Source organism: Brucella pseudogrignonensis (assembly GCF_031454375.1).
In the GTDB taxonomy this organism is placed as follows: Bacteria; Pseudomonadota; Alphaproteobacteria; order Rhizobiales; family Rhizobiaceae; genus Brucella; species Brucella pseudogrignonensis_A.
On the sequence record NZ_JAVDQT010000003.1, the window covers coordinates 288,358 to 346,028 of the forward strand.

Below are 57,671 nucleotides of genomic sequence, written 5' to 3' on the forward strand. Positions count from 1 at the left end.
ATGATCGCCAATGCGCTCAATGTTTTTGGCACAGAACAGAAGATGCGTGCAGGCCGAAATATTGCGCGGATCTTCCATCATATAGGTCAGCAATTCACGGAACAGCGAAGTGTACATCGAGTCAATTTCGTCATCGCGGTCGCGGACGACATTGATCTGCTGCACCGAGCGCGTTGCATAAGCGTCGAGCACGTCTTTCAACTGTGTCAGAGCCAGCTCAGCGAGAGTTTCGAGACCACGATAAAGCTTGCCCGGCTGACGCGATTCTGAAACCGCAGCAACGCGCTTGGCGATATTCTTGCCAAGATCGCCCACGCGCTCAAGATCAGCAGAGATACGGATTGATCCGATGATTTCACGCAGATCGACAGCCATTGGCTGACGCTTAGCAATGATCATAACGGCCTTGTCGTCGATCTCGCGCTCGCTTGCATCAAGGATAAGATCGTCAGAGATAACGCGCTGTGCGAGTGCGTTGTCGGCATTGACAATTGCTGCAACCGACTGCTCGACCATGCGTTCCGCATGACCGCCCATTTCGGCGATCTTGTGGGTCAGGAACTGAAGTTCTTCGTCGTATGCGCTAACAGTATGCTGGGACGCCATAATAGACCTCTCGATTAAAAACGCAGGAAGCGGAACCGCAATCGGCTCGCGCTTTTGCTGAAATATTGTTTAGCCAAAACGACCAGTGATATAGTCCTGCGTGCGCTTCTCGGTCGGTGCCGTGAACATCACATCCGTGTCGCCAACTTCCACCAGATTACCAAGATGGAACATCGCCGTGCGCTGCGAGACGCGTGCTGCCTGCTGCATCGAGTGTGTCACGATGACGATGGTGTAGTTCTGGCGCAATTCGTCGATCAACTCTTCAACCTTTGCGGTTGCGATTGGATCGAGAGCCGAGCAAGGTTCATCCATCAGGATCACTTCAGGGCTGACAGCAATGGCGCGTGCGATACACAGACGCTGCTGCTGACCACCGGAAAGGCCGGTTCCTGCGTCGTGCAGGCGATCCTTCACTTCTTCAAAAAGGCTGGCCTTCTTCAAGCTTGTGACAACGATTTCTTCGAGATCGGTCTTGTTGCGTGCGAGACCATGAATGCGCGGGCCGTAAGCCACGTTTTCAAAGATCGACTTCGGAAACGGATTTGGCTTCTGAAACACCATGCCAACGCGAGCGCGCAATTCGACAACGTCGATCTTCGGATCGTAGATGTCTTCATTGTCGAGCGTGATCTTGCCTGCGATACGGCAGCCTTCAATCGTGTCATTCATGCGGTTCAGCGAACGCAGGAAGGTCGACTTGCCGCAACCCGATGGGCCGATCAACGCTGTAACCATCTTTTCCGGCACGTCGAGATCGACTTCAAACAGAGCCTGTTTTTCGCCATAGAACACACAGACCTTGTCGCCACGCATTTTAATCGAAGGGGCGTTGGTGTTCATTTTTTCTCCTACGGCTTTTTCGAGAGATCGTTCAGTCATGAGATTCATCATTTCTCTCCCGTTTACCAGCGGCGCTCAAAGCGGCGGCGCAGAATAATTGCTAAGATGTTCATGACCGCAAGGAACAGGAGCAGGACGATGATAGCGCCTGATGTCCGTTCCACAAAGGCACGCTCAGCTTCATTGGCCCACATGAAAATCTGCACTGGCAAAGCCGTGGCAGGATCCATCGGGGTTGCAGGCATATTGGCAACGAAGGCCACCATACCGATCAGAAGTAGCGGTGCGGTTTCACCCAGTGCCTGCGCGAGACCGATGATCGTTCCGGTCAGAATGCCAGGCGCTGCAAGCGGCAACACATGATGGAAAACCATCTGTGTTTTCGATGCACCAAGCCCAAGCGCTGCCGCACGGATCGAAGGTGGAACTGCGCGAAGTGCTGAACGTGTCGCGATGATGATGGTTGGAAGCGTCATCAGCGTCAGCACCAGACCACCGACAAGCGAAGCTGAACGCGGCAAGTTGAAGAAGTTGATGAAGACAGCAAGGCCAAGCAGACCAAACACAATCGACGGAACAGCAGCAAGATTGTTGATGTTGACTTCGATAATATCGGTGAGACGGTTCTTCTTGGCATATTCTTCTAGATAAATCGAAGCGGCCACACCGATAGGCAGTGCGAGAACCAGCACGATCATCATCATGTAGAAAGAGCCGACCAGCGCAACGCCGAGACCCGAAGTTTCAGGGCGGCTGGATGCCCCATTCGTGAACAAGCCCCAGTTGAAGGCTTCGCTCATAATGCCTTCATCGGTCAGTGTCTTGATCCACGCAAACTGGCGATCAGAAACCTTGCGGTTTGCTTCAGGCACCGAAATATCGATCTGGCCCTTATAGGCAGAATCAATATCAGCAGCTGCAAGAACAGGAACCGTCTGCGTCGTCCCGATCAGCGACGGGTTATCCATCACCATCTGGCGAAGCTGAACGCGCACACCATCCGAGAAGAAACGTCCAACCTCACGCATTTCTGCGCGGTTGGTGGTTGCAACGCCGAGCTTTTCAGCCAGAGCATTACGCACCAGAAGCGGATAGTTGGCGGTGATCAGCACATTCGGATCAGTTGCAAGCTTGTTGCCCGGATCGATGACGCTCGCTTCAAGTTTGACTGGCAGATAGATCGTTGTCTGTCCGAAAGCCGTATAGCCCTTGGAGAAAACCGAGAACAAAAGCGCGCAGAGGAAGAACACACCAATCGCAATGGCAATGATGCCATAGAGACGGAAGCGACGTTCAGCAGCGTAGCGACGCTTGATCCCGATATCGCGGCGCTCAGGCTTTGTTACAGCAGTGCCGGCATTCAATGTTGAATCGGTCATTATTCGTACTGCTCCCGGTACTTGCGGACGATGTAGAGCGCAAAGATGTTCATGATCAGCGTCAGGACGAAAAGCGTAAGACCCAGCGCAAAGGCAACGAGTGTCTGCGGGGAATCAAACTCGAGATCGCCTGTGAGCTGACTGACGATTTTAACGGTGATCGTCGTCATCGCTTCAAACGGATTGGCAGAAAGACGGGCTGCAACACCGGCTGCAAGCACCACGATCATGGTTTCACCAATCGCACGCGAGGCCGTCATCAGAAGTGCGCCGACAATGCCCGGAAGTGCTGCAGGGAGAACAACACGCTTGATTGTTTCAGAACGTGTTGCACCAAGACCGAGCGAGCCATCGCGAAGCGAACCGGGCACTGCCGTAATAATGTCATCGGACAGCGACGACACAAACGGGATCAGCATCACGCCCATGACAAGACCAGCGGTCAGCACGCTCTGCGCCATGATAAAGCCCTGACCACCAGCGATTGCCATCGAGAGATCACGCAGGAACGGTCCAACCGTTATCAGTGCGAAAAAGCCGTAAACAATGGTCGGAATACCGGCCAGAAGTTCAAGCACCGGCTTGATCACTGTACGGACTTTTGGCGATGCATATTCGGCCATATAAATTGCTGAGAACAGGCCAACCGGCACCGCAAACAACATGGCGACAAACGCGATATAGAGTGTACCAGCAAGAAGCGGGATCAGACCAAACTGACCAACTTCACCGCCCGAACCTGCCGCTGCAAAGCGTGGATCCCAAACGGTGCCGAAGAAGAAGTCCATCGGTGCAATCGACTGGAAGAAGCTCACTGTCTGGAACAGAACAGAGAATACGATGCCGATGGTCGTGAGAATTGCGATGCCAGAAGCGGCAATCAAACCCCACAGCACAATGCGTTCGACATTGTTGCGGGCGCGGGTGCGGCGGCGAATGCCGGAAAGGCCGAAAATCAGACCTGCAATCGCGATAACTAAAGCAATCGCGCTGCCAACGGTGTGGGAAATTTTGCTGGCTTTATCGAGGAAGATTGCAACCGGGACCATATAGTCCTGACCTTCGGTCGCAAGTGCTACGCCCTTTGAGCCAAGAATGTCACGCGCTTGCGCGTAGGTCTGCGGCAGGCTGTCGATTTCAGCAGGTGTGAGCTTCTGCAAACCATCTGACAGACTGCGGATCATACCAAGCTGCAAGCTGCGCTCGGAATAAGTCCCGTCTTCAACGGCCGCAGGCATACGCGCTGTCGCTGTGTGGTCGAGATAAACAGATGTACCGACCGCCCAGACCGCGAGAAACAGAATTGCGGGCAATGCGGAAACAAGGAAAACCCACCAGCCATGATAAAGCGGGCGGGAATGCATTTTCTCTGCGCTTGCGCCTGTGGTGACTACAGGCTGCGCTTTGTCAATCGCAACGGCGCGCTGTCGGCCTATGAAGAATCCGATCAGTCCGATTGCAACGACACTGACGAGAACCAGAAAGAAGGACATTCAATTTCCCCGGTTGCCCCAAACAATGCGGAAGCAGCGTATTGACGCAAAATATGCAGTCGAACCACTTCCACGCGAATGCGCCTGTCTTATATGACCAGCGCTAAAGAGAAAGAACGTGAGGACCAATGATCCCCACGTTCCACAGTTCAAAGCTTACTTAGCAGCAAGAACCTTGCCTTCGGTAAACGAAGCGCGCTGTGCTTCACGTTCTGCATCTGGTGCTGGAACCAGACCGTATTCAGCAAGCGGAGCGTCTGGACCGACCATCTGTTCCGACAGGAAGAAGTCTACATATTCCTTGAGGCCTGGAATGACGCCAAGGTGAGCCTTCTTCACGTAGAAGAACAATGGGCGCGAAACTGGATATTCGCCCGAAGCTACGGTTTCTGCCGATGGTGTTACGCCATTAACAGTTGCAACCTTGAGCTTGTCAGCATTGTTTTCGAAGAAGTAGAGGCCGAAAACGCCAACGCCCTGCTTGTTCGAGTCGATACGAGCCAGCGTTTCGCTGTAATCGCCGTCGATGTCGACAGCCTTGCCATCTTTACGAACAGCGATACAGGCAGCAGCCGAAGCCTTGTCGTCGAGACCGGTCTTCTTGATTTCAGCAAGAGCGCCCGATTCCTTACAACCATCAGCCATAAGCTTTTCTTCGAAAACTTCACGGGTGCCGTGCTTTTCGCCAGGGATGTAAGCAGCAATGTCCCAATCTGGCAGGTCCGCATTGACCTGGTTCCACTTGGTGTTTGGATTGTCTACGAGCTTGCCATCAACGATAACCTTAGCGGCAAGTGCCTTGTAAAGGTCAACTGGAGTAAGCTTCCAATCCGGGCCCTTTGCGTCGGTTGCGAAGACGATGCCGTCATAACCGAAACGAACTTCCTGAACGTCCTTAACGCCAGCATCGATGCAGGACTTGAGCTCTGTGTCCTTCATAGCGCGCGATGCATTGGCGATATCGATGGTGTTTTCGCCGACGCCCTTACAGAATTCTTTAATGCCTGCGCCCGAACCGCCCGATTCAATAACCGGTGTTTTGAAGTTCGGGTAGGTTTCGCCGAAAGTTTCGGCAACGATCTTAGCGTAAGGCAGAACGGTCGAGGAACCGGAAACCTGAATCTGTTCGCGTGCGTTTGCAGCTGAAACCGACAAAACTGCTGCTATTGCAAGCGCTGCGGTCGAGGAAATCATCTTGTTCATGAGTACCAGTCCCTGTTGTAAAAGACACATGACGTGAAAGCGTCAGCAGCCATCTACGCGCTCTATATAACAGTCATATGACAGTAGTGTTACAGCTCTGTGTCATTCAACCGTGCGGGCAAATTTGAGTGATCTTTTGACAGAGAACCCCTCACAACCGGATTTGAGATAAGCGGCCAGCCATGGCTTTGATGCCGTCAACATCCGCATTGGCAAAGGCAAAGCGCAGAAATGAATCCTGTTTCTTTCCGAAAAAACTTCCCGGCAATGTGACAACACCGACTTCACGGGCAAGCCTTTCAGCAACGCTTGCGGATGGCACGTCTGTAAACGGATGACGCACAAAGGCAAAATAGGCGCCGACGGACTCAATACGCCATCCTTCAAGATTGTGCATTGAATCTCTCAATGCCGCGGCCCTGCGTGCGATCTCTGCGCGATTGTCATCGCGCCAGATCGTAAGCGGCTTAATCGCCCGGCTGACTGCAATTTGCGGCGCGCGGGTTGCACAGATCTGGAGATTGTCCATCACCTTGGCAACAAGGCCCACCATATCTGCGCCCGCCACAATGGCGCCGAGCCTGTGCCCTGGTATGCAGAAGGATTTTGAAAAACTGTAAAGCTGGATCAGATGCGATGGCCAGTCGGCTTCCTTAAACAGATCATGCGGAGCCTGATCCGCATCACTCAGAAAATCACGATAGGTTTCATCAAGGATCAGCCATGTTCCGCTGTCACGACAGGCTGTATAAATTTCAGCAAGCAGTTGCGGCGGATAGACGGATCCCGTCGGGTTATTAGGCGAAACCAGCACAAGTGCCTTTGCGCCCTTTTGCAATGCTGTCCGCACATCCTCAATATCCGGAACGAAACCATTTTCCGCATGACAAGGCAGCGTAGCCCAGCCGATACCCAACATCTCAAGAGATGACTGATGATTGAAGTAAAACGGATCGGTCGTGAGGACCGTATCGCCACTGCGGGCAACGCACATGATGGCGGCTATGAAAGCCTGATTGCAGCCGGATGTTATATGAACATTGGATGCGTCGATTTCAGCATCATAAAGCCCGCCAACATGATCAGCATAAGCTTTCCGCAGAACAGGTTCACCTTCAATCGGACCATAGCCTGCATAAGCGGAAGAACCGGCGGCCTCGCCAAGAAAACGCAACATATCGGGATGCGGAGGATAACCGGGAACAGCCTGTGACAGATCAATCAGCGCCCCATATGCGCCATCATAATGGCGTGCCCGCGCTTGCACAGCAGGAATAGGCGGAGCCGACAAGGTCGCTATGAGTGGATTAACAGACAGCGCAGGCATGAAGGAACTCCCCTTTTCCTATATCGTCTTTATTCGCTGGGTCGGGACAGAACGTATATGGCCGAGCCAAGCATGAAGATTGTGACACTGATAGCAAGCAAAGGTCCGGGCTGTGCGCCCCACCAGAACATGCCATAGCCAAAAGTCATGCCGAGACAGGCATAGAGTTTAGCTTTTGGCGGAATGGCGCCGCGCGCGCGCCACTTGATGATCATCGGACCAAAGCGTGGATCGGCCAGCAGACGCGCTTCAAACTTCGGCGAAGAGCGTGCGAAGAACCATGCAGCGAGGATAATGAAGATCGTTGTTGGCATGACCGGCAGGATTGCGCCGATAATCCCTAACGCCACCATAAGAAAGCCAAGGCACAGATAAAGAATGCGCTTTCCCGCCGAAATTGGCGGTAGCGGCGTTTCCGTATCGTCCTTTTGCATATTGTCCTGCATGATAATCCATTCTGAAGATGCGCGCTTATAGCAGGATTTTGGCTTTAGCGTGCATAGACCGCGTGGACAAAACTGCGTCATCACGCAGGATTTCAACAAAAGTTACAAATAAGACTCCAAACTTTACTGATCTAAAAACACGAATAAGTTGTATTTTGATCAAAAAAGGCCGGATTTTGTCATCTTGTGAATCCGAAGTGAACACTAGAGATGCAAATAAAGATTGTATTGTGGCGGCTAAGCAATCGCCCACCCGTAAGCAGCTTTTCTTGGGAAACGCGCTTAAAAACATGGATCAGCGCGGTCTGCCATTGAATCCCAGAGATTCTTAAATAGATTTACAGAAACAATTCGATTCAATTCAAAATATTCCTGATTTTTTCTTGATAATTCAAATAAACAACTCTTAGTATAGGATGATATTCCGCTTAAATAAGCGATTCAATCACCTCATTATACTCCCAATAACATCACGTCGTCGCCACATTTAGATTCCAATTGGCTCCAGTCTTTACCAGTCATGACTGTGAAGGCTCTTCGAAACGACTATTGGAATCACGATGAACTTCAAAATCCGTATGGCTATGCTCGCCGTTGCGACAACAGGTCTGTTCTCGATCACCGCAATGGAAGCTCAGGCCGCGCGCTGTGGTGGTGCTTCATGGTATGCACTCACGTCCCGCACGGCATCGGGCGAACGCATGAACCCTGCGGGCTTAACAGCCGCCCATAAAACGCTGCCTCTTGGCAGCAAGGTTAAAGTCACCAACCAGCGCAATGGCAAGTCGCTCGTTGTCCGCATCAATGATCGCGGTCCGTTCATTAAAGGACGTGTGCTTGATCTTTCCAAGGGCGCTGCGCAGCGTCTCGGCTTTATCAATGCCGGCCACACAAATGTGTGCTTTACGCCACTCTGACCCAATAACGAATAGCATGTTTTGAAACCGCTATGGGCTTCCATGGCGGTTTTTTGTACGCCTAATTACACGCATAAGATGCATTAATAATCGAATACCCGCGTTAACCATTAATTAAGAAGTTGGGCGAATACGCGGCACTTCGAATTGACTCAGACCATGTTTCATACTTTAACTTTTCGTTAATAAATGCCCTGTGCGGGCTGTGAAAAGGGCGTTGAGTATGTTGTGTGTAGTTCGCTCAGGTATGAAGATTATCGCTGCTGCCAGCATCGGCATCGCTGCTCTCGTTGTGAGCTTCAGTGCACAGGCTGGAACCGGCGCTTATATGCAGACTGGCAAACTGACCTCACAGCCAATTGGTCACTACGAATTCTGCAAGCGTGAAGCTGCTGAATGCAATATCGTAAGCCGCGATACACGCGCCCTTTCGCTCAACAACAACAACTGGCAGCTCATTCAGACCGTCAATCTTTCGGCCAATGAACGCATCAAGCCGATGACTGACATGGAAATCTACGGCGTTGAGGAATATTGGGCTTACCCAACCACTGTGGGCGATTGTGAAGATTATGTTCTTCTTAAGCAGCGCGAACTTGCCAAGGCTGGCATTCCAATGACCGATCTGCTGATCACTGTTGTGCGCAAGCCAGACGGTGAAGGCCATGCAGTTCTGACCGTGCGCACTGATCGCGGCGATTTCGTTCTCGACAATCTGACCGACGAAGTTCTGCGCTGGGACGAAACCGAATATACCTACCTTAAGCGTCAGGCTGCCAACAATACTGGCCGCTGGGTCACAATTGAAAGCCCGGACAACCTGCTGGTCGGCGCTGTTAAGTAAGGTCAGGCAGAGGCGATCAGCCTCTCCGCACCCATCCGATAAGAAATCGCACCAGCCAAATGAATTCGGCTAACCTGATCAACACCATCCAGATCAGCGAGCGTGCGTGCTACTTTCAGAATACGATGATAGGCACGCGCGGAAAAACGCATCTGCTCGCTGGCATCGCGCAGTAATTTGACGCCTGCCGCATCCGGCTTTGCTACTTCCTCAATCAGATTTGCCGAGCAATGTGCATTGGTCATCGATGCATCAAGCCCAAGCGCCGTGTAGCGTGCACTCTGTAGAGCCCGAGCCCGAGCCACGCGCTTGGCAACACTTTCACTGCGTTCAGACTGTGATGGCTGAATGAGGTCTATTGCGGAAACCGCAGGCATGTCGACGCGTAAGTCGATACGATCCAGCAAGGGGCCGGAAATCCGTGCCTGATAATCGCTCTGGCAGCGCGGACCGCGCGCGCATGTATGCCCAGGCTCTCCTGCCATGCCACAGCGACACGGGTTCATTGCAGCAATCAACTGGAAACGCGCCGGATAGCTGGTGCGGTGATTAACGCGGGCAATCATGCATTCGCCGGTTTCAAGCGGCTGGCGGAGCGAATCCAAGACCTGTGGCGAAAATTCAGGAAACTCATCGAGAAACAGAACGCCATTATGCGCAAGTGATACCTCGCCCGGCCTCGCCCGCAGCCCACCACCGACCATGGCCGCCATGGATGCCGAATGATGCGGCGCTCGAAACGGCCTCCGATCCGATAGCTTCCCGCCCGACAATTCACCCGCGATGGATGCGATCATCGAAACATCAAGCAATTCACGTGGGCTAAGCTTCGGCAGTATCGACGGTAAGCGTTGTGCCAGCATGGATTTTCCCGATCCCGGCGGGCCAACCAGTAGCAGATTGTGATTGCCCGCGGCCGCAATCTCCAGCGCGCGTTTTGCTGTTTCCTGCCCTTTGATGTCGGCCAGATCAGGCTGCACTTCGCTCGAAACCCGCATAGATGGATCTGGTGGTGTCAGAACCTGTGTGCCTTTGAAATGGTTGGCCAGAGCAATCAGGCTGCGCGGCGCGAGAATATCGATGTCTGCACCCGCCCATGCAGCCTCCGAGCCACAAGCATAGGGACAGATCAGGCCTTTATCTTCACGATTCGCACTGATTGCAGCTGGTAGCACTCCTGCAACGGCGGTGATCGTGCCGTCGAGCGATAGTTCACCAAGCACCATGTAGGATTGAATAGCATCCGCCGGGATAGCGCCAATCGCAGCCATAAGCCCCACAGCAATCGGCAGATCGTAATGCGAGCCTTCTTTTGGCAGGTCGGCGGGTGCCAGATTGATTGTCACCCGTTTGGTCGGCATGGAAAGCCCGGAGGCATGAAGCGCTGCCTGCACCCGCTCCCGGCTTTCTGCAACAGCCTTATCGGGCAGGCCGACAATCGACATTCCCATCTTGCCCGGCGCCACCATCACCTGCACATCGACAGGCACCGCCTCTATGCCCTGAAAGGCAACCGTTCCCACACGCGCTACCATATGCCCCCGCATAAAACGCAGCACATCTCAAACGTGAGAAAATGCTTAAATACAACCATAAGATTTAAGCATTTTCGATACACGCAATCAAGAGAAAGGGCCGATCTGATTGTTTCAGACCGGCCCTTTAAGTTTTCTCTGCGATTGTACGTTACTTGCGCTTGGCTTCCACCGCATCCCAGAACAGGGCAGCAATATTAGTGCCGTCGAAACGTTCGATTTCGCGGATGCCGGTTGGCGAGGTCACATTGATTTCGGTCATGTAGTCGCCAATCACGTCGATACCCACCAGAATGAAGCCACGTTCTTTCAGTGACGGTCCGATGCGTTCGCAGATTTCGCGTTCACGAGCTGTCAGCAGCGTCTTCTCCGCACGGCCACCGACATGCATATTGGAGCGCGCATCGCTTTCCGAAGGAACGCGATTGATCGCACCGACCGGCTCGCCGTCGATCAGAATGATACGCTTATCGCCTGAACGCACATCTTTGAGATAACGCTGCGCGATAAATGGCTCTTTGAAGAGCTGACCAAACATTTCCAACAGTGAGGTCAGGTTACGATCACCATCGGCCAGATGGAACACGCCCGCTCCGCCATTGCCATAAAGTGGCTTAAGGATGATGTCGCCAAACTCGCGGCGGAATTCCAGCACTTCCTGCGGGTCTTTGGTGATCAGCGTTTCCGGCATCAGGTCCGGGAATTCGGTGACGAAAATCTTTTCCGGGCTGTTGCGCACCCATGCCGGATCATTGACCACCAGCGTCTTTGGATGGATGCGCTCCAGAAGATGCGTATTGGTGATGTAGTTCATGTCAAAAGGCGGGTCCTGACGCAGCAGCACCACATCCATTTCCGTCATGTCGCGACGCACCGGCTCACCAAGCGTAAAATGATCGCCCTTGATGTCGCGGACTTCCAGCTTTTCAAGACGCGCCGTAACAACACCATCGCGCATCGAAAGGCGGTCTGGTATATAGTGATACAGCTCATGGCCACGCTTCTGCGCTTCAAGCGACAAAGCAAAAGTGGTGTCACCAGTAATATTGATGGTGCTGATATGGTCCATCTGGACCGCAACTTTTAGCGACATGATTTCCTCGCGATTCTTAGTTGCGCGAACTTAAAACGGAATTTGACTGCAACATAGTCCTTTCTGCTTACACAAATATTTGTAGCTGGATCGCAGCCCGAGCCTTGATTATGTTGAAGTGGCATGACCCCGGGGAGGAACAGGTGAGCGCAGTCAAGACAACTATATTTGCCGACCATATTGCTGAACTGGGCGAAGGCCCGGGCTATGACCCGCTGACCGGCCAGTGCTGGTGGTTCGATATTCTCGGCCAGCGGCTGATTGAACGAGACGACAGTGGTGAAATCCGTGCGCATGATCTTGGCATGAAAGCCAGCGCGCTCGCAGTGATTGACCGCGAACGGCAACTGATCGTGAGTGAGCACGGGCTGTTTGTGCGCGAACGCGCCAGCGGACGCCTCACGCTGCATCATCCGCTTGAAGCCGATAATGACGTGACCCGCTCCAATGATGCGCGTGTGCATCCATCCGGTTCGTTCTGGATCGGTACAATGGGCAAAAAAGCCGAGAAGGATGCAGGCTCAATCTGGTGGCATCGCGAGGGACAGGTTAAAAAGCTTTTCTCTGGCATCACTATTACCAATTCGATCTGCTTTTCACCGGATGGCAAAATCGCCTATTTTGCAGATACCGACCGAAACATCATCTGGCGGGTCGATACTGATCCCGAAACCGGCCTGCCCACGTCTGAAAAGAGCGTGTTTCATCATCGCGTGGAAGACGGCGGCGTTGATGGCTCTGTCGTGGATGCCGAAGGAACCTTGTGGAACGCCTGCTGGGGTGGCAGCGCACTCAATGCCTATTCACCGCAAGGGCGGTTGATCCGCTCAATCAAACTGCCAGTGACGCAGCCAACCTGCCCGGCCTTCATCGGCGCAGATGCATGCGCGCTGATTGTCACCAGCGCGCATGAAGGCATGAATGAAAATGCCCGCAATGCTGATCCGCATGCGGGCAAAGTCGTGCTGCTTGATCTGTCGGTCAGTGGTCGTCACGATCCACTGGTTCGGCTATAATTAAAGCGTAACACGCTTTAGTTCTTTGTCTTTCGCATGTCTTTAACCCAAAACCGGTTCCCACTTTTGGGCGACATGCTTATACACCTTCAACGATGACGATTTCGCCATCCGCTACAGTCTGGCGGATGGCTTTCGCCGCCTGATATTCCGGTGAATTGTAGCAATCCAGCGCATGCTGCATGGTTTCAAATTCGATGATGACATTGCGCGCACGACCCGGCCCCTCAACAGCCTCAGCTTTGCCGCCGCGTGCGATGAACTTCGCCCCGTAGCGCTCAAAAGCTGGCTTGGCGGTCGAAACATAATCCTTGTAGCGCTCCGTATCACGGGCATCTACGCGGGCGATCCAATAGGCTTTGGTCATATCATCCTCCTCTTTTATCAGCTAACCGAGCGCATTTCGTCCAGAATGGCAAGGGCTGCTGCCCTGCGATCATGAGATCCGACAATTGGTCGCGCAACGACAAGATGGCTTGCACCGGCTTTAAGCGCATCGGCCGGTGTCATGACGCGCTTCTGGTCGCCTTTTTCAGCGCCGGCCGGGCGAATGCCGGGAGTGACAACCGCCATATCCGGGCCGATGGCCTGACGAATGGCAAACGCTTCAGCAGCCGACGCAACAATCCCACCCATACCGGCATCGCGTGCCTGCTGCGCGCGTTTCAACACCAGTGCCTCGGGCGTATCGGAATAGCCTGCTTCTTTGAGATCAGCATCATCCATCGAGGTCAGCACCGTCACACCAAGCAAGCAGAGATCAGAGCCTTGCGCTGCCTGAACAGCCGAGCGCATTGCTTTTGGATAAGCGTGAAGCGTGAGCATCGAAACGCCCATCTTGGCAACATTTTCCACGCCCTTGGCGATGGTGTTGTCGATGTCGAGCAGCTTCATGTCGAGAAAGACTTTCTTCTTCGCAGCAATCAGGCTCTTTGCGAAATCAAGACCTCCAGCGAACACCAGCTGATAGCCGATCTTGTAGAAAGTCGCCGCATCGCCCAGTTCTTCGACCACCTTTTCCGCTTCAGAAACAGTTGGCACGTCGAGGCCCACGATCAGCTGATCGCGCAAATCTTTCGTCGTCATGGAAATCTCCGCTGTGATTTTTGTTTTATTCGCACAACAGGGCGCGGTACGAAAGATACCGCGCCCTGAAATATGCAAACTATTGATTATTGGCTTGTCTATTTAGCCGAATGCGCAATCAGGCTTTTACAAACCCCGCTTAGCATTTTGGCTTGTCGCTCATTTTTAAGAGTGCCGTCATCATGAAACGCATCGGCGGCACCACTGACCGAGCATTGCTCGGTGATAACCTGTGTGCCAACTGCCATCAGAACAGCGCGCAGGTGATAAAGTCCGCGCATACCAGCAAAAGCACCGTTGGAAGTTGAGCAAAGCCCGACCGTCAATCCCGCATAAGGCTTGAATGGCTTGTCGCCGTCCTTTGAAATACGGCTGACCCAATCAATCGTGTTTTTCAGAAGCGGTGGGATCGATGCATTATATTCCGGAGAACAGATCATCAGCCCGTCATGCCCAGCCATTAGACGGCCAAGCTTCATGGCGTTATCTGGAATGCCCTCTTCGGCTTCCAGATCTTCATTCATGATGGGAAGTGGATAATCGGCAAGCGTTATGCGCGTGACCTTCGCACCCTGTTGCGTGAGTTCTTTTTCAGCTGCATCCGCCATATGAGCCGAAAATGCACCCGTGCGAATAGAACCCGCGAAAACGAGAATTCGTGCAGTCATTGTTACTCCAAATATCAGGTGATCGGGCGGCGATAGACCCAAAGCTGTGCAGGCGGAACATTGCGCACGACAAAATCATAATGCTGCACGGTATAATTGCCTTTACCAGCAGGCACCGGAGGGCGTGGGCCATAGGTAATCTGGATCAGCGGACGGCCACGCGGAATGCGTGACAAAAGATCTTCCATCAGCTTAATACGGCTTGGCATTGGGAAATTCAGCATCGGAACAGCTGAAACAATGCTGTCGAACTGCTGATCTCTCATGGAACCAAGTGCAGTATCGAGATCAAACACATCGCCCTCGATGATATTCACATCGGGATAGGCTTTTTCGAGATGTTCGACAAAAGCTGGAGAATATTCGATCGAGTAAAGATCGGATGGCTTCACGCCATGCGCAAGAATGGCTTTGGTGATGACACCTGTACCAGGTCCGAGTTCAAGAACAGGCAAACCTGATCTTGTATCAATAACGCTCGCCATACGGCGCGCCGTAATCGAACTTGTCGGCAATATCGCGCCAACCGCTTTCGGTCCGTCTATCCAACCTTTGAAAAAACGGATTTCCTCATCGAACTTAGCGGCCAGTTTCCTGCCGAGTTGTCCTGCCATTCTCACTGCTCCCATTGTCGTTATCAGACAAGTTTATGCCGCATCAGATGACTTAAGCAAGGCAGGAATAGGGAGAGAAATAAAAAAAGGGAGCCAAACAGCTCCCTTTTTCATCACTCACCAATACCCTCGAAAAACTCTTTCATCCGGGAGAAGAAACCAGCCGATTTTGGGCTGTTTTCCTTAGACGAGAGTGTTTCAAACTCCTCAAGCAATTCACGCTGACGCTTGGACAAGTTCTGCGGTGTCTCAATATCGATCTGGATATAAAGATCACCCGTCGCCTGCTGGCGCAGAACCGGCATGCCCTTGCCCTTGAGGCGGAACTGCTTGGCGTTCTGCGTACCTTCCGGCACTTTTACGCGTGTCTGGGTGCTATCAAGCGTGGAAACTTCAAACTCGCCGCCTAGTGCCGCCGTCGTCATTGAAATCGGCACCTTGCAATAGAGATCCGCGCCATCGCGCTGGAAGAACTCATGCGGTTTCACCGACAGGAAGATATAAAGATCGCCCGAAGGTCCGCCACGTGTTCCAGCTTCACCTTCACCTGCGAGACGAATACGAGTACCGTCTTCGATGCCAGCCGGGATATTGACCGAAAGCGAGCGTTCCTGCGTAACACGACCCTGACCGTGGCACTTGACGCAAGGATCCTTGATAATCTGACCGCGACCGTTACAGGTTGGGCAAGCGCGTTCAACCGAGAAGAAGCCCTGCGCTGCACGCACACGACCAGCGCCGCCGCACGTCGTACAAGTGGTTGGCTGCGAACCAGCCTTTGCACCAGAGCCTGAGCATTCATCACAGGTGATCGAAGTCGGCACACGGATTTGTGCGGCCTTGCCGGAAAAAGCTTCCTCAAGGCTGACTTCCATATTGTAGCGCAGATCGGCGCCGCGTTCGCGTCCGCCATTCGAGCGACGACGACCGCCGCCACCCATCATCTCGCCAAAAATATCTTCGAAAATATCGGAGAAACCGCCAGCGCCACCAAAGCCGCCGCCGCCGAAACCACCGCCACCCATGCCGCCATTTTCAAAGGCTGCATGACCATAACGATCATAGGCTGCGCGCTTCTGCGGGTCTTTCAGCGTTTCATAAGCTTCGCCGATTTCCTTAAACTTAACTTCAGCTTCCGGGTTATTCGGATTGCGATCCGGATGATATTCCATCGCAAGCTTACGAAAGGCAGTTTTCAGCACCTTATCGTCTGCAGTTCGCTCCACACCCAGAGCTTCGTAATAATCGATCTTCATAGTTCGTTATCCCGACGGCAGGAGCACGTTCAACAAGTGCGGCTCCACGGTCCCATTTCGTGCAGACATATGTTTGTCTGCTGGACTATTCTTAGTTTTGTCCGTCCGGTGCAACCGTCCCGAAAGGCCGCAAAAGCCCGGGAGTGACCCGGGCTTGAGCGTTTACGGACAAGGCTTACGACTTTTTCTTGTCGTCGTCGATTTCTTCGTAATCGGCATCGACAACATCGTCGTTAGAAGCAGCCTGCTCACTGCCTGCAGCACCACCTTCTTCAGCAGCCTGCGCTGCTTCATACATGGCCTGACCAAGCTTCATCGAAGCTTCGGCAAGAGTCTGCGTCTTCGCCTTGATGTCTTCAGCATCTTCGCCTTCAAGCGCGGTACGAAGAGCTGCAATTGCGCCTTCGATAGCCTGCTTGTCTTCAGCAGAAACCTTGTCACCATATTCCTTCAGCGACTTTTCAGACGAATGAAGGAGGCTTTCGCCCTGGTTCTTGGCTTCAACAGCGTCACGACGCTGCTTGTCGGCTTCAGCATTTGCTTCCGCGTCCTTGACCATCTTTTCGATGTCAGCGTCCGAAAGACCACCCGATGCCTGAATGCGGATCTGGTGTTCCTTGCCGGTACCCTTATCCTTCGCAGACACGTTGACGAGACCGTTAGCGTCGATATCGAACGTCACTTCAACCTGTGGAACGCCACGTGGTGCTGGTGGAATACCAACGAGATCGAACTGGCCGAGAATCTTGTTGTCGGCAGCCATTTCACGCTCGCCCTGGAACACGCGGATCGTCACAGCCGACTGATTGTCTTCAGCGGTCGAGAAGGTCTGCGACTTCTTGGTCGGGATCGTGGTGTTGCGTTCGATCAGACGTGTGAACACGCCACCAAGCGTTTCAATGCCGAGCGAAAGCGGGGTCACGTCGAGCAGCAGAACGTCCTTGACGTCGCCAGCCAAAACGCCGCCCTGAATTGCTGCGCCCATAGCAACAACTTCGTCCGGGTTCACGCCCTTGTGTGGTTCCTTGCCGAAGAAAGCCTTAACGACTTCCTGAATCTTCGGCATACGGGTCATACCGCCAACCAGAACAACTTCATCAATGTCGCCAGCCTTGAGGCCTGCATCCTTGAGCGCTGCCTTGCATGGCTCGACCGTGCGCTGCACGAGATCGTCAACCAGGCTTTCGAACTTCGAGCGCGAAAGCTTGATAGCAAGGTGCTTAGGACCGGTCTGGTCAGCGGTGATGAATGGCAGGTTGATTTCGGTCTGCTGTGCGGACGAAAGTTCGATCTTTGCCTTTTCAGCAGCTTCCTTAAGGCGCTGCAGAGCAAGCTTGTCGTTCTTCAGATCGATGCCCTGTTCTTTCTTGAACTCGGCAACCAGATATTCAACCAGACGCATGTCAAAGTCTTCACCACCGAGGAACGTATCACCGTTGGTCGACTTCACTTCAAACACGCCATCGCCGATTTCGAGAACGGAAACGTCGAACGTACCACCGCCAAGATCGTAAACAGCAATCGTCTTGCCTTCGCTCTTATCGAGACCGTAAGCAAGGGCTGCAGCAGTTGGCTCGTTGATGATGCGCAGAACTTCAAGACCAGCAATCTTGCCGGCATCCTTGGTTGCCTGACGCTGAGCATCGTTGAAGTATGCCGGAACCGTGATAACGGCCTGCGTCACAGTTTCACCGAGGTAAGATTCTGCAGTTTCCTTCATCTTCTGAAGGATCATCGCGGAAACCTGCGATGGGGAATATTTCTTGCCGTGGGTTTCAACCCATGCATCGCCATTGTCGCCCTTGACGATCTTGTAAGGCACAAGATCCTTGTCCTTGGTGACCATTGGGTCATCAAAGCGGCGGCCAATCAGGCGCTTTACGGCAAACAGAGTGCCTTCAGGGTTGGTGACAGCCTGACGCTTCGCAGGCTGGCCAGCGAGACGTTCGTCACCATCGCTGAAAGCGATGATCGAAGGTGTCGTACGCGCACCTTCAGCATTTTCAATGACCTTCGCGCTTTTTCCGTCCATGACGGCTACGCAGGAGTTGGTCGTTCCCAGATCGATACCAATAACTTTAGCCATATTTCTCTCCATTCAGCAAACCGCAAAAACCTCTACCGAGCGTTTCATGTGCGGTTCCTATCGGTTTCACAATGCCTGCTTCAAGGTGTGAAGTCGGGAAGCATTTTTCAAGCCACCCGGCCTTTTATCAAAGCCCTGTGCGAGGCGTATATAAGAAAGGCAGTTTTTCACTGCAAGTCACAAGACGCATCACAGTGAAAGATTCCTGCCTGTTAAACTTTTCAGCTCTCAGAGCGTGCCGCATTTTAATCGCAACCGCTGTACTCGCTCTGTCTTTTTGTATCTCGCATGTCGTTATCGGATCGAAGCGGAATCAGCAATCAGTCCAGTGAACTGATTGCCCCGCGAAGACGGTTCCCACTTTTCCGCGACATGCTTTAGACACTCACGAAGCCGTCGCTTTTACCAGCGCGATAAATCGCATCGATAAATTTCTGATTGGCTTTTGAGTTTTCCAGAGAAAACAGCATCACGCCTTCGTCCTTCGTGGCGCGCACGAAGTTTTCCGCCTGAAGCTTATAATGGTCTGTATCGGAGAACGACCACTCTGTCGCCTCCGTATGTCCTGCATTATAGAGCGTAATGCGGCCATGACCATATTTGCCGGTGTTAAAAGGTGCGTGAACTTCAATAAAGCCCTTATCGCCATGGAAAACCATCGTCTGACGACCGGCCAACTGGGTGGCAACATAGAAGCTCAGATCAAAACCATCGAATCGGGCCGAGACATTGGCATAGCGATCCGTGCCGAACTTCGGATCATACTCGACCGTAGCTTGAACCGAGAGCGGCTCCTTGCCCGTGACCATACGCGTAACAACAGTCGGGTAAACACCAATATCCGGCAGCACGCCGCCGCCAAGCTCCGGCTGGTTGCGCATATTGGATGGGTCATTGTTGAAATAGCTGAACGCACCCTGCACATGACGCAGCGTTCCAATCGCGCCTTCTTCGAGCAGAAAACGCAGCTTGATCCATTGCGGATGATAGAAAACCATAAAGGCTTCAGCGATTGTGACCTTATGCTTGTCGCGTGCGGCAATCAGTTGATCAATATCGTCAGCTTTGAGCGCAATTGGCTTTTCGCATAGCACATGCTTACCGGCCTGAGCTGCTTTCAGCGTCCATTCAATATGCTGTGAAGTTGGCAGCGGAATATAGACACCGTCAACTTCGTCGCTTGCCAGCAGTTCCTCATAAGAACCAAAAGCCAGTGGAGCACCAAAGCGATCTGCAACGGCGCGTGCACGCGCCTCATCACGGCTGGCAATGGCATGAACCACACCATTGTCCGAAGCACAAAGTGCCGGAATGACCTGCGTTACGCCAATCTTGGCGGTGGAAAGAATACCCCAACGAAACATGCCGATCCCTTTGCTCATAATGGCTTCAACCGTGTTTGCCCCAGCACTGAACAGTCAACTCAGGCCAGCATTCCAATGCACGGCGAGCCTTATTGTCATATGTTTCGCGATTATCGATGGCATGATTAGGCCGAATACGAAATGAAAAAATGTCATCCAGCCCAAACGGTGCGTGAATAGTCAGCGTATCATCGTTTTCCAGCCTCACGCCCACGCAATGAGCAATCGCTGCATAGCGCTCAATCGATTCGGACGCGCACCGAAGCGGTTTATAGGGTTTTCCGAAGTGACGTTCGAACCACAGATGAACACGCGCCTGATTGCGTATCTCAACAGGCAACGAAAAGCCTTTAAATTTTTTTGCACCTGACTGAATGGCATTATCTTCCGCATCCCATGAAAGATCAGAACTATCGAAATAAACGATGTCGATATCTTTAATGCCGTAGTCATGGGGGCGTTCCGTCAGTGCATTCCATATTGAATTGTATAGCGCGCCGGAGACCAGCCACCAATCCGGAAGGTTCAAACTGCGCGCAAGCAACAGCGCATCCCAGAGAACGGGATTGGTTTTGATGAGCCTGCAAAAATGCTCCGTCTGAAATTTTTGCGAAAGATCAGAATAGCGAAGATGATCCATGCTCAAGCACCCAGAAAGCGGCTCTGCATCTCATAAGACCCGCGAAAGAAATCGATAAATGCACGCAGAGCAGGTCTCATTTGGCGGCGGCTTGGGTAATAAAGGAACAGCCCTGCAAATGGCTGGCACCAGTCTTCAAGCACTCTGACCAGTCTTCCATCCGCAAGTGCGTCGCGAACGTGATCTTCAAACAGATAGGCAAGGCCGGTACCGTTCAGAACAGTATCAAGAATCAGCCTGTCATCATTGAGAATAAGTGGCCCTTTGATTGCCACCTCTATCTCTTTGCCGTCTTTTTCAAACTCCCAATTGTAAATCTGTCCGCTGGAAAAGCGTTGCCGCACACAACGATGCTGCATCAGATCATGCGGATGCTCGGGGATGGCTTTCGTTTCAAAATAGGACGGCGCTCCCACAATGGCAGCGCGCAGGTCGCCTGTCAGCCGGGCGCAGATCATATCAGCCTCAAGGCTTTCACCAAGCCGCATACCAGCATCAAAACCTTCTGCAACAATATCGGTAAGCGCACTTTCTATTGTCAAATCCAGCGTAATGTCAGGGTAGACTTCAGCGAAAGCATGAAGCTGCGGCGCAATGACAAACTGCGCTGCGATATGCGGCATCGTAATGCGCAGCATGCCCGCTGGGCGTTCGCGTGCCTCGATTGCGGCACCAAGTGCCTGATGAATTTCCTCAAGCGCCGGAGCGAGTCGCTCCAGCAATTGTCGTCCCGCATCCGTGGGCGCAACACTGCGCGTGGTGCGTGACAACAAACGGATGCCAAGACTGTCTTCAAGAGATGAGACTGCATGGCTGACTGCGGATGGCGCAATCGACAATTCACGCGCGGCACCGCGAAAACTGCCATGGGCTGCAACGGCGGCCAAAACGGCCAGTTGGGAAAGCTGATTTCGATTCATTGTTCTAAAATATAGAATAGCCCGTGAAAATAAATCAGTATTATCGAACGCCGGATCGAGGAGTAGTTTCAGTCTCGCCGGACGCTCTGCGCTTTCAGAGCACCGCGCTCCCAGATTTTAAAACTTGTCCCGAAAGGAATATCGATGAAAACGCGCAAGCTTGGCCAGGACCTCACTGTCTCTGCAATCGGCCTTGGCTGCATGGGCATGAGCTATGCCTATGGTGGACAGGACGAACAGGATGCCATTACAACTTTGCACCGTGCTTTTGATCTTGGCATCACATTTTTTGATACAGCCGAAGTCTACGGACCCTATGAAAATGAAAAGTTGCTCGGCAAGGCACTGAAACCGATCCGCGATAAAGTTACGATTGCCACAAAGTTTGGCTTTAAAATTGCAGACGGCACGCCTGTGGGTGTGGATAGTCGCCCAGAAAACATCCGCGCCGTGGCAGAGGCTTCTTTGCAGCGCCTTGGCATTGAAACGATCGATCTGTTCTATCAGCATCGTGTTGATCCGAATGTGCCAATCGAAGATGTCATCGGCACAATGAAAGACCTGATTGACGAGGGCAAAATCCGCACCATCGGTCTTTCAGAAGCCGGTGCAAACACGTTGCGCCGCGCTCATGCAGTCCACCCGATTGCTGCTCTTCAGAGCGAATATTCACTCTGGGCACGCGATCCCGAAAATGATGTGCTGAAAATCTGTGCCGAACTTGGCATTGGTTTTGTGCCTTACAGCCCGCTTGGTCGCGGCATGTTAACGGGCAAGGTTCGCTCGCAATCTGATCTCGCAGCGGATGATTTCCGCAAGACACTGCCACGCTTCCAACCGGGTGCCCTCGAAGCCAATAACAAGCAGGTCGATCTCATCGTCGATATGGCGGCTGAAAAGCAAGTGACCCCGGCACAGCTGGCACTTGCCTGGGTTCTGCATCAGGGCGATTTCATCGTACCGATCCCCGGCGCCCGCAAGGTCAATCATCTTGAAGACAATGCCGGTGCTGCAAATGTATCATTGAGCAGCGACGATCTGGCACAGCTCAACAGTCTCTTTGATTTCGAAAAGATTGCCGGCAAAAGATACACCGATGCCTCGCTGGCTATGACCGGACTTTAAAACTGAAATACTCAAACACGAGGGCGGGGATCATCCCCGCCCTTGGCATTCGCAGAACAAAACAAACATTTAGAGCGCCCTCATAAAGTAGAAAACTCTAATAAGGCTTGTCATTCTTGCGGGTGCATGCTTTTTGCGCGTTATGCAAACAGGAACCATCACGAAAGTGCTTGGCATATTTGCCATCGCCGCCGCTGCTATTGCTTGCTTCTCCCTTGTGGGGCTCGGCCTCATGTATGGGATGTATGGCGTCATCTTTATCGATGGCGTTGCGAGCATCTTTCTTCTTATCGTCTGCTCCGCCATATTCTGGTTTGCAAAGATCGACTGGCGAAAGCCGGAAGCTGCAGCCATCATGATTTCATTCATGTCATTTGTGGCCATGTTTTTCGATAGCCGTGGCAACCCTGTCTACAATCAGCCACTTTCATGGCTGTTCGGAAGCCCCGGCAGTCATCTTCAAATCAAAGAAATCGTCAGTCATGGCGGCGGCAGCACCGGCGTGAATTACGAATTCCAGATCGTCAATTTCTATGGCGCAATCGAACGAACGATCAGCGGCTGGTTTGTGTTTCCATTCCGCTTTGTCGAATATCTGATTGTGCTTTCAATCGTCACCACAATCATCACCGTCATAAGAAATCGCTCCGGGAGCAACTGGCTCCCTGACAATGCCAAGCAATGATGGGCCCAACAATGATAGGCCAGAGAAAAATTAGGGCGGAGGGGGACATACTTCCGGCCTTGAAAATCAAAGCACTGCAATCATTTCACAGTTTTTAGAATGTACTCAATGAGGGAAAATCACATGAAACGCTTCTCGCCTCGTGCGATCCTTTTCACACTTCTGGCGGTCATCCTGCCAGTTACCACCTTTGCGCAATCTGCCGATGAGACTGACCCGAACGCTGCGATTGGCAAAATGAACGCCTATGTTTCGCTTCTCAACCGCACCATCCGCGCTTCGGAATCGCTCGACCGCTACGATAGCTGGGTCGATATGAAAAAAGGCCCGACCGGCAAGGAGCGCAATGTCTATGGCCTTTATTCGCTCTATGATGTGCGCAGCGAAATTGAAGCTGCTGAAGAAGCCACAAAGGCGGACCCAAAACTCCCTGCGCTTGATGAAGCAATGGTGAGCTATATTGCGATTTATCAGAAGCTTGCCCCAGTTGTTGAAAAGGCGAGCAAATATTATGACCGCAAGGACTATAAGTCCGACAAATTTGCCGGTGCGAAAGAGTTTCACAAGCAGATCGCGGAATATGCGCCAGAGTTCACCAAAGAACGTAAGCGTGTCGATGCGCTGTTAGGCGAGGAAAAAGCCAAGATCGATCTGGCAGAACTTGATGCGCTTGAAAAGGCCGAAGGCAAAAAAGCCAACTGGCAGGTTCGCAATGTTATGATGCGTGCCAATGCCGTCGTTGAACTTCTGCCAGAGAACGAAAAGCCGGTTGTCGATATGGAAGCCTTTGGCAAGGCTATGGATGCCTATGCTGCCGCCGTTCGTGAAATGGATGATTACGCAACCGAGCATCCGAATTCGTTCCATGTTTTTGAATCCCGTCCTGCAAGCCTGTTGGGCAAGCTGCGCGACTTCCAGGAAAAGCTGGAAAAGACCAAAGGCGATGCACGCAAGGGCAATGTTGCCTCTGATCTCCAGTGGATCGTCAGTGATTACAACACTATGGTCACGACATCACAGAACGCGACAATTTTTGCGAAAGACTAATTTCCTGTCGATCAAAAAAGCCGGGGCATCGACCCCGGCTTTTTTGTGTGCTGGTGCTGATTACATCCGGCGCAAGGCGCGCGGTGCAAGGGTTAGCAAGCCAAGAAGCGTCATGATGAAACCCACCCACAGCGGCGCATGAAGGCTATAGCCCGTTGAGAGCGCAAATCCGCCAGCCCATGGACCAAGACCCAGACCAATATTGATGACGGATGCATGCATCGCATTGACCAGCGCGCCGGGATGGGCGATGCGCATAACGCGGGCAATGAAGGCCGGATTAAGCGCAATACCGGTGAGGCCGATCATCACAATTGCCAGCACCGTCGCAACTTTCAGTTCAGCAAACAGCGCGAAGATCAGCATTGCCGCCAACATGATCAGAATGCCGATAAAGATCGTTGCAATCGTATGACGGTCAGCGAAACGACCAATCACGTAATTACCAATAATGTTTGCCGCGCCATAGATGGCCAGCAAAAACGGCAGTTGCGCTTCCGGAAAGCCTGCGAGTTGCGCTGTGATCGGCGATAAATAGCTATAGACCGAGAACGAGGCACCAATCACCAGCGCGCTGGTTGCGTAAGCGGCCCAAAGCCTTGGCTTTCGCATTTCATTGAGTTCTGAGCGCAGATTTACCTCGGCATGATTTGGCTTTGCTTCGATCTTGAGCGCAATCACCAGCGCACAAAACAGCACCAGCACTACAATCGCCCAGAAGCTCGCACGCCAGCCGAAGGCATTGGTGATAGCGGTTGCCAGCGGTACGCCAAGAACGGTGCAAAGCATCAGCCCCGCAAAGACCAGCGAAGAGGCGCGACCACGCAGTTCAGGCACAACGAGCTGCGCAGTAATTGCCAGCATCAGGCCGAAACTGGTCGCCGCTGCCATGCCGGTGAAAACACGCGCCACCAGCATCACATGAAAATTGCTGGTTGAGGCAGCCACACTTTGCCCAACAGCGTAAAGAATCAGAAGCAATAGCAGCCCGCGCTTGTTTTCAATCTTCAGCGCCAGAAACAATATTGTCACCAGCGGACCACCAATCGTCATGCCAAGAGCATAGACCGAGATGAGATTGCCAATATCCGAAATCGAGCGGCCGAAGCCCTCCTGTAGCGCTGGCATCATGCCGGAAATCATCAGTTCAGACGTGGTCAGCGCAAAAATGCCCAGTGTCAGGCAGTAAACCACCAGCGGAATGGCGCGCGCCTGATTTGAAGACGCAGAAACCCGTTCCGCCGCAAGGGCAGAATCACACACTTCGTTCATGGGACGAATCCTATTTATATAGTCGATACTACATAATTCATATCGTCTTGCGCCGGAGCGTCAAGCAAATTATATAAGCATGACTACAGAAAGGGCGAAAAATGGTTCCGCGCGGGCGTCCGCGCAGTTTCGACCGCGATACTGCGCTGGAAAAAGTCATGAAAGTCTTTTGGGCGAAAGGCTATGAATGCGCCCAGATCAACGATTTTACAACGGCGATCAGCATTACGCCACCGAGCTTTTATGCAGCCTTTGGCAATAAGGAACAGGCATTTCGCGAGGCCGTAGACTATTATAACCGCACCATCGGCGCTGGCCCTTTCGATGCGCTTGAAAATGCGCCGACTATTCAGGACGGCATGCGGCGATGGCTGGAATTAAGCGCTGACAGCGCTTTTGCGTGCCCCGCTGGCGGCTGCATGATCAGTGTCAGCTCCATCCAGTGCAAACCCGAAAACGCCAATGTGAAGACGTTCCTTCAAGAGGTGCGTCACACCAATCATCAGCGACTTTCTCAGCGGTTGAAGCGCGCTATTGCTGCGGGTGATCTGCCGGACCAGACCGACATCGCTCAGATGACCGAGTTCTATCATATGGTCCAGCAGAGCATTTCTTTTGAAGCCCGCGATGGCAACTCGCGCGAAGCCGTGCAGAAAATCATCGACATGGCCATGCTTGCCATGCCTGCATGTGTAGCTGCTCCTGCATGAGTGGTACAATATCCGCAGTTCTGATCCATGTCAGCGATGTTGACGCGGCAATCGAATGGTATCGCAAAGCTTTTCCGCAAGCAGTACTCAAACATCTCGAAGCCTATGATTTCAGCTATTTGCAGATTGGCGATGTTGATCTCGAAATTGTTCCGGCAGATGAAAAAGTTTCATCGGGCGCTGCGGGAAGTGTGATCTATTGGCACGTCGACAATTTCGATGAATCGCTCGCGCATTTAATCGCCATTGGCGGCAAGCTTTATCGCGGACCGCTCGATATTCAGGACAATATGCGTATGTGTCAGGTCAAAGATCCATGGGGCAACTGCATCGGTTTACGTGGATAGAAAAAGCCCGCTCGTGAGAGCGGGCTTTTCATTTGTCTTATCCGCGAAGGACGCCGCCGGTCTGCTTGGTGACATTTGCAATCACCTGCTTCGCCAAGGCTTCCAGATCTTCGTCAGTTAGCGTGCGGTCCTGTGGCTGCAACAGCACTTCAACCGCAATCGACTTCTTGCCTTCACCAAGTGAAGCACCTGTGAACACGTCAAAGACCTGAACACCGGCAATCAGCTTCTTGTCAGCCGACGAGACGGCCTTCACGACGTTACCGGCTTCAACACTTGCATCCACGACGAAAGCGAAGTCACGCTTAAGGCTCTGGAACTGCGAGAGGCTGAGCGCCGGCTTGGTGCGGGTTGCCTTTGCCTTCGGCTCAGGGATCGCATCAATATAGACTTCAAAGCCGCAAAGCGCGCCCGACACATCAAGCGCTTCCAACGTATCCGGGTGAAATTCACCAAAATAGCCAAGCACGACCTTCGGTCCAAGCTTCAGCGTGCCCGAACGACCCGGATGGAACCATTCTGGACCACCGGCTTCGATCTGGATGCGGTCAACAGGCGCACCGGCGGCCTCAAGTGCTGCAAGCGCATCAGCCTTGGCGTCAAACACGCCAACAGGTGATGCATTGCCCGACCAGAAGCGGCCTGCGCCTTCAACGCCAGCCGTGCCACGACGGACACCGCCCGCCACGCGACGCTGCTGTTCCGGCTTGTCGCCTTCATAGATGCCCGAGACTTCAAACAATGCCGTATCACCAAAACCGCGATCTGCATTGCGCTGCGCGGCTGCGAGCAAGCCCGGCAGAAGCGATGGGCGCATATCCGACATATCGGCTGCAATCGGGTTCGCCAGCTTCAATTCCGGCTTGCCGCCACCAAAAGCTTTGGCCTGCGCTTCGGAAATGAAGGAATAGGTCACAGCTTCCATCATGCCGCGCGAAGCAAGCGTGCGGCGAGCCAGACGCGTGCGGATTTGCAGCGTTGTCAGAATACGGCCATTGACCGTGCCAAGACCCGGCAGCGGCTGTGGTGCAATCTGGTTGATGCCGTGAATACGCATGACTTCTTCAACGAGATCAGCCTTGCCTTCCACGTCATTGCGCCATGTCGGAACGGTTGCCTTAATGACCTTACCGTCGCCTTCAACACCAAAACCAAGACGCTTCAGAATGTCGAACGATGCGTCATAGGAAACCTCTATCCCGGTCAAGCGCTTGACTTCCGAAACCGGGAAATCAATCACACGCGCCGCAGGAGTAGTGTAACCAACCACGTCGAGAACTGTCGGCTGACCGCCGCAAAGTTCGAGCACCAGCTTTGTTGCAATTTCCGCACCCGGAATCATCATTTCAGGATCAACGCCACGCTCAAAACGATAGCGTGCATCGGTGACGATACCGAGTTCGCGACCCGTGCGTGCAATCATGCGCGGATCCCAAAGGGCCGACTCAATCAGCACATCGACAGTGTTTTCATCACAGCCTGAATGCTCACCACCCATGATGCCGGCAATCGATTCAGGGCCGTTCTCATCGGCGATCACATACATGCCCGGCTTGAACTTATGTTCACGCCCATCAAGACCAAGGATAGTTTCGCCATCCTTGGCGAGCCGTACCGTGAGATCACCCTTGACCTTGGCCGCATCAAACACATGCAGCGGACGGCCCTGATCAAACGTCACATAATTGGTGATGTCGACCAGTGCATTGATAGGGCGCAAGCCAATATCTTTCAGACGCTGCTGCATCCATTTTGGGCTTGGGCCGTTCTTCACACCCTTAACCAGACGCAGCGCAAAGCCGTTGCAGAACGGATTTTCCGCATCCTGATCGAGAATGATCTTAACAGGTGTCTCGCCTTCGCCCTTCACCGCTTCCGGCAAAGTGTTCTTCAGCGTGCCAAGACCAGCGGCGGCCAGATCACGCGCAATGCCGCGAATGCCAGTGCAGTCCGCACGGTTTGGCGTCAAGCCAATTTCGATGATCGGATCGTCAATGCCGAGATAGGCCGCGAAGCTTGTGCCAACAGGCGCATCTTCGGGCAGATCGATAATGCCGTTATGTTCGTCAGAAAGTTCCAGCTCGCGCTCAGAACACATCATACCAAAACTTTCGACACCGCGAATTTTGCCAACCGAAAGTGTCACATCAAGGCCCGGCACATAATCGCCCGGACGACCGAGAACACCGACCAGACCTGTGCGGGCATTGGGTGCACCGCAAACAACCTGAACCGGCTGGCCTTCACCCGTATCGACGGTCAAAACACGCAGCTTATCAGCATCCGGATGCTGAACAGCATTCAAAACCTTGGCGATCTTGAAAGCCTTGAACGCGGCGCGGTCATCAACCCCATCCACTTCCAGACCAATATCGGTCAGCTTCTCGACGATCTGGTCGAGCGTTGCATCGGTTTCGAGGTGATCCTTGAGCCAGGAAAGCGTGAATTTCATTTTACTATTCCTTCCTGTCTTTACGCGCTCAGTCCGCCGAACAGCGTCGGCAGGTCGAGTGGACGGAAACCATAATGGTTGAGCCAGCGCACATCGGCATCGAAGAAGGCGCGCAGATCAGGCATGCCGTATTTCAACATGGCGATACGGTCGATACCCATACCCCATGCAAAGCCCTGATAGATGTCCGGGTCATAACCCGACGCGCGCAGCACATTCGGATGCACCATGCCGCAGCCCAGAATTTCGAGCCAATCCGTGCCTTCGCCGAACTTCACATGCGGGCCGGAACGGTCGCACTGAATATCGACCTCAACCGATGGCTCAGTGAATGGGAAGAAGCTCGGACGCATCCGCATCGTGACGTTTGGCACTTCAAAGAATGCTTTGCAGAACTCTTCCAGCACCCACTTCATGTTGGCGACATTGGCAGATTTATCGACAACCAGACCTTCGACCTGATGGAACATCGGCGAATGGGTAGCGTCGGAATCCATGCGATAGGTCTTGCCCGGAATGACGATGCGGATCGGTTCGTCACGGCCTTCCTTGTCGCGAAGGGCGGCAAACTTCTCCATCGTGTGCACCTGCACTGGCGAGGTGTGCGTGCGCAGCAGCTTGCGCTCGCCCTTCTCGTCTGGATTGAAGAAGAAGGTGTCGTGCATCTCGCGCGCCGGATGACCTTCAGGGAAGTTCAGCGCAGTGAAATTGTAATAGTCGGTTTCAACATCCGGGCCTTCGGCAATCGAGAAACCCATATCCGCGAAAATCGCGGTAATTTCATCGATGACCTGAGAAATTGGGTGAATACGGCCACGTGATGCAGCGCTTTCGCGTACTGGCAGGGTCACATCGACCTTTTCACGCTCAAGGCGCGCAGCAATGGCTTGCTTGCGCAGCTCTGTTTTGCGTTCGGTCAGCGCTTCGGTGACGCGGTTCTTCAAGCCGTTGATAGCTGGACCCTGCGCCTGACGCTCTTCCGGCGACATGCTGCCCAGCGTCTTCAGCTTTTCAGAGATCGTGCCCTTTTTGCCGAGTGCTGCCACGCGCACCGCTTCAATCGCCTGCTCATCGCTTGCAGCGGCGATTTCGCCAAGAATAGTTTGTTCGAGTTGTTCAAGATCGCTCATTGTCTATATCCCTCTCGTGTCCAAGGGACACTCGACGCCTCTTGATTGATACTTGCCGGTTCGCATGAGCGAACTGAAAGAAAAACCCGCGCCAGCCGAGCCAGCGCGGGTTCCCAAAATTCAGAATATCACTTGGGAAGGGCTGGCTTAGCGAACAGCGCCTTCAAAAGCGTTTGGCGTCTCGGTGTTCTTGAGGTACTCGAGAGCCTTCTTTGCCGACGCAACCAGCGCACCGAATGCATCAGGTTCATGGATTGCGATGTCGGAAAGAACCTTACGGTCGATTTCGATACCTGCCTTAGCAAGGCCATCGATGAAACGGCCATAGGTCAGGCCCTGCTCGCGAACAGCAGCGTTGATACGCTGAATCCAGAGAGCGCGGAATGTACGCTTGCGATTCTTGCGGTCGCGGTAAGCATACTGCTTCGAACGATCAACAGCAGCCTTAGCGGTGCGGATCGTATTTTTACGACGGCCACGGAAACCGGAAGCCTGGTCGAGAACTTTTTTGTGCTTGGCGTGGGCGGTAACGCCGCGTTTTACACGTGCCATGTTATGATCTCCTTACGAGGATAGACGGCTTAGAGGCCGTTAGGCAGGAACTGTTTTACGATCTTCGCATCTGCTTCCGAGAGCACCATGGTGCCGCGTGCATCGCGAATGAACTTGTTCGAGCGCTTGATCATGCCATGGCGCTTGCCTGCAGCCGCAGCTACAACTTTGCCAGTGCCTGTGATTTTGAACCGCTTTTTAGCAGCCGATTTGGTCTTCATCTTGGGCATTTTGCTACTCCTTTGTTTAGTCCCCGTCGTGCTTGCAGCACTCCACGCCTCTTGTTTAGTGGCGTCCGTATCTGCAACAGACCGAAACCCTGATTTACTCCCGGACCGACCAAGTCCGGAAAGCATACGAAACCGCCACGGCATGCCCTGCCGGTCGGTTCGAAGGCGGCTTATAGGCGTAAAGCCCGAAAAACGCAATGCCTGAATCAGCTTGAATCAGGCTGAATCGCGCCCCAAATTCAATAAAGTCGCAGCAAAACGGGCAAGGTGCCGATGTCCTGAAGATATTCTATGAATTCAAAGAACGGATAGGCCACAAAGAACACCAGACCATCCGTGAATGTCCGATAAAGCCGGTCCGGTTTCACGCGCAACTCAACTTCATCGCGAAACAGCGAGAATTTAGGGAAGAAGCGCGGAACACTCGCGCAATAAGCCTCATAAGGCTTGCCGAAATTGGCTTTGAGAAACTTCTCTTCCGTGCGGATGACGGTAGCAAAAGCCAGATAACAAAGTACGCCAAAGGCAAGCGCGATAATAATACTGCCGGTCTGAGCACCAATGCCAATCGCGCCGATGCTGCTGAACACATAAAGCGGATTGCGCGTCATCGAATAGGGGCCCGTCTGTACGATTTCCGCACTTTTACGACCGCCAATATAAAGCGTGCACCACATGCGGCCGAGAATCGCAGCAACGATCAAACTGATGCCGAAAGCTTCAATATATTCATGCATATGATCGGTCGATTGTGAGCGCACAAAAAGCAGCGCAAACACAAGAAACCCAATCACTACAGCAATCGCAAAACGGCGGCGCTGCTGATATTTGCCCAGTTCACTTAGTGTTTTCATGATGATCTCTAAGAGAGGATTGTTTCGGGCAAAGAAAAACCGCCCGAAGGCGGCTTTTCAAAGGCATAATCAAAGCATTTCCAGCAAAAGTGCGAAGCGTCTTCGCAGGGAAATCAGTTCACTGGACTGATTTCTGATCCTGCTACGATGCGCGGGATAATGCGTTAGAAAAAGTCTGGATCAGCGTGGTGCCAGAACCATCATCATCTGACGGCCTTCAAGCTTAGGTTCTGCTTCGACCTTAGCAATTTCCACAGTGTCTTCCTTGACGCGGATGAGAAGCTTCATACCGAGTTCCTGGTGCGCCATTTCACGACCACGGAAACGCAGGGTGAACTTCACCTTATCGCCATCGTCAAAGAAACGCTGTGCAGCCTTCATCTTCACTTCATAGTCATGCGTGTCGATGTTCGGTCGCATCTTAATTTCTTTGATTTCGACCGTTTTCTGCTTCTTGCGTGCTTCGGAGGCTTTTTTCTGATTCTGATACTTCAGCTTGCCGAGATCCACGATCTTGCACACAGGCGGTTCAGCGTTTGGCACGATCTCAACGAGATCGAGGCCCGCTTCTTCTGCCATCGCAATGGCGTCCTGCGTCGGGATACTGCCGTGGTTGTGGCCTTCGGCATCAATAAGCTGGACCCGGGGAACCCGGATATCACGGTTGGAGCGCGGTCCGTCTTTCTGGACCGGCGTCGCTCTGAACGGTCGGCGAATGGTCGTTATCTCCTGATTATTAACGTCATAGGCGGCTTAATTTCGTGGCCCGCGACGGCCTTTTCCGATCAAACCCCTGTTTAACGCGGAAATGTGGTCAAGCGAGCGGTAAAGTCAATAGCATCTTTGACAGGGAAAAGCACCCCCGGAAGAATAAAGGCAAAGAAAGAAGTATTTCGGGAGTGGTAAGCGACATATCGGTCACATTCCTCAATATTTCAAGGGAGTGAGGTTTTCTCCGCCTGTCATAAATGGCAAATGAAGATCACTTGAGAAACTGCCTGCCAAATCAGGAGACGAACCATGAGCACAACTGAACCAGATTTCATTGACGTTGATGGCGCAAAGATTGCCGTCCGCAATCGTAGCGGACAAGTTGCACTGGGTGTTGTCTGGCTCGGCGGCTATCGCTCGGATATGCTCGGCACCAAGGCTGTCGTTCTTGATGACTGGGCTGAAAAGACCGGACATTCTGCATTGCGTCTTGATTATTCCGGCCATGGTGAGTCGGGTGGTGACTTCAATCAGGGCACAATTTCGCGCTGGCTGAATGAAAGTCTCGCTGTTTATGCAAAATATGCGAAAGGCCCGCAGATTCTCGTCGGTTCATCCATGGGCGGTTGGATCGCGCTGCGCATGGCGCAAGAACTGAAGAAAGCTGGCAAATCACCTGCCGGGATCGTGCTCATTGCTCCAGCTCCAGATTTCACCGCAGAACTGGTTGAGCCCTCGCTGACCGATGTGCAGAAGAAAGACCTTATCGAGCAGGGCTATTTTGAAGAGCCGTCTGAATATTCGCCAAACCCGTATATCTACACTCGCGCGCTGATCGAAGACGGCCGCAACAATCTGGTTCTCAAAGGAATCATCGAAACGGGCTGCCCGGTACACATTCTGCAAGGGATGCAGGATGACGCGGTGCCTTATCAACATGCGCTTAAGCTCGTTGAGCATCTGCCGGTTGATGACGTGACGCTGACACTGGTGCGCGATGGCGATCATCGTCTGTCGCGTCCGCAGGATCTGGAACTGCTGATCCGTACCGTTTCTGGCCTCGCTGAACGCATATCTCTCGGAGAATAAGCATGCGCTTTTCGGTTTTTGCGTCTGCGGCAGTCGCTGCAATCGTTGGCTTTGGTAGTACGCTGGCGCTGATTGTAGCCGCCGCCGGTGTACTCGGTGCAACGCAAGCCGAAACCGCAAGCTGGGTGACGGCGGTGTGTCTGGCCATTGCCGGTTCATCCGCATGGTTGAGTGTGCGTTACAAAATGCCGATCATCGCCGCATGGTCCACACCCGGACTAGCACTGATTGGTGCAAGTGTTGGCTTCACCATGCCGGAAGCTGTCGGCGCATTCATCGTAACAGCGCTCGCGCTTATCCTGACCGGGTTGATCCGTCCACTTTCGACACTGGTTTCGCGTATTCCGGCATCGGTCGCATCGGGCATGCTGGCAGGTGTGTTGCTGAGTTTCGTGATTGCGGCTGCGAAATCCGTTTCGCTTGATCCTGCTTTTGTACTGCCTCTGGTGGCTCTGTTCTTCATCGTGCGGCTGTTTAATCCGTCGCTCGCGGTCATTGCCGTGCTTGTGCTTGGCATGGCCTATGCGCTGATGTCCGCGCGTGTGCCCGAACTGCCCGCACCGGAAATCTCGACACTCACACTGATCTGGCCGGAATTTCACATCGGCGCGATGATCGGCATCGCTTTGCCGCTTTATATCGTAACCATGGCCTCGCAAAATCTGCCGGGCTTTGCGGTCTTACGCGCTTCAGGCTATGAGCCACCGACCAGCGCTGCTTTACGTGTAACAGGGTTTTTCTCGCTGCTGACCGCGCCCTTTGGTGCAGCAACCAGCAATCTTGCGGCTATTTCAGCCGCGCTCTGCACCAATCCCGATGCGCATCCAGATCCTAAAAAGCGTTGGATGACCGGCCCGGTCTATGCGGTCTATTATGTCATATTTGCGCTGTTCGGCGCATCGCTGGTGGCGATCTTCGCTGTTCTGCCCGTCACACTTATTGCACTAGTTGCTGGCCTTGCGCTGAGTGGCCCGTTCATCAACGCTATGGCACTGGCGCTGAAAGTTGAAGAAGAGCGGCTTGCAGCCATTGTCACCTTTGCGGTCACTGCCTCCGGCATTGCCTTTTTTGGCGTTGGTTCCGCCTTCTGGGCACTGGTTGCCGGGCTTGGGGTTGCAGCACTCGAACATTTACGTAAAAAATTTCCGAGATAATCAGATTGCTTAGCTCCCGTTTGGCGGGAGCAGGCAGGCGATATTCTTGAAAAGCCGCAATTGGTTTACCACGTCAATTTCAAGCCGCGAGATTAGCAAACGGCCCTGAATGAAACGGAGTAGACCATGACAAATTCTGCATTGATCCGCCCCGCATGGACACCAGCGACGATTGCGCTGATGGTGCTGGGCTTTATCTTTTTCTGGCCGCTTGGCCTCGCCATGCTTGCCTATATCATCTGGGGTGATCGCCTGGGGGATTTTAAACGCCAGGTCAACGAAAAGACCGACTCTGTGTTTGGCTCTTTTCGCAATTGCAGCAAAAGCGAAAGCTTTAATTTTGGCGGCACCACCGGCAATGCTGCATTCGATGCATGGCGTCGTGAAGAACTCGACCGGTTGGCCACGGAACGCCGCAAGCTGGAAGAAGCCCGCGCCGAGTTTGAAGCCTATGCCACAGAACTTCGCCGAGCCCGCGACAAGGAAGAATTTGACCGCTTCATGAATGAGCGCCGTGCTTCTGCAAAGAAAAACGACGGCAGCGACATTACCACGATCTAGTGGCTATAATCCTGATCTGAACTGAAAACGGCGCGGGCTTTGTCTGCGCCGTTTTGCTTGGAACATTAAAAATTTCTGGATTTTTATGCGAATCACCTATCTTTAAAGCATGGGTTTTTCCTTATTTCGATCTACGTCCAAAAAGCCGTCTGTCGTCACACGCGAACGCATTCACGCGGTTGCGGGGCGCGAACTGCCTTTGCGCGTGCTGGAAAACCCACGCGCAAAACGCCTGACACTGCGGATTGAGACAGGCGGCAAAGGGCTGCGTGTCACCATCCCACCTGGCCTACCAGATCGCGAAGTGCAAAGCTTTCTGGTCCGTCATCAGGGCTGGATTGAAAGCCGCATTGCGAAAATGCCTGATCAGGCTGGCCTTCGTGCCGGTGTGAAAATACCCATTCGCGGGGTGCCGCATCTCATCACCCATCAGGCAGGACGCGGCACGGTGGATTTGCTGGAAGGCAATGTTCTGCTCGTTCATGGCGATCCCGCACATCTTTCGCGGCGTATCGCTGATTACCTCAAGCATGAAGTCAAACGCGATATTGAACAGCTTGTTGCCCGTCACACGGCAACTGTTGGCCGCAAAGCCAAAGCGGTCCGGTTCAAAGATACCAAAAGCCGCTGGGGGTCGTGTACCTCCGACGGCGTGCTTTCTTTTTCGTGGCGTATCGGCATGGCGCCTGCGCCCGTCATTAATTATCTCGTCGCCCATGAAGTGGCCCATCTGATTGAGATGAACCACGGGCCGAAATTCTGGAAACTCTGCCATGAGCTTTGCCCTGATACAGAGCGCTGCAAAGCATGGCTGAAGCGCAATGGCAGCGCATTACAGGCTATCGATTTTACATGACATCAGACATTCAAACTGCTGCACGGGCGCTGTGGGATTACCATTGCCTCTCCGATGAACCTGTAGCCGCCGATGTGATTATCGGTCTTGGCAGCTACGACACCCGCGTCGCAAAACATGCGGCTGATCTTTATCTACAAGGCCTTGCCAACTGGCTCATGTTCACCGGCCATAGCGGCAACTGGACCAAAGGTCTTTATAAGGCTTCAGAGGCCGAAGCCTTTGCGGAAATAGCCATTGCTGAAGGCGTGCCGGAAGAGGCTATCATCATTGAACCGAAAGCAACCAATATCGGCGAGAACATTCTTTTCGCACGCGAAATCATGGTTGCCGGAACAATCAGCCCGATCTTTGTGACCAAGCCGCAGACCCAGCGTCGGGTGCGGGCAACCGTTGACCGGCAATGGCCGGAGGCACGCGCATTTGTCACCGCACCCGCGACGTCTTTTAAAGATCAGCCGACAGCAGGTCATGATTTTGAAAAGCTGGTGCGCGAAATGGTGGGTGATCTGCGACGCATTCTCGAATATCCGGCACTTGGTTTTCAGGTGGCACAAGCCGTTCCCCTTGAGGTTATGGAAGCCTATGATTACCTCATAGCAAAGGGCTATGATGACGCGGCTCCCCGCGTTGAGGCCGGAACAGCTTGAGTCGGCTCGCAATATGTGCGACGGAAACGCCATGGTTTTTGATATAAAAATATGCGGTCTTAAAACGCCGGAAGCAGTCGCTGCTGCGCTTGATGGCGGTGCGACGCATATTGGCTTTATCTTCTTTCCCAAAAGCCCGCGGCACTTGAACCCTGCCGATGCCGGACGTCTGCGTGAAGCAGCGAGAGACCGCGCCCAGGTGGTTGCCGTCACCGTTGATGCCGATGATGAAACGCTTGATGAAATCGTGCGTGAATTGAAGCCAGACATGCTGCAACTGCATGGTCATGAAACGCCGGCACGTGTAGCGCAAGTAAAAGCTCGTTACGGCCTGCCGGTGATCAAAGCCTTTGCCATTCGCGAGGCCGAGGATTTTCAGATGATCGCGCCGTATCAGGGCATTGCGGATCGCTTTCTTTTTGATGCCAAACCGCCGAAAGGTTCTGACCTTCCGGGCGGCAATGGTGTATCCTTTGACTGGGCATTGCTCGACGCGCTTGACGACAGCGTCGATTACATGCTTTCCGGTGGACTAAATGCGGGCAACATTGCCGAGGCGCTGCACAAAACGCGTGCGCCGGGTATCGATGTATCGTCCGGTGTAGAACGCGCGCCCGGCGAAAAGGATGTGCGTCTTATCAATGAATTTTTTCAGGCTGTGTCTGATGCCAGACAATAGCCTGCACATGACGGAGTGGCAGCAGTGAACAAGCCGGTTGAACCCAATTCCTACAAAACAGGCCCGGATGAAGAAGGCATGTTCGGCATTTTTGGCGGACGCTTTGTCGCCGAAACTCTGATGCCGCTGATCCTCGAATTGCAGGAAGCCTATGAGACGGCAAAGAACGATCCTGAATTTCAGGCCGAGCTTTCCGATCTTTCGACCTATTATGCCGGTCGCCCTTCCAAGCTTTATTATGCCGAAGGCCTGACAAAACATTTGGGCGGTGCGAAGATTTACTTCAAGCGCGAAGACCTGAACCATACCGGCAGCCACAAGATCAACAATTGCCTTGGCCAGATTCTGCTTGCCAAGCGCATGGGCAAGACCCGCATCATCGCGGAAACCGGCGCAGGCCAGCACGGCGTCGCATCGGCCACAGTTGCAGCGCGTTTTGGCCTGCCTTGCGTGGTCTATATGGGCGCCACCGACGTTGAGCGTCAGAAGCCAAACGTCTTCCGCATGAAGCTGCTGGGCGCTGAAGTAAAGCCGGTCACGGCTGGCAACGGCACGCTTAAAGACGCGATGAACGAAGCATTGCGCGACTGGGTCACCAATGTTGAAGACACCTATTATCTGATCGGCACTGCGGCTGGTCCACATCCATATCCGGAACTGGTTCGCGATTTCCAGTCGGTCATCGGCACAGAAGCACGCAAACAGATTCTCGAACAGGAAGGCCGTTTGCCAGATGTGATCGTCGCTGCCGTTGGTGGCGGATCAAACGCAATTGGCCTGTTCCACCCGTTCCTTGACGACGCATCGGTTAAGATCGTCGGCGTTGAAGCAGGCGGTCGCGGCCTTGATGGCGTTGAGCATTGCGCATCGATGAGTGCTGGCAGCCCCGGCGTTCTGCATGGCAACCGCACCTATCTGCTACAGAACGAAGACGGTCAGATTCTTGAAGGCCATTCAGTTTCCGCAGGTCTCGATTATCCGGGCGTTGGTCCTGAGCATTCATGGCTCAAGGATTCAGGTCGCGTGGAATACGTGCCGATCCTCGACGACGAAGCGCTCGAAGCTTTCCAGCTTTGCACCCGCGTTGAAGGCATCATCCCAGCACTTGAATCCGCTCATGCGATTGCGCAAGCCGTGAAGATGGCACCAGGCATGGGCAAGGATCAGGTGATGATCGTCAATCTGTCCGGTCGCGGCGATAAGGACGTTCACACGGTTGGGCAGCTGCTCGGCATGGATATGTGAGGGTTAAATGAGCAAGCCTGTTGTTGATACCAATGCTTACAGACCGCGCGCCGCATGGTTCGACGGGCTGACGGAGTGTGGTTCGGCAACAATCAAGCTTAATATCATCGAAGCCGATCCTTCCAATCCGCTGGCTGAATCCGCTCTCGGCATTGCCCGCAGGCAGATCGCATCTGTTGCAGACAAGCTTGAGCATACGCCGCATCTGGGTGCTGGCTTTGCCATTCTGCATCAGGGCGAAGAAAGCCTTTGGCTGCTTCTGCACTGGTGGCTGGAAGGTGGCATCGCAACGCAGATTCTCTGGCAGTCTGAGCTTGGCGACGAGATCGAATTTGAACCAGCGCAGCCTCTCTTAATGGCCTGCGTCTGGGAGCTGGGAATCATCGACTTTGAACGGCGCGCCTGGATGGAAACGGCCATGTCCGGCCAGTCCACCGCCGAATATCTTACGCGCATTTTGCCACGGGGCACGGTATGACCACACGCATCGACACCAAATTTGCATCGCTCAAGTCCGAAGGACGTCCGGCGCTGGTTACATATTTCATGGGCGGCGATCCTGATTATGAAACATCGCTCAATGTCATGAAGGCGCTGCCAAAAGCAGGCGCAGACGTGATCGAGCTTGGTATGCCGTTTTCTGATCCGATGGCCGATGGCCCTGCTATTCAGGCCGCTGGTCTGCGTGCACTCAATGCCGGACAGACGTTGAAAAAGACCCTGCAACTGGCTGCCGACTTCCGCAAGGAAGACGACACCACGCCAATCGTGCTGATGGGTTATTACAATCCGATCTATATTTATGGCGTCGAGCGCTTCCTTGCCGATGCAAAAACATCGGGCATTGATGGCTTTATCATTGTCGATCTGCCATCCGAAATGGACAAAGAGCTCTGCATTCCGGCAACGGCTGCGGGCCTTAACTTCATCCGTCTGACGACACCAACCACCGATGACAAGCGCCTGCCAAAAGTGCTGCATAATTCGTCGGGCTTCGTCTATTACGTCTCGATGAACGGCATTACCGGCTCGGCTATTGCCGATACGAGCCGCGTTGCGGATGCAGTCCGTCACATCAAGAAAAGCACCGACCTGCCAATTTGTGTGGGCTTTGGCGTGAAGACCCCGGAACAGGCCGCAGCCATTGCGGAAGCTGCTGACGGCGTGGTTGTGGGTACTGCAATCGTCAATGCAGTGGCGCTCGAGCTCGACGAAAATGGCAAGGTAAAGGGCGATCCGGCAGCCGCTGTGACCAAACTTGTCAGTGCATTGGCAGCAAGTGTTCGCGCAACACGCCTTGAAGCTGCCCAATAAATCGTCCATTTAGGCAGCAAGAGAGCATGTCGCGGAAAAGTGGAAAGCCAATTTCCGATAACGATATGCGTAAAATAACGAGTTTTTTGAAGAACAAGAAACGGAAGCAAACGTCATGAACTGGATCACCAACTACGTTCGTCCAAAGATCAATTCGATGCTCGGACGTCGCGAGATGCCGGAAAATCTTTGGATCAAGGATCCATCGACCGGCGAAATGGTGTTTCATAAAGACCTTGAAAGCAATCAGTTTGTGATTCCGGGCTCAGGCCATCACATGCGCATCAAGGGTAAGGACCGTCTGCGTTTCTTCTTCGACAATGGCGAATACACAACGCTGGAAAGCCCGAAGGTTCCAACCGATCCGCTGAAATTCCGCGATGAAAAGAAATATATCGACCGTCTGAAAGACTATCGTGCGCGCACCGGCATGGAAGACGCGATCATCAATGGTCTTGGTACGATTGAAGGTCTGCCGATTGTCGCAACCGTGCAGGATTTCGGTTTCATGGGCGGTTCGCTCGGCATGGGTGCCGGTGAAGCGATCATTCAGGCCTTCATGAAGGCTATTGAACTCAAGCGTCCGCTGGTTCTGTTCGCAGCCTCCGGCGGCGCACGCATGCAGGAAGGCATTCTGTCACTCATGCAGCTTCCGCGCACCACTGTTGCAGTGGAAATGCTAAAAGAAGCAGGCCTGCCTTACATCGTCGTTCTCACCAACCCGACAACGGGTGGCGTGACGGCTTCCTATGCGATGCTCGGCGATATTCACATTGCTGAACCGGGCGCGCTTATCGGCTTTGCTGGTCCACGTGTGATCGAACAGACCATTCGCGAAAAGCTGCCAGAAGGCTTCCAAAGCGCTGAATATCTGATGGAACACGGCATGGTCGATATGGTTTGCTCACGTCTTGAGCTGAAATCAACCATTGCAAGCCTGCTTAAAATCATGACCCGTCAGCCTGCCAATACCGATGCACCGGTAAAAGCACCTGCGCCAAAGAAGCCAGAAGCTGACAGCAAGGCGGCTTAATCGTGACAGGAAAAGCGGATGCCGTCATCGAACGGCTGATGCAATTGCATCCCAAAGGGTTTGATCTTTCACTGGACCGCATTCGCGGTCTGCTGGAAAAGCTCGGCAATCCGCACCTGAACCTGCCGCCAGTAATCCATATTGCCGGAACAAACGGCAAGGGATCAGCGACTGCGTTCTGCCGCGCGCTTCTCGAAGCGAGCGGCTTTGGCGTTCACGTCCATACCTCGCCACATCTCGTCAATTGGCACGAGCGTTATCGTCTGGCTTACAAGAATGGCGGAAAATTCGTTTCCGACGATGTTCTGGCTGAGGCCATTGAACGCGTCGAAGCTGCCAATGCCGGTCAGTACATTACGGTGTTTGAGATACTCACCGCCGTTGCCTTTGTGCTGTTTGCCGAGCATCCAGCAGATGTCGTGATTATGGAAGTAGGCCTCGGCGGACGCTTTGATGCAACCAATGTGATTGCTGAGCCTGCCGTATCGCTGATTATGCCGATTTCCATCGATCATCAGGCATTTCTGGGCGACCGCGTTGAGCTGATTGCCGCTGAAAAAGCCGGGATCATCAAAAAAGACTGCCCCGTCGTTATCGGTTTCCAGCTGTTTGATGAAGCGCGCGAAGTGCTGATCTCGACCGCTGACCGGCTCGATTGCCCGCTTTCGATCTATGGTCAGGACTTTCTCGCATTCGAGGAACATGGCCGTATGGTGTTCCAGAACGAGGACGGGCTGATTGATCTGCCGCTGCCCCGTCTTCCGGGTCGTCACCAACTCGCCAATGCCGCTGCGGCCATCGAAGCGGTGCAGATGGCTGGTTTCACCATTACCGACAAGGCCGCTGAAAAGGCCATGATGGTTGTCGACTGGCCTGCACGCATGCAGCGCCTGACCCACGGTACGCTTGTTGATCTTGCACCAACTGCATCGGAAATCTGGCTTGATGGCGGGCATAATCCCGGCGCAGGCATGGTAATTGCGGAAGCCTTTGGCGATCTCGAGGAGCGCTCCACACGGCCATTGTTCCTCATTACCGGCATGATCAACACCAAAGACCCCGTTGGCTATTTTGAAGCCTTTGCGGGCATGGCACGGCATGTGTTTACCGTGCCGATTCCATCAAGCGATGCTGGCATCCCGAATAATGAGCTGGCGATCAGCGCACAGAAGGCAGGGCTTTCGGCAGAGCCTGTGCATTCAGTTGAAAACGCACTCAAGATTTTGCGTGATACATGGGCGCCTGATGAAGCTCCGCCACGTATTTTAATCGGTGGCTCGCTTTATCTGGCAGGTGAAGTGCTGCGCGACAATGGAACCCCGCCAAACTAGAGCGTGTCGCGCTTATTCATATCCACAGCGTTCGCTCTAACTCTTTTTCTTACGCATGTCGTTATCGGATCGAAGCGGGATCAGAAATCAGTCCAGTGGACTGATTTCCCCGCAAAGGCGGTTCCCACTTTTCCTCGACATGCATTAATAAAAAACCCGGCTCAAAGCCGGGTTTTTTATATTTAGCAAACTTCGCTGATTAAGCAGCAGAAGCCTTGATCCAGTCAGCAAGGCGGCTCTTTGGAGCTGCGCCAACCATGTTGGCTGCAAGTTCGCCGTCCTTGAACATCAGCAGTGTTGGGATCGAACGAACGCCAAACTGTGCTGCGAGTTCTGGATTTTCGTCGATATTGACCTTGGCGATCTTAACCTGACCAGCCATTTCAGCAGCGATTTCGTCCAGAGCAGGAGCGATCATCTTGCAAGGACCGCACCATTCAGCCCAGAAATCCACAACGACTGGCTCGCTCGACTGAAGAACGTCCGACTGAAAATTGCTGTTATCGACCTTTACGGTTGCCATAGGGCTATCCTCATATCTGTTTGAGAGCGAAAGACTCATCAAGAAATCGCTCCTTTGACCATATCATGTGGCGTGTTGACTGCCATCCGTCAAGTTCTAGTGGATTGAATTTGACGTTTGATCACCGCCTGACACAAACACTCTTTCAAACGTCAAATTCGAAAAATCCACTAGATACATAGAGTTGCTAGTGGTCTTCACGATTCCGGCATTTGCTCAGCATGTGCCAGTGCACAGGCAAATGCCGGAATCAGACCACTAGTTAGTAACCTTTCCTTGAGAGTCACTGAGAGCCTTCAATGCTTCATTGAGCACGTTTTCCGGCAATGGCAGCAAATACGGGCCTTCCGTGAAAAGCAAAGCCACTTCAACAACCCTTCCCGGATAAAGAGGCGCAAGCAATTCGCGATAAAGTGCCAACTGCGCACGATAGGCAAAAGGTACGGCTTCAACGGTCTTTGGCGGCGGACGGTTGGTTTTATAATCCACAATCAGCACGCGGTTTTCATCAACGCTGATGCGGTCGATCTGGCCCGAGACGGCATGATCTTTTCCGCCGAGATTGATCGTGCCCATGACCGCCACTTCACCACGCGATCCGCTGGCAAAAACCGGCGCGAATTTCGGATCGGCGAGGATAGTTGCGACACTCGCCCAGGCTTTCGTGCGTTCAGCTTCTGGCCAGTCGGCAGCGATGCGTGCCAGATAGTCCTGTGCAAGCTTCTCGCGCTCATTCACGGACACTTCTGGCAGATATTGCAGCAGCATATGGATCGCCGTACCGCGTCTGAGCGCAAATGCAGACCTCTCGCCGCTCTGTCCCAGAACCGGCGACAGCGTATCAAGCGGTGGCTCCTCATCCGCTTCAATCAGTGCTGATGCTCCCGATGGCGCCAGCGGACGCGGCAGACCCGGTTCCGGCTTTATGGGCTTCAGATAGTCGAGCGGCAGCGGCGGCAGCTCTGCCGCCTTTTCCACTTCCGGCTCTGCAATCTCAGTGAGACCGCGCGGCGTGTTGCGATAGCGCCGGGCGGCAACACCCGAGACCGGATGCACAAAGGTCTCAGCCTTGGCTGTGAGCGCATCTTCAACCAGCCTATGCCATGTCTCGCCGCTTTCACGCGAACCACGATAGCCACAGACAATCAACTTATCTTCAGCACGCGTCATGCCTACATAGAGCAGGCGGCGATATTCTTCTTCCGCACGGGCCTTCAGACCTTCAATCTGAGACGCCAAAAAGCCAGTCTGGTAGCCAGCATTGGGTTGCCAAAGATAGCCTTTCACCTGTGGCCCGTCATTGCTGAGATCAAACGGGATCAGCTTGGGCGCGCGTGTTCCGCTCCAGACGGCATTGCCTGGATCAACCAGAAACACCACAGCACCCTCAAGCCCCTTGGCGGCATGAACCGTCATGATACGCACTTCGTTGCGGCCCTGATCAAGTTCGCGCTTGATCTGCGGCGAGGCTGCATCAAGCGTTTCCAAAAATGCCTGCATACCCGGCAGACCAGCGCGTTCAGCCGAAAGCGCATAGTTCTGGAATTCATCGATAATATCGCCCGCTTCCGGCCCAAGCCGCGCCAGAAGCTTGCGCCTTGCACCATCTGCGCTGAGAATCCGCGCATAGAATTCGAAGATCGGCATGGTGTCGGCCATATTGCGCCAACGGCTCAGCGTCTTATGAACGCCGATCAATGCCGGGTCTTCAAGTGAAGCATGATAGAGCCGCTCAAACAGCGTTTCGGCCCCCTTACGCGGATGGGCGAGCGAAAACAGTCTGTCATCATCCCAACCAAATAGCGGGCTTTTGAGAAGCGAAGCCAATGACAAATCATCTGACGGCTGCAACACGAAACGCCCCAGCGCCATCAAATCCTGAATGGCGATGTGACTTGTAAGCTTGAGCCGGTCGGCACCAGCCACCGGCACATGGCGCTCTTTGAGTGCGCGCGAAAGCGCTGGCATAAACTGATCGCGCTTACGAACCAGCACCATAATATCTTTCGGCGCAAGTTTGCGGTTCTGGCCCGGAATGGTTTCGCCGCGATCAAGCCAGTAGCGAATGGTTGCTGCAATCTGCTCGGCAAGTTTGATAGCAGGAGCTTGCAAATGATCGACCGGAACGCGCCAGTCGTCGGGCTCCTCTACCACTTCCGGCGTCAGCATGTCCCAAATTTCCACCTCGCCCGGCTCATTATCGCGAATGGCAGAGTGAACAGTGGCACCTGACAAGCCGCGATTGGCCTCTGGACGCGCAAATACCTCATCCACGGCCTGCAAAACATCAGGAGCCGAACGGAACGAGAAGTTGAGGCTGACGCGCTCGAATTTAAGCTCTGCATCCTGTGCTCTGAGGCTAACCGCCCTGCCCTGTGCAGCAAAGTCTTCCGGTACAGCGCCCTGAAACGAATAGATCGACTGTTTTTCATCACCGACGGCAAACAGCGTGCGCTGCACATTACGCTGACCGAGGCCCGAGAAAAACTCTTCCGACAACATGCGGATCACCTGCCACTGATCGGGGCTGGTATCCTGTGCTTCATCGACAAGAATATGATCAATGCCGCGATCAAGCTTATACTGTACCCATTGCCCTGCCCCATTGCGCGCCAGAAGCGCCACCGTGCGGGTAATCAGGTCTTCAAAGTCGAGCAGGCCGCGCTTGCGCTTCAAATCATGATAGCGCTGCAGGAGATTATCAATGAGTGTGAGCGCGGCCAGATTTAGCCGGATAAGCCGCAGCTCCTTGATCTTGTCGAGACCAAGTTCAACACGCATTGCTGCGGCATTAAAATCTTCCTCGAAATCCGGCAGCAGCTTTTTGACGGCAGCCGAGCCAACATAGGAACCGGATTTTGCTTCGCCGGTCGCTTTAAGGAAGGAAGCGCGCAGAACGGCTTCCTTGTCGAAGCTGCTTTTGACCTTGTCATATTGCTTGAGCTGCAACGCAAAATCATGTGCGCGTGCCGCACCCTTCTGGATCGACAAAATGAGATCGAGTGCATCGTCGGAAAATTCCGGCACCGGCCACATATCATCCAGCAAATCAGTTTCGCGCGTATCTGACCGAAAGCGGAAATGCCTATGCAAAGTCTCGCTGCGCTCATCCGCATTACCAAGCGCAGAAATGTATTGCTGCAAGCCATTGCGGCGACCAACAGCCTCATCAAGCAGTGCCTGCAAACCCATCTCGCCTGCTGCCTGCATGACATCGGCAAAGGCGTTTGCCAGTTCCGGATCACCGCCGCCATGTGCAGTCTCAAGCAGGGTGCGTCGTGCTTCGCCGACAAGAGCCACCTGCATGAGATCATCCATCATCTCGAAATGGCCTGCAATATTCGCCTCAAGCGGGAACTGATGCAGGATCGCTTCGCAAAATGCGTGGATGGTCTGGATTTTCAACCCGCCCGGCGTTTCAAGCGCGCGCGCAAAAAGCCTGCGTGCAACGGCAAGCCGTGTCGCTCCCGGACGCCTGCCTTCGAGCTTGATAAGCCTGTCAGCCAAATCCTCATCCGGCAACATTGCCCATTCGGACAATCGCGCAAAGACGCGGTTCTGCATGACGGCTGCTGCCGCCTTAGTATAGGTGAGACAAAGGATTTTCGACGGGTCAGTGCCTTCAAGCAGCAGCCGGATAACGCGCTCGGTCAGAACGTGAGTCTTACCCGAACCGGCATTCGCCGACACCCAGACAGAGGCCAATGGATTGGCGGCACTGGCCTGCGCGTCGATTGTTTCCTTTGGAATGACACGTTGTTTTTTCATTCGCCACCCTCCCCGCCAGCATCACCACCAGCGGACCATTCCAGCACGCGTGCAAGATGATCATAATCGCCAGTCAAATCTGTCTCACGAAAAGGAAGCGCGCGGGAAAGATAACCCTTAGCCGGATTCTGATATTCAGCAAGCAGCTGCGCCAATCGTTGCCATGCCTCTTCGCCAAGGGCGGGTGCGGTCTTTTCAGATGGTGGCCGACCGATCTTCAAAATCGATTCCGGCTTAACCTCTCCGCCTGCCCGCAAGCGCACATAGGTCAGATCAGACGCTCGAACAGAACCCAGTTCGCGGAACGCACCGCGCGAGAGAAGAGCGGCTTCAAGCGCCAGCTGTGGCGACAAGAGGACATGCGCCTGTCGTGGCGATGGCGTGGAGCCGGTCTTATAGTCGATCACTTCCGCAGTTCCGTCGCGCATCAGATCGATACGATCGGCACGACCCGACAAAGTGATGCCAAGACTTTCAACCTCGCGCTTATCCGACGAAATTTCAGCAAAGCGGGTCTGAACATTATACGCGCGTTCCCGCTCCCATTCGAGGAATTGCGGAATAAGTGCGGTAAAACGCGGCCACCAGACTGCTTCGATCTCAATGGGCAGATCCATTTCGCCAAAGAAATGTCGGCCAAACTCTTTAAGTTGCGTGGCTGCATCCGGTGCCAGCGGATCGATGCCCTCTTGCGTGAAATGTCCGAGAATGTCGTGAAAAAGCGTTCCACGTTCAGCGGCTGCCGGATCGCGGATCAGCGGCTCCAGCGGACGCAGCTTCAGAATTTTTCTGGCAAAGATCGCATAAGGATCGCGACGAAGGGTTTCGATTTCCGTGACAGAAAAATGCTTGGGCCGCGCGCTTACAGGTGGTGCCGGTTCCGGGCGTTTGACAAAAGGCACATCAGGCGCCTGATCGATTTCACGCGCCCAATGGATAAAACGTTGCCCACGCGAGCGCATATCCTTGGTCACATCTGAACCCAGCACCGTTTCAAGCCGCTGCAACCAGCGCGACGGAATGGTTGGCGCATTATCAGAACGCTGCGAGCGCGACAGCACCACATGATCCATGCCAAGCGCCATTTGAAAATCATGTGCTGCAAGGCCGGTACGGCGCTCAGGTGGATCAAGCGCGATCATCGCCTTCATAGGGCGCGACATGAACGGGTCGTTGCGCGTCTTGGCGGGCCATGTGCCTTCGTTGAGACCACCGATCACCAACGTATCCATGGTCTGCAAACGCGCTTCCAGCGCACCCCAGATGAAGACGCGCGGATGGCCACCCGGATGCGGCTTGACGGTTTCGCCCGACATCAGAGCTTCAAGAATTGCGGGCCATTCAATAGCCTCAAAATCCAGTCCCGCTTCGCTCGCCACAAGCTGACGCAGAAATGAAGCCAGCTTCTCGCCATGCTCACCGGAATAATAACGCGTGACGCTTTCGCTTTCATCACGCGCCAGATTTTCCAGCGCTTCCACAGTTGCGCGTGTAATCTCGCCAATATCCGTTCGCCGGTTAATGGTGGCAAAAGGTGCAAGCGGCGCAACAGCTTCCGACAAGCTCACGCAAAGCGCCCGCGCCGCCTCAATCATGTCTGGCGTGACGGTTGAATGCCAAGCTGGCAGCCACGACTGGTTGGCGCTATCTTCCATCCGCCGGTCAAAAAATGCGGGAAGATCAATGATCGATGCCCTGCCCGTACCGCCACGGAACGCCACAAGTTCCAGCGTTTCCGCAGCCAGTCGCCGTTCTATGCGCTTGCCGCCAAGCCTTAGCATCGGGTGCTTGACCAGCGCTAATAGGGCCACCGGATCGCCGGGGTTGAACACCGTTTCGACCATGAGACGCATCAGCGTCGCGGTTTCGATATCGCGCAAATGGCGGCCGCCGGAATCATCGGCGTCGATGCAAAAGCGGGCGAGTTCGCCCACCACGCGGCGCGCGAGATTTCTATCGGCAGTAACCAATGCGGCGGTCTTTTTTTCATCGCTGATCGCATCGCGCAGCGCCAGGGCCACCGCCAGCGCTTCCTCGCGCTCATTGGCGGTTTCAATCAGATCGATCTTTTGAGCTGACTGCTGCAATGCTTCAGGACGCATATCCGCATCGCGGTTCAGCAGGCTCCATGCATCCGTGGTTTCCGCCGGGCGCAGTGCTTCACTGACCACACGCTCCAGCACACGCTTGTTAACCGGCATATCTTCGATATGCTCGACATCTTCGCGCAATACCCCAATAGCCTGCAACAGCTTGTGGAGACCATATTGCGGGTGGCCGAAGGTGGATGGATTATCATCCGAAGCCACCAGCAGGTTCCAAGCGCCTTCATCAAGATCACGGTCCAGCCCCGGCAGAACCACAGCACCTTGCGGCAGTCGGGCAATGACTGAAACGAGCTCGGCAGTCGCGGGAATAGAGCCTGTGGAACCAGCCGCAATCACAGGCCCTTGCGGCGGATGATCACGCAGTCGCCGCACCTCGCCCCAGATCAGTTCATTGCGGTGCGCTGCCGGATTAGACAACTTGCGCTCTTCCAGAATTTCCGGCCAGAGTTTCGTGACAATATCGAGAAAGCCGAGCGTTACCTGCCACCAATCGGCAAGATCATCGGGCGCAATGCTGGCAAGCTCACTCCATTTGGCATTGTCGGTTTCGACCTGATCCATCAGGCCAGCCAGATCACGCGCAAGCCAAATCGCGTCAGAGGTCGTTGCGGGAACCGAAACATCATCGACGCCAAACAGCGCCCGCACATGCGCAGGCAGCGATTCTCGCCATGGACGAATGAGCCGCGCCAGCAGCAACAGCCGTTCAGCCTTGCCAATTGGCGGATTAAGATCGAATACGCCGCTTGTGGCAGCATTGAAAAAAGCCGCATCTTCGTCCACATCGCCGAGCGGGCGAATGGTCGGAAGGATCGCAGATTTAGCCGGATTCATATCCACCAGAATGGAGCGCAGCGCACGCGCTGCACGGCGCGTCGGCACATAGATAGTCGCGTTCGCTAATGCCAGCGGATCAGAAGCATTACCCGGAAAGCCTTCAATAAGGCGGCCTTCCAGAAGTGCCTTGGCAAAGGCCGGTAGAAAAGCTGTACCGGATGGAATGGAAAAAAGCTTCGGCCTAGTAATGGTCATTCCGCCATGCTCTCCTTACGCAATTGCGGAAAGCACAGCCTCCGCCTCGCCGATTGCTTCCGGTGTTCCCACCGTAAGCCAATGCCCGGTCATGGGCATACCATAAAGACGTCCGGCTGCAATGGCTTCATCAAAATAGCGGTTGAGCGATGAAACACCCGGCTCAGCTTTGGCAAAAATACGCGGATGAATAACTGCTGCACCGGCATAGATAACCGGTTCGCCTACGACATCACGCAGACGGCGCAAGCGGCCCTCTTCATCCGCAACGAAATCGCCCTTGCCTTCAAAACCTGTTGCCTGATCGAGCCTCGCCGTCATGAGAAGAATATCCATGCGGGTATCGTCCCAGACATGCGCGAGCGCCGAAATATTCGGCTGCGCCTCATCACCAACCCAGAATGTATCGGCATTGAGTACGTAGAACGGCTTGCCGCCTAACTGTGGCAGCACATTCACGATACCACCTGCAGAATCGAGTAGCAGATCACGCTCGTCTGAGATCGTAATTTTCGGCTTTGAGCGACTGCCAAGATAGTCGATCAGTTGGTCGGCTAAATAATGAACATTGACGATTGTATTCTCAACGCCTGCACCCGCCAGCGCATCCAAGCCCCAATCGATCAGCGGCTTGTCGGAAACTTTAACCAGCGGCTTGGGCATGGTTTCGGTGATCGGACGCATACGCTTGCCAAGACCTGCTGCAAGCATGATCGCTGTATCAGGACGTGTCATTGTTTCTCCAGCAATGCGAGATCATCAAACCAGCGGGCGACCGGCGCCATGACCGGATGCTTTAAGACGCGGCTAAGATAGTCGTGAATGCGGGGCAGATGCGCGAGATAATGCGGCTTGCCATCACGCTCATCAAGCCGCACGAACAGACCCAGAAGCTTGGCGTTGCGCTGCGCACCCATGGCGGCATAAGCCATGCGGAAAGCCGCTTCGTCAAACACATGGCCAAGCTTGCGGCGTTCATCGCAATAAGCATCAACCACTGCCTTTTCGAGCTCCGGCATAATCGTCACGCGAGCATCAAGTGCCAGCGACGCGACATCATAGGCAGCAGGGCCGATCATCGCGTCCTGAAAGTCGATTGTACCAATCTTGTTTGCGCCTTGCGCATCCTCAAACCAGAACAGGTTTGGCGAATGATAATCGCGCAGCAGCAGGCTTTTCTCGCAATCGGCAATAGCGTCGAGAACCGTGTTCCATGCCGCTTCATAAGCCTGTGCTTCTGCATCAGTCAGCTTGCGACCCATCATGCGTGGCGCATACCATTGCCCGACAAGGCTCACTTCCATCATCATCGCATCACGATCAAAAAGTGCAATGATGTGATCTGGATAGCCTGCAACAGGCGCATGATCCGGCCACTGAACCCCGTGAAGATGCGCAAGAAACCGTCCAGCCGCTTCATAGCGTTCAGCCACCGGCTCACCCGATGAAGCCCTGATGCCCTCAAGCCCAAGATTTTCGAGGATCAGCAGTCCTGCATCAATATCAACAGCGCGCATTTGCGGCACGCGCAGGCCATTTTTCGCAAGCAGATCATCAACAGCCACGAAAGCCTGAATATTCTCTGCAATATGCGCAAGCTGACGATAGGACTTGCCGTTGCGCAATGGCGGATCGTAGGGCATCGCGGGCGCATTCATCAGAATTTCGACGCCATGCGCACTGTCGATAATCTCATATTTGCGCGGTGAAGCATCGCCCTGCAAATAACGGCGCGTGGCCCCTGCCCGGTCGTTCTTTTCAAGAAAGTCGCGGATTTTCAGCGTGCGCTCAAGACGGGCGATTGCAGATTCCGGTCCGGCAATTTCAATGCGACGCCCTGCCCCTTCGTGGGTTAATGTGACGGCAAAGCTCGGTTCCGGCAGAAAGCCCTCTGCCTGCTCCGGCCATTCGGATAGCACAACACCATCTTCGAGAAACTCGACAAGTCCCAGTTCATCCAGCTCTTCGCCATGCGAAATCCGGTAAAGATCAGCGTGAGCAACGGGCAAACGCAGCGCCTCATAGCTCTGCACCAGCGTGAATGTCGGGCTTGGCACCTCAAGCCCCTCGTCATCGGCAATCGCGCGAATGACAGCGCGTGCGAGCGATGATTTACCGGCGCCGAGATCGCCCGAAAGGGTTACGAGGTCGCCTTTGACCAGCGCCAAAGCGAAATCCTCGCCAAAGCGTTTCGTTGCTGCCTCATCGGGCAGGAACAATTCAAGATGGGTTATCGGGCTACTGATTGGGGTGCTCATAAAGCCCCATTTACCTTATTCGGCAGCAACACGGAAGCTGCGCGCTTCAGATGGGAAGCGACAAATTACTGTCGTACCAATATCAGCTCCGGTTTCAATTTCAACACGCCCGCCATGAAGTTCGACAAAGCTCTTCACGATGGAGAGTCCGAGGCCTACGCCGCGTCTGCGACCGCCGTTCTGATAGGCCTGAAAACGCTTGAAAACCGTATCGAGCACATCGCCCGGCATGCCCGGACCATCATCATGCACAGCAAACAGAATGTCCGTGCCATCGCGCACGACTTGCAGCGAAACGGTCGAGCCTTCCGGTGCATAATTGGAAGCATTCGACAGGAGATTAAACAGTACCTGACGCACGCGATTGGCATCGGCTCTGAACAGCTCCACATCGTCTGCGATTTCGATATTGAGCGCGATGTCGTGCTCTTGCAGGCGCTCACTCACACGCTTTGCCGCTGCAGAAATCTCATCCATCACAGCAACATCATCAATATCGAGCTGCATGATACCCGCATCGACGGTCGCGAGATCAAGAATATCGTTGACGATGGTCAGAAGCACGGCAGACGACGTGCCAATGTGGTCGAGATATTCGAGCTGACGCTCATTGAGTGAACCAAAGGCAGGTGTTTGCAGCAGTTCCGTAAAGCCAATGATATTGGTCAGAGGCGAGCGCAGCTCGTAGGATACATGCTGCACGAAATCGTTCTTGATCTGATCGGCAAGCGACAGCGCTTCGTTCTTTTCCTTGAGCGCCCGTTCAACGCGCACCGTATCGCTGACATCAATGAAGGTCAGCATCGTCTGACCCTTTGGCAGCGGCACTACGGCATAGGAAAGGATGATGCCGTCATCCAGTTCCACCTGTCCCATACGGCCGTTGCGCTCATCAAGGAAGCCGGTGACAGAGGAAACAAAATCATCCCAGATGCCATCTCCGCCACGCTGACCGCAGAGCTTGGAAATGGTCGAAATATGCGTGCCTTCTACGGTGATTGCATCGGGAAGCGACCACAGATCAGCGAATGACGGGTTGGAAAGGCGCAGACGACCATCGGAGCCGAACACCGCCACCGCTTCGCCAAGATGGTCGAGCGTTTCGCCCTGCACCTTGATGAGCGTGTTATAGCGGGCTTCAAGCTGGAACTGTTCCGTCATGTTCTCAAAGAACCACGTCACGCCACCCTGCGGATGCGGATTGGCAACGACACGCAGAGTGCGCGTATCAGGCAGATGCCACATGTGCTCTTCCGGCTCGACAGCGCGATAGGCAGCAAGGAGCGAATCCTTCCATTTGCGCCATTCTGGCTGCTCAGGAAGCTTGCCTTCCGAGCGCAGGCGATCAAACAGCAATGTGTTGCTTGGATGCGTTTCAAGCCAGGCCGTATCAAGCGACCAGAGCGACACAAAAGCCTGATTGAAGAATTGCAGCTTCATATCGGGATCGAAAATGGCCACCGCGGTAGAAAGTTTGTCGAGCGTTTCCGCGTGGCTTTTCAGCGTACGGCTCAGTTCCTCACGGATCTGTTCGACTTCACTGAGATCAAAGCCAAGACCGGCGGAACCAGCCTCTGCACTCACATCCGTCACATCGAACACACGGCGGTCACCACGTATAATCGCTGGCAGTTTTTCATAGAGATCAGGCTCAGCAAATCGATCACGTTCCAAACGCTGGCGCGCTTGTGCACCAAAAAGTTCACGACGCTCAGATGTGGCCTGTGTGCCGTCCACGGCATCCACAGCACGCGCATAGGCAGCGTTCACCCATTCCATGCGACCATCTGCGCCGCGCAGCCAGACCGGCTGCTCAAGACGATCAAGCAGGTGGCGAAGGAGTGATAACTTTTCAGACAATTCGCGGTTCTGTGCCTGAAGCGCTGCGCGTTCTGCCTGAACGCCCTGAAGACCCAGAAAACGCACAATGGCAAAACTTCCCGAGGTGCGGCCATAGACGTCAAGCAGAGTTCCATTGCCAGTTTCGACCGTCAAATCAAAAGCATGGGCCTGTTCGCGCAAGGCAGAAACCGCGCGCTCAAGCTCGGTCACGGATTGCGGGCGCAACCAGCGGCCAAAAGCGAGAAAATGTGAGCGATCCTGCGGCGCACCGCTATCAAACGGCAATTGGCCGACAACATCAGCGCGTGCGCCATTAGCGTCCCAGACGATTGCGCGCTGATCTTTCAAATTAAGCAGCGCTTCGCTGCGCTGCGCCGCCAGATTCATATCTGAAAGGCGCGAGCGCAGCTCATTGTTTTCCTGTGCGGTTTTCGAGCGATCCCGGATTAGCCAGCCAGCCGAGAGAAGGGCTGCGCCCAAAGCGCCCAGAAAAATCGAAAACTGGATGACTTCAAAAGCACCCACGCTGCCACCAAACGGCAAAGCAATACGCGTTGCGTTTTCAGCGCCTTGTGCAAAAGCTGGAACAGCCGCAACCAATGCGGCGAAAGAGACTGAAGCCTTCAGAACAACCCGTTTCAGAGGGCGGAAGCCAAGCGAAAGCGATGCTTTCAGGTGCCTGCCTGCGCTGATTGCAGATTTACTCTGCAAACTCCCCGTTGAGCCAAGTTCTGGCATATCTTCCGTGTCTCCGCCGCCCGGCTGTCGATCCTTAAAAAAGGTGCTGCCGTATTTCAAAAAACGTCACTCTGTCTCTCTCACATCGCCAAATGCAACAGAGACAGACATGTTTTGCAGATGAATACGCCACCCGTCTTCCACCCCAAATGGCAAAAAACGCTGAACGCAAACACCCGTCAAAACACATTGATTCGTCTTCACAATACCCTTCCGGGGATTCCGCGTGAAGCATGTTACGCGCAAAAATAAAGGCCGGGCAGTGTTAAACTGCCCAGCCTACAAGATGTAGCAGTATGGTTAACAGATAATTAATACCTGTAGTGTTCCGACTTGAAAGGACCCTGAGGTGTTACGCCAATATAAGCGGCCTGTTCATCCGAAAGCACGGTCAATTTAGCGCCAAGCTTGTCTAGATGCAGACGAGCAACCTTTTCATCAAGGTGCTTTGGCAGAACATAGACTTCGTTCTTATACGCGTCAGTACGCGTGAAGAGCTCGATCTGACCCAGAACCTGATTGGTGAAGGAAGCGGACATCACGAAGCTTGGATGACCGGTTGCATTGCCGAGATTGAGCAGACGACCTTCCGAAAGAAGGATGATGCGCTTGCCGTCCGGGAATTCGACCAGATCAACCTGTGGCTTCACATTGGTCCATTTCAGGTTACGCAGTCCGGCAACCTGAATTTCGTTGTCGAAGTGACCGATATTGCCAACAATCGCCATATCTTTCAGCTTACGCATATGATCAAGCGTGATGACGTCTTTATTGCCGGTTGTCGAGATCACGATGTCAGCAGTCGAAGCTGCGTCATCAAGGGTTACGACTTCAAAGCCGTCCATTGCAGCCTGAAGCGCGCAGATCGGATCAACTTCCGTGACCTTCACGCGGGCACCAGCACCAGCCAGCGATGCAGCCGATCCTTTACCAACGTCACCATAGCCGCAAACGACAGCGACCTTACCAGCCATCATCACATCTGTACCGCGACGGATACCGTCAACCAGCGATTCCTTACAGCCATACTTGTTGTCGAACTTCGACTTGGTGACGCTGTCATTGACGTTGATTGCCGGGAAGGGCAGGAGGCCCTTCTTCTGCAACTGATAAAGACGATTAACGCCTGTGGTTGTTTCTTCAGTCACACCCTTGATCGCATCGCGCTGACGCGTGAAGAAACCAGGCGTTTCAGCCATACGCTTCTTGATCTGCGCGAACAGAACTTCTTCTTCTTCGCTTTCAGGCTTGGAAAGAACGTCTTCACCTGCTTCGGCGCGCGCACCAATCAGGATATACATGGTGGCGTCGCCACCATCGTCCAGAATCATGTTGGATGGTTCGCCATCCGTCCACTGGAAGATCTTGTCGGTATAGGTCCAATATTCTTCAAGCGTTTCGCCCTTGATAGCGAACACTGGCGTGCCTGTTGCAGCGATTGCAGCAGCGGCATGATCCTGAGTCGAGAAAATATTGCAGGACGCCCAGCGCACATCAGCGCCCAGTGCCTTCAACGTTTCAATAAGAACAGCGGTCTGGATCGTCATATGCAGAGAACCAGAAATACGTGCGCCCTTGAGCGGCTGCGATTTGCCGAACTCTTCGCGCGCGGCCATCAGGCCCGGCATTTCGGTTTCAGCAATATCGAGTTCCTTGCGGCCCCAATCGGCGAGGCTAAGATCCTTGACGACGAAATCCTGACTTGCGGTCATCATCTGCTCCAATCAAATTGATTTTGAAGCCCCGGAATAAAGAATATCGGAGGAGGGGCTTCGACTGGCCATTTGATTAGCAGATCACTCGCGTCAGTACAACATCACATAAAGAGTTCTTTATGTGTGCATATCAACTTAACAATATTTTTGAATATCAGGCTTCTTCGCCAAACTTATCAGCAATAAGCGCCTGAAGCCCATCAAGCACCGCATCAGCCTGTTCACCCGATGCACGCACTTCGATGCAGCAGCCCGGTGAGGCTGCCAGCATCATCAAGCCCATAATAGACGTGCCGCCCACCGTCATGCCGTCCTTACTGACGCGGACATGAGCATCAAAGCTATCCACAAGCTGCACGAATTTGGCCGAGGCACGCGCATGCAGACCACGCTTATTGACGATCTCAAATGAACGAGAGAGAGCGCTATCGGCATCATATTCGCCAGTAACAACCACGGTGGGATGCATGAATTACTTTCCTGTCAGGACCTGGCTTGCGACGTTGATGTACTTGCGTCCTGCATCCTGCGCTTCGCGCAGAGCTGTCTTGATGTCTCCACCGATACGAACGCTGGAGAGCTTGATCAGCATCGGCAGGTTCACGCCTGCGATCACTTCGATCTTGCCTTCTTCCATCACCGAAATTGCGAGATTGGACGGAGTTCCACCAAACATATCTGTCAGAACGATAACACCTCTGCCGCTATCGGCGCGGTCCACCGCATCCACGATATCGCGGCGGCGCTGTTCCATGTCATCTTCGGCACCGATACAAACGGTCTCGAAATTGTCTTGCGGGCCAACCACATGCACAACAGCATGGAGAAACTCTTCGGCCAGCCTTCCGTGCGTAACAAGCACGAGTCCGATCATACTTTAAAAGCTCCTGTCGCGTGCCCGCCGCTTACCCCTTCAAAGGCGCAGATGACACAAAAATCGCCGGAACCCAGCCGACGAGTTGTGCATCTTGGCATTGCAAATCTTGATAGCAAGTGAAAAATTTCACATTTGCCTTGAAAAAAGCAAAATGCCGCAGTGTTGGGCACTTCTTTCAGCGAAGCACTTATGGCCAGGTTTTATAAAACAGGCTTGCCTCGATAGCACGCGAAACTGCGTTAGAATCGCCGTTTGACGAGAGTGCAGGCAACAACAGACGCGGAATTTCGATGCCTTCAAACTGCCAATTCTCGCCGCTTGGATAGCGTTCCGCCTCTTCACGGCTCACGAGAATGACAATAAGATCGAGTGGCGTCTGTTTCACATAAGCAACAGTGAAAAGACCTGCTCCACGAATTTCGACACCGCCAGCGAGAGAATCGGGAA

Annotated in this window: 55 protein-coding genes (2 of these 55 only partly in view); 20 read left to right on the top strand and 35 right to left on the bottom strand. The window is 53.7% G+C overall.

All coding sequences use genetic code 11. The annotated features are described in order from the left end of the window. The 7 genes from phoU to J2782_RS12220 form a co-directional block, all read right to left on the bottom strand. A protein-coding gene (gene phoU, locus J2782_RS12190; RefSeq protein WP_250039375.1) for a phosphate signaling complex protein PhoU crosses the window boundary here: on the bottom strand, positions 1-606 show its 5' portion. It extends 117 nt beyond the left edge of the window; the window shows 606 of its 723 coding nt (coding positions 1-606); the start codon lies at positions 604-606; the stop codon falls past the left edge of the window. A gap of 69 nt (positions 607-675) precedes the next feature. Further along, on the bottom strand, positions 676-1,449 hold the full coding sequence (gene pstB, locus J2782_RS12195) for a phosphate ABC transporter ATP-binding protein PstB (RefSeq protein WP_250039376.1): 774 nt from the start codon (positions 1,447-1,449) through the stop codon (positions 676-678). Between the two features lie 62 nt (positions 1,450-1,511). Beyond that, positions 1,512-2,828 (bottom strand): phosphate ABC transporter permease PstA, encoded by a 1,317-nt coding sequence (pstA, locus tag J2782_RS12200; RefSeq protein ID WP_310012870.1) that lies wholly within the window; start codon positions 2,826-2,828, stop codon positions 1,512-1,514. Further along, positions 2,828-4,321, bottom strand: a complete 1,494-nt coding sequence (gene pstC / locus J2782_RS12205; RefSeq protein WP_310012873.1) for a phosphate ABC transporter permease subunit PstC — start codon at positions 4,319-4,321, stop codon at positions 2,828-2,830. Before pstC ends, pstA begins: the two co-directional genes overlap by 1 nt. Positions 4,322-4,477: 156 nt before the next feature. Beyond that, the gene (locus tag J2782_RS12210) at positions 4,478-5,524 is read right to left on the bottom strand and encodes a PstS family phosphate ABC transporter substrate-binding protein (RefSeq protein WP_310012876.1); all 1,047 of its coding nucleotides are present in this window, start codon (positions 5,522-5,524) and stop codon (positions 4,478-4,480) included. A gap of 151 nt (positions 5,525-5,675) precedes the next feature. Next, positions 5,676-6,851, bottom strand: coding sequence for an aminotransferase (locus tag J2782_RS12215; protein ID WP_310012878.1), 1,176 nt, complete (start codon positions 6,849-6,851; stop codon positions 5,676-5,678). A gap of 29 nt (positions 6,852-6,880) precedes the next feature. Further along, on the bottom strand, positions 6,881-7,297 hold the full coding sequence (locus tag J2782_RS12220; protein WP_310013340.1) for a YbaN family protein: 417 nt from the start codon (positions 7,295-7,297) through the stop codon (positions 6,881-6,883). Between the two features lie 560 nt (positions 7,298-7,857). Between J2782_RS12220 and J2782_RS12225 the strand changes: the two genes are divergently transcribed. Then, positions 7,858-8,214, top strand: a complete 357-nt coding sequence (locus J2782_RS12225) for a septal ring lytic transglycosylase RlpA family protein (protein ID WP_094505942.1) — start codon at positions 7,858-7,860, stop codon at positions 8,212-8,214. A gap of 223 nt (positions 8,215-8,437) precedes the next feature. Next, a complete protein-coding gene (locus tag J2782_RS12230; RefSeq protein ID WP_250039380.1) occupies positions 8,438-9,058 on the top strand; it encodes a transglutaminase-like cysteine peptidase in 621 nt (206 codons plus the stop codon). A gap of 2 nt (positions 9,059-9,060) precedes the next feature. Here the strand turns inward: J2782_RS12230 and J2782_RS12235 are convergent, their stop codons facing one another. Further along, positions 9,061-10,593, bottom strand: coding sequence for a YifB family Mg chelatase-like AAA ATPase (locus J2782_RS12235; protein ID WP_310012880.1), 1,533 nt, complete (start codon positions 10,591-10,593; stop codon positions 9,061-9,063). A gap of 151 nt (positions 10,594-10,744) precedes the next feature. Continuing rightward, entirely contained in the window at positions 10,745-11,686 is a 942-nt protein-coding gene (gene gshB, locus J2782_RS12240; protein ID WP_310012883.1) for a glutathione synthase, read from the bottom strand. Positions 11,687-11,829: 143 nt separating this feature from the next. Here gshB and J2782_RS12245 point away from each other — a divergent pair, with 143 nt between their 5' ends. After that, the gene (locus J2782_RS12245; RefSeq protein WP_310012889.1) at positions 11,830-12,702 is read left to right on the top strand and encodes an SMP-30/gluconolactonase/LRE family protein; all 873 of its coding nucleotides are present in this window, start codon (positions 11,830-11,832) and stop codon (positions 12,700-12,702) included. A gap of 79 nt (positions 12,703-12,781) precedes the next feature. Here J2782_RS12245 and J2782_RS12250 read toward each other — a convergent pair whose 3' ends face one another. The 9 genes from J2782_RS12250 to J2782_RS12290 all read right to left on the bottom strand — a co-directional run bounded on the left by J2782_RS12250 (position 12,782) and on the right by J2782_RS12290 (position 21,336). Beyond that, positions 12,782-13,069, bottom strand: coding sequence for a DUF1330 domain-containing protein (locus tag J2782_RS12250; protein ID WP_007872716.1), 288 nt, complete (start codon positions 13,067-13,069; stop codon positions 12,782-12,784). A 17-nt stretch (positions 13,070-13,086) separates the two neighbouring features. Beyond that, positions 13,087-13,788, bottom strand: a complete 702-nt coding sequence (gene pyrF, locus J2782_RS12255; protein WP_310012893.1) for an orotidine-5'-phosphate decarboxylase — start codon at positions 13,786-13,788, stop codon at positions 13,087-13,089. Between the two features lie 98 nt (positions 13,789-13,886). Beyond that, positions 13,887-14,456, bottom strand: coding sequence for an NADPH-dependent FMN reductase (locus J2782_RS12260; RefSeq protein WP_310012896.1), 570 nt, complete (start codon positions 14,454-14,456; stop codon positions 13,887-13,889). Between the two features lie 14 nt (positions 14,457-14,470). After that, entirely contained in the window at positions 14,471-15,070 is a 600-nt protein-coding gene (gene pmtA / locus J2782_RS12265; RefSeq protein WP_310012898.1) for a phospholipid N-methyltransferase PmtA, read from the bottom strand. Between the two features lie 113 nt (positions 15,071-15,183). Further along, a complete protein-coding gene (dnaJ, locus tag J2782_RS12270) occupies positions 15,184-16,326 on the bottom strand; it encodes a molecular chaperone DnaJ (protein WP_310012903.1) in 1,143 nt (380 codons plus the stop codon). Positions 16,327-16,501: 175 nt separating this feature from the next. Then, on the bottom strand, positions 16,502-18,412 hold the full coding sequence (gene dnaK / locus J2782_RS12275; RefSeq protein ID WP_310012907.1) for a molecular chaperone DnaK: 1,911 nt from the start codon (positions 18,410-18,412) through the stop codon (positions 16,502-16,504). A gap of 377 nt (positions 18,413-18,789) precedes the next feature. Further along, positions 18,790-19,776, bottom strand: a complete 987-nt coding sequence (locus tag J2782_RS12280) for a Gfo/Idh/MocA family protein (RefSeq protein ID WP_310013342.1) — start codon at positions 19,774-19,776, stop codon at positions 18,790-18,792. A gap of 25 nt (positions 19,777-19,801) precedes the next feature. After that, positions 19,802-20,416, bottom strand: a complete 615-nt coding sequence (locus J2782_RS12285) for a nucleotidyltransferase family protein (protein WP_310012910.1) — start codon at positions 20,414-20,416, stop codon at positions 19,802-19,804. 2 nt (positions 20,417-20,418) lie between these two features. Next, the gene (locus tag J2782_RS12290; RefSeq protein ID WP_310012911.1) at positions 20,419-21,336 is read right to left on the bottom strand and encodes a LysR family transcriptional regulator; all 918 of its coding nucleotides are present in this window, start codon (positions 21,334-21,336) and stop codon (positions 20,419-20,421) included. A gap of 144 nt (positions 21,337-21,480) precedes the next feature. On the opposite strand from J2782_RS12290, the gene J2782_RS12295 reads away from it, so the two are divergent. The 3 genes from J2782_RS12295 (at position 21,481) to J2782_RS12305 (ending at position 24,193) form a co-directional block, all read left to right on the top strand. Next, positions 21,481-22,461, top strand: coding sequence for an aldo/keto reductase (locus J2782_RS12295; protein WP_310012914.1), 981 nt, complete (start codon positions 21,481-21,483; stop codon positions 22,459-22,461). 142 nt (positions 22,462-22,603) lie between these two features. Next, the gene (locus tag J2782_RS12300; protein WP_310013344.1) at positions 22,604-23,146 is read left to right on the top strand and encodes a hypothetical protein; all 543 of its coding nucleotides are present in this window, start codon (positions 22,604-22,606) and stop codon (positions 23,144-23,146) included. 123 nt (positions 23,147-23,269) lie between these two features. Then, positions 23,270-24,193: a YiiG family protein gene (locus J2782_RS12305; protein ID WP_310012915.1), complete on the top strand. Its 924-nt coding sequence runs from the start codon at positions 23,270-23,272 to the stop codon at positions 24,191-24,193. A 60-nt stretch (positions 24,194-24,253) separates the two neighbouring features. Here the strand turns inward: J2782_RS12305 and J2782_RS12310 are convergent, their stop codons facing one another. Then, positions 24,254-25,465: an MFS transporter gene (locus tag J2782_RS12310; protein WP_310012918.1), complete on the bottom strand. Its 1,212-nt coding sequence runs from the start codon at positions 25,463-25,465 to the stop codon at positions 24,254-24,256. A gap of 101 nt (positions 25,466-25,566) precedes the next feature. On the opposite strand from J2782_RS12310, the gene J2782_RS12315 reads away from it, so the two are divergent. Next, a complete protein-coding gene (locus tag J2782_RS12315) occupies positions 25,567-26,175 on the top strand; it encodes a TetR/AcrR family transcriptional regulator (RefSeq protein ID WP_310012920.1) in 609 nt (202 codons plus the stop codon). Continuing rightward, positions 26,172-26,522, top strand: a complete 351-nt coding sequence (locus J2782_RS12320; RefSeq protein ID WP_310012923.1) for a VOC family protein — start codon at positions 26,172-26,174, stop codon at positions 26,520-26,522. Before J2782_RS12315 ends, J2782_RS12320 begins: the two co-directional genes overlap by 4 nt. Before the next feature lie 37 nt (positions 26,523-26,559). Here J2782_RS12320 and pheT read toward each other — a convergent pair whose 3' ends face one another. The 6 genes from pheT to infC form a co-directional block, all read right to left on the bottom strand. Further along, positions 26,560-28,974 carry a phenylalanine--tRNA ligase subunit beta gene (gene pheT, locus J2782_RS12325; protein WP_310012927.1) on the bottom strand — a complete coding sequence of 805 codons (2,415 nt, stop codon included), beginning with the start codon at positions 28,972-28,974 and terminating at the stop codon, positions 26,560-26,562. 20 nt (positions 28,975-28,994) lie between these two features. Continuing rightward, entirely contained in the window at positions 28,995-30,104 is a 1,110-nt protein-coding gene (pheS, locus tag J2782_RS12330; RefSeq protein WP_310012930.1) for a phenylalanine--tRNA ligase subunit alpha, read from the bottom strand. A 147-nt stretch (positions 30,105-30,251) separates the two neighbouring features. Further along, positions 30,252-30,656, bottom strand: a complete 405-nt coding sequence (rplT, locus tag J2782_RS12335; RefSeq protein ID WP_007872656.1) for a 50S ribosomal protein L20 — start codon at positions 30,654-30,656, stop codon at positions 30,252-30,254. Between the two features lie 29 nt (positions 30,657-30,685). Beyond that, on the bottom strand, positions 30,686-30,886 hold the full coding sequence (gene rpmI, locus J2782_RS12340) for a 50S ribosomal protein L35 (protein ID WP_024898386.1): 201 nt from the start codon (positions 30,884-30,886) through the stop codon (positions 30,686-30,688). Between the two features lie 239 nt (positions 30,887-31,125). Then, the gene (locus J2782_RS12345; RefSeq protein WP_310012936.1) at positions 31,126-31,740 is read right to left on the bottom strand and encodes a methyltransferase family protein; all 615 of its coding nucleotides are present in this window, start codon (positions 31,738-31,740) and stop codon (positions 31,126-31,128) included. 180 nt (positions 31,741-31,920) lie between these two features. Further along, positions 31,921-32,397 (bottom strand): translation initiation factor IF-3, encoded by a 477-nt coding sequence (gene infC, locus J2782_RS12350; RefSeq protein ID WP_404989637.1) that lies wholly within the window; start codon positions 32,395-32,397, stop codon positions 31,921-31,923. On the opposite strand from infC, the gene J2782_RS22855 reads away from it, so the two are divergent. From J2782_RS22855 to J2782_RS12405, 12 genes are all read left to right on the top strand, one after another. Beyond that, positions 32,350-32,541, top strand: coding sequence for a hypothetical protein (locus tag J2782_RS22855; protein WP_404989629.1), 192 nt, complete (start codon positions 32,350-32,352; stop codon positions 32,539-32,541). The two genes, infC and J2782_RS22855, sit on opposite strands and share 48 nt — an antisense overlap. 219 nt (positions 32,542-32,760) lie before the next feature. Beyond that, complete coding sequence (locus J2782_RS12355) at positions 32,761-33,540, top strand: alpha/beta hydrolase (protein ID WP_310012938.1); 780 nt, start codon at positions 32,761-32,763, stop codon at positions 33,538-33,540. A 2-nt stretch (positions 33,541-33,542) separates the two neighbouring features. Continuing rightward, on the top strand, positions 33,543-34,694 hold the full coding sequence (locus tag J2782_RS12360; RefSeq protein ID WP_310012943.1) for a benzoate/H(+) symporter BenE family transporter: 1,152 nt from the start codon (positions 33,543-33,545) through the stop codon (positions 34,692-34,694). Between the two features lie 126 nt (positions 34,695-34,820). Then, the gene (locus J2782_RS12365; RefSeq protein ID WP_310012945.1) at positions 34,821-35,255 is read left to right on the top strand and encodes a DUF2852 domain-containing protein; all 435 of its coding nucleotides are present in this window, start codon (positions 34,821-34,823) and stop codon (positions 35,253-35,255) included. A gap of 109 nt (positions 35,256-35,364) precedes the next feature. Then, positions 35,365-36,111 carry a M48 family metallopeptidase gene (locus J2782_RS12370; RefSeq protein ID WP_310012947.1) on the top strand — a complete coding sequence of 249 codons (747 nt, stop codon included), beginning with the start codon at positions 35,365-35,367 and terminating at the stop codon, positions 36,109-36,111. Further along, positions 36,108-36,761 (top strand): YdcF family protein, encoded by a 654-nt coding sequence (locus J2782_RS12375; RefSeq protein WP_310012949.1) that lies wholly within the window; start codon positions 36,108-36,110, stop codon positions 36,759-36,761. Before J2782_RS12370 ends, J2782_RS12375 begins: the two co-directional genes overlap by 4 nt. 31 nt (positions 36,762-36,792) lie before the next feature. After that, complete coding sequence (locus J2782_RS12380) at positions 36,793-37,440, top strand: phosphoribosylanthranilate isomerase (RefSeq protein ID WP_310012952.1); 648 nt, start codon at positions 36,793-36,795, stop codon at positions 37,438-37,440. A gap of 24 nt (positions 37,441-37,464) precedes the next feature. Continuing rightward, positions 37,465-38,685, top strand: coding sequence for a tryptophan synthase subunit beta (trpB, locus tag J2782_RS12385; protein WP_310012954.1), 1,221 nt, complete (start codon positions 37,465-37,467; stop codon positions 38,683-38,685). A 7-nt stretch (positions 38,686-38,692) separates the two neighbouring features. Continuing rightward, positions 38,693-39,163 carry a hypothetical protein gene (locus J2782_RS12390; protein WP_310012958.1) on the top strand — a complete coding sequence of 157 codons (471 nt, stop codon included), beginning with the start codon at positions 38,693-38,695 and terminating at the stop codon, positions 39,161-39,163. After that, positions 39,160-39,999: a tryptophan synthase subunit alpha gene (gene trpA / locus J2782_RS12395; protein WP_310012959.1), complete on the top strand. Its 840-nt coding sequence runs from the start codon at positions 39,160-39,162 to the stop codon at positions 39,997-39,999. Before J2782_RS12390 ends, trpA begins: the two co-directional genes overlap by 4 nt. 115 nt (positions 40,000-40,114) lie before the next feature. Continuing rightward, positions 40,115-41,032: an acetyl-CoA carboxylase, carboxyltransferase subunit beta gene (gene accD, locus J2782_RS12400; RefSeq protein ID WP_310012961.1), complete on the top strand. Its 918-nt coding sequence runs from the start codon at positions 40,115-40,117 to the stop codon at positions 41,030-41,032. Between the two features lie 38 nt (positions 41,033-41,070). After that, positions 41,071-42,363 carry a bifunctional folylpolyglutamate synthase/dihydrofolate synthase gene (locus J2782_RS12405; protein ID WP_404989638.1) on the top strand — a complete coding sequence of 431 codons (1,293 nt, stop codon included), beginning with the start codon at positions 41,071-41,073 and terminating at the stop codon, positions 42,361-42,363. Between the two features lie 199 nt (positions 42,364-42,562). Here J2782_RS12405 and trxA read toward each other — a convergent pair whose 3' ends face one another. From trxA to J2782_RS12455, 10 genes are all read right to left on the bottom strand, one after another. Beyond that, positions 42,563-42,886 carry a thioredoxin gene (gene trxA, locus J2782_RS12410; RefSeq protein ID WP_007872546.1) on the bottom strand — a complete coding sequence of 108 codons (324 nt, stop codon included), beginning with the start codon at positions 42,884-42,886 and terminating at the stop codon, positions 42,563-42,565. Positions 42,887-43,144: 258 nt separating this feature from the next. Further along, the gene (addA, locus tag J2782_RS12415) at positions 43,145-46,654 is read right to left on the bottom strand and encodes a double-strand break repair helicase AddA (RefSeq protein WP_310012967.1); all 3,510 of its coding nucleotides are present in this window, start codon (positions 46,652-46,654) and stop codon (positions 43,145-43,147) included. After that, positions 46,651-49,794: a double-strand break repair protein AddB gene (addB, locus tag J2782_RS12420; RefSeq protein WP_310012971.1), complete on the bottom strand. Its 3,144-nt coding sequence runs from the start codon at positions 49,792-49,794 to the stop codon at positions 46,651-46,653. Before addB ends, addA begins: the two co-directional genes overlap by 4 nt. A gap of 15 nt (positions 49,795-49,809) precedes the next feature. Then, positions 49,810-50,529 (bottom strand): nucleotidyltransferase family protein, encoded by a 720-nt coding sequence (locus tag J2782_RS12425; protein WP_310012974.1) that lies wholly within the window; start codon positions 50,527-50,529, stop codon positions 49,810-49,812. Next, complete coding sequence (gene tsaE / locus J2782_RS12430; protein ID WP_404989630.1) at positions 50,526-52,052, bottom strand: tRNA (adenosine(37)-N6)-threonylcarbamoyltransferase complex ATPase subunit type 1 TsaE; 1,527 nt, start codon at positions 52,050-52,052, stop codon at positions 50,526-50,528. Before tsaE ends, J2782_RS12425 begins: the two co-directional genes overlap by 4 nt. A gap of 15 nt (positions 52,053-52,067) precedes the next feature. Further along, positions 52,068-54,632, bottom strand: coding sequence for a sensor histidine kinase (locus J2782_RS12435; RefSeq protein WP_310012977.1), 2,565 nt, complete (start codon positions 54,630-54,632; stop codon positions 52,068-52,070). 311 nt (positions 54,633-54,943) lie between these two features. Then, positions 54,944-56,344, bottom strand: a complete 1,401-nt coding sequence (gene ahcY, locus J2782_RS12440) for an adenosylhomocysteinase (protein WP_310012980.1) — start codon at positions 56,342-56,344, stop codon at positions 54,944-54,946. Positions 56,345-56,501: 157 nt separating this feature from the next. Further along, positions 56,502-56,816 (bottom strand): HPr family phosphocarrier protein, encoded by a 315-nt coding sequence (locus J2782_RS12445; RefSeq protein ID WP_250039413.1) that lies wholly within the window; start codon positions 56,814-56,816, stop codon positions 56,502-56,504. A gap of 3 nt (positions 56,817-56,819) precedes the next feature. Then, positions 56,820-57,221, bottom strand: a complete 402-nt coding sequence (locus tag J2782_RS12450; protein WP_250039414.1) for a PTS sugar transporter subunit IIA — start codon at positions 57,219-57,221, stop codon at positions 56,820-56,822. Between the two features lie 190 nt (positions 57,222-57,411). Beyond that, on the bottom strand, positions 57,412-57,671 hold the 3' portion of the coding sequence (locus tag J2782_RS12455; protein WP_310012985.1) for an HPr kinase/phosphorylase. It continues 211 nt past the right edge of the window; 260 of the gene's 471 nt are visible here — the last part of the coding sequence; its start codon lies off the right edge, out of view; the stop codon is at positions 57,412-57,414.

Coding starts and splice junctions, on each gene's coding strand:
- pstB (WP_250039376.1), bottom strand. CDS start 1,449: ATGAACACCAACGCCCCTTCGATTAAAATGCGTGGCGACAAGGTCTGT.
- pstA (WP_310012870.1), bottom strand. CDS start 2,828: ATGACCGATTCAACATTGAATGCCGGCACTGCTGTAACAAAGCCTGAG.
- pstC (WP_310012873.1), bottom strand. CDS start 4,321: ATGTCCTTCTTTCTGGTTCTCGTCAGTGTCGTTGCAATCGGACTGATC.
- J2782_RS12210 (WP_310012876.1), bottom strand. CDS start 5,524: ATGAACAAGATGATTTCCTCGACCGCAGCGCTTGCAATAGCAGCAGTT.
- J2782_RS12215 (WP_310012878.1), bottom strand. CDS start 6,851: ATGCCTGCGCTGTCTGTTAATCCACTCATAGCGACCTTGTCGGCTCCG.
- J2782_RS12220 (WP_310013340.1), bottom strand. CDS start 7,297: ATGCAGGACAATATGCAAAAGGACGATACGGAAACGCCGCTACCGCCA.
- J2782_RS12225 (WP_094505942.1), top strand. CDS start 7,858: ATGAACTTCAAAATCCGTATGGCTATGCTCGCCGTTGCGACAACAGGT.
- J2782_RS12230 (WP_250039380.1), top strand. CDS start 8,438: ATGTTGTGTGTAGTTCGCTCAGGTATGAAGATTATCGCTGCTGCCAGC.
- J2782_RS12235 (WP_310012880.1), bottom strand. CDS start 10,593: ATGGTAGCGCGTGTGGGAACGGTTGCCTTTCAGGGCATAGAGGCGGTG.
- gshB (WP_310012883.1), bottom strand. CDS start 11,686: ATGTCGCTAAAAGTTGCGGTCCAGATGGACCATATCAGCACCATCAAT.
- J2782_RS12250 (WP_007872716.1), bottom strand. CDS start 13,069: ATGACCAAAGCCTATTGGATCGCCCGCGTAGATGCCCGTGATACGGAG.
- pyrF (WP_310012893.1), bottom strand. CDS start 13,788: ATGACGACGAAAGATTTGCGCGATCAGCTGATCGTGGGCCTCGACGTG.
- J2782_RS12260 (WP_310012896.1), bottom strand. CDS start 14,456: ATGACTGCACGAATTCTCGTTTTCGCGGGTTCTATTCGCACGGGTGCA.
- pmtA (WP_310012898.1), bottom strand. CDS start 15,070: ATGGCAGGACAACTCGGCAGGAAACTGGCCGCTAAGTTCGATGAGGAA.
- dnaJ (WP_310012903.1), bottom strand. CDS start 16,326: ATGAAGATCGATTATTACGAAGCTCTGGGTGTGGAGCGAACTGCAGAC.
- dnaK (WP_310012907.1), bottom strand. CDS start 18,412: ATGGCTAAAGTTATTGGTATCGATCTGGGAACGACCAACTCCTGCGTA.
- J2782_RS12280 (WP_310013342.1), bottom strand. CDS start 19,776: ATGTTTCGTTGGGGTATTCTTTCCACCGCCAAGATTGGCGTAACGCAG.
- J2782_RS12285 (WP_310012910.1), bottom strand. CDS start 20,416: ATGGATCATCTTCGCTATTCTGATCTTTCGCAAAAATTTCAGACGGAG.
- J2782_RS12290 (WP_310012911.1), bottom strand. CDS start 21,336: ATGAATCGAAATCAGCTTTCCCAACTGGCCGTTTTGGCCGCCGTTGCA.
- J2782_RS12295 (WP_310012914.1), top strand. CDS start 21,481: ATGAAAACGCGCAAGCTTGGCCAGGACCTCACTGTCTCTGCAATCGGC.
- J2782_RS12300 (WP_310013344.1), top strand. CDS start 22,604: ATGCAAACAGGAACCATCACGAAAGTGCTTGGCATATTTGCCATCGCC.
- J2782_RS12305 (WP_310012915.1), top strand. CDS start 23,270: ATGAAACGCTTCTCGCCTCGTGCGATCCTTTTCACACTTCTGGCGGTC.
- J2782_RS12310 (WP_310012918.1), bottom strand. CDS start 25,465: ATGAACGAAGTGTGTGATTCTGCCCTTGCGGCGGAACGGGTTTCTGCG.
- J2782_RS12315 (WP_310012920.1), top strand. CDS start 25,567: ATGGTTCCGCGCGGGCGTCCGCGCAGTTTCGACCGCGATACTGCGCTG.
- J2782_RS12320 (WP_310012923.1), top strand. CDS start 26,172: ATGAGTGGTACAATATCCGCAGTTCTGATCCATGTCAGCGATGTTGAC.
- pheT (WP_310012927.1), bottom strand. CDS start 28,974: ATGAAATTCACGCTTTCCTGGCTCAAGGATCACCTCGAAACCGATGCA.
- pheS (WP_310012930.1), bottom strand. CDS start 30,104: ATGAGCGATCTTGAACAACTCGAACAAACTATTCTTGGCGAAATCGCC.
- rplT (WP_007872656.1), bottom strand. CDS start 30,656: ATGGCACGTGTAAAACGCGGCGTTACCGCCCACGCCAAGCACAAAAAA.
- rpmI (WP_024898386.1), bottom strand. CDS start 30,886: ATGCCCAAGATGAAGACCAAATCGGCTGCTAAAAAGCGGTTCAAAATC.
- J2782_RS12345 (WP_310012936.1), bottom strand. CDS start 31,740: ATGAAAACACTAAGTGAACTGGGCAAATATCAGCAGCGCCGCCGTTTT.
- J2782_RS12355 (WP_310012938.1), top strand. CDS start 32,761: ATGAGCACAACTGAACCAGATTTCATTGACGTTGATGGCGCAAAGATT.
- J2782_RS12360 (WP_310012943.1), top strand. CDS start 33,543: ATGCGCTTTTCGGTTTTTGCGTCTGCGGCAGTCGCTGCAATCGTTGGC.
- J2782_RS12365 (WP_310012945.1), top strand. CDS start 34,821: ATGACAAATTCTGCATTGATCCGCCCCGCATGGACACCAGCGACGATT.
- J2782_RS12370 (WP_310012947.1), top strand. CDS start 35,365: ATGGGTTTTTCCTTATTTCGATCTACGTCCAAAAAGCCGTCTGTCGTC.
- J2782_RS12375 (WP_310012949.1), top strand. CDS start 36,108: ATGACATCAGACATTCAAACTGCTGCACGGGCGCTGTGGGATTACCAT.
- J2782_RS12380 (WP_310012952.1), top strand. CDS start 36,793: ATGGTTTTTGATATAAAAATATGCGGTCTTAAAACGCCGGAAGCAGTC.
- J2782_RS12390 (WP_310012958.1), top strand. CDS start 38,693: ATGAGCAAGCCTGTTGTTGATACCAATGCTTACAGACCGCGCGCCGCA.
- trpA (WP_310012959.1), top strand. CDS start 39,160: ATGACCACACGCATCGACACCAAATTTGCATCGCTCAAGTCCGAAGGA.
- accD (WP_310012961.1), top strand. CDS start 40,115: ATGAACTGGATCACCAACTACGTTCGTCCAAAGATCAATTCGATGCTC.
- J2782_RS12405 (WP_404989638.1), top strand. CDS start 41,071: ATGCAATTGCATCCCAAAGGGTTTGATCTTTCACTGGACCGCATTCGC.
- trxA (WP_007872546.1), bottom strand. CDS start 42,886: ATGGCAACCGTAAAGGTCGATAACAGCAATTTTCAGTCGGACGTTCTT.
- addA (WP_310012967.1), bottom strand. CDS start 46,654: ATGAAAAAACAACGTGTCATTCCAAAGGAAACAATCGACGCGCAGGCC.
- addB (WP_310012971.1), bottom strand. CDS start 49,794: ATGACCATTACTAGGCCGAAGCTTTTTTCCATTCCATCCGGTACAGCT.
- J2782_RS12425 (WP_310012974.1), bottom strand. CDS start 50,529: ATGACACGTCCTGATACAGCGATCATGCTTGCAGCAGGTCTTGGCAAG.
- tsaE (WP_404989630.1), bottom strand. CDS start 52,052: ATGAGCACCCCAATCAGTAGCCCGATAACCCATCTTGAATTGTTCCTG.
- J2782_RS12435 (WP_310012977.1), bottom strand. CDS start 54,632: ATGCCAGAACTTGGCTCAACGGGGAGTTTGCAGAGTAAATCTGCAATC.
- ahcY (WP_310012980.1), bottom strand. CDS start 56,344: ATGACCGCAAGTCAGGATTTCGTCGTCAAGGATCTTAGCCTCGCCGAT.
- J2782_RS12445 (WP_250039413.1), bottom strand. CDS start 56,816: ATGCATCCCACCGTGGTTGTTACTGGCGAATATGATGCCGATAGCGCT.
- J2782_RS12450 (WP_250039414.1), bottom strand. CDS start 57,221: ATGATCGGACTCGTGCTTGTTACGCACGGAAGGCTGGCCGAAGAGTTT.